Origin of the sequence: Flavobacterium sp. N2550 (assembly GCF_025947265.1) — a bacterium.
Classification (GTDB): Bacteria; Bacteroidota; Bacteroidia; order Flavobacteriales; family Flavobacteriaceae; genus Flavobacterium; species Flavobacterium endophyticum.
Map to the genome: position 1 here is coordinate 3,288,341 of NZ_CP110007.1, position 57,671 is coordinate 3,346,011.

Annotated in this window: 51 protein-coding genes (2 of these 51 running past the window's edge); 27 read left to right on the forward strand and 24 right to left on the reverse strand. The window is 37.4% G+C overall.

Annotated features, from left to right (window positions below):
• Window positions 1–379: the 3' end of a hydrogen peroxide-inducible genes activator gene (locus OLM56_RS14510; protein WP_121374513.1), read on the forward strand. Its footprint begins 569 nt before the window's first position; only the last 379 of its 948 coding nucleotides appear in the window; the start codon falls outside the window, past its left edge; the stop codon is at window positions 377–379.
• Between the two features lie 26 nt (window positions 380–405).
• On the opposite strand, the gene OLM56_RS14515 is transcribed toward OLM56_RS14510, so the two are convergent.
• The 4 genes from OLM56_RS14515 to OLM56_RS14530 all read right to left on the reverse strand — a co-directional run bounded on the left by OLM56_RS14515 (window position 406) and on the right by OLM56_RS14530 (window position 2,501).
• Window positions 406–603 (reverse strand): hypothetical protein, encoded by a 198-nt coding sequence (locus OLM56_RS14515; protein WP_121374514.1) that lies wholly within the window; start codon window positions 601–603, stop codon window positions 406–408.
• A gap of 148 nt (window positions 604–751) precedes the next feature.
• On the reverse strand, window positions 752–1,417 hold the full coding sequence (gene mnmD, locus OLM56_RS14520; RefSeq protein ID WP_264527488.1) for a tRNA (5-methylaminomethyl-2-thiouridine)(34)-methyltransferase MnmD: 666 nt from the start codon (window positions 1,415–1,417) through the stop codon (window positions 752–754).
• Window positions 1,417–1,869, reverse strand: coding sequence for a hypothetical protein (locus OLM56_RS14525; RefSeq protein ID WP_264527489.1), 453 nt, complete (start codon window positions 1,867–1,869; stop codon window positions 1,417–1,419). The genes mnmD and OLM56_RS14525 overlap by 1 nt, the downstream gene beginning before the upstream one ends.
• Entirely contained in the window at window positions 1,869–2,501 is a 633-nt protein-coding gene (locus OLM56_RS14530; protein WP_264527490.1) for a DUF4920 domain-containing protein, read from the reverse strand. The genes OLM56_RS14525 and OLM56_RS14530 overlap by 1 nt, the downstream gene beginning before the upstream one ends.
• A gap of 287 nt (window positions 2,502–2,788) precedes the next feature.
• Here OLM56_RS14530 and OLM56_RS14535 point away from each other — a divergent pair, with 287 nt between their 5' ends.
• Window positions 2,789–3,856: a branched-chain amino acid aminotransferase gene (locus tag OLM56_RS14535; protein WP_264527491.1), complete on the forward strand. Its 1,068-nt coding sequence runs from the start codon at window positions 2,789–2,791 to the stop codon at window positions 3,854–3,856.
• A 229-nt stretch (window positions 3,857–4,085) separates the two neighbouring features.
• Here the strand turns inward: OLM56_RS14535 and OLM56_RS14540 are convergent, their stop codons facing one another.
• Window positions 4,086–4,469, reverse strand: coding sequence for a nucleoside triphosphate pyrophosphohydrolase family protein (locus OLM56_RS14540; protein WP_264527492.1), 384 nt, complete (start codon window positions 4,467–4,469; stop codon window positions 4,086–4,088).
• 80 nt (window positions 4,470–4,549) lie between these two features.
• Between OLM56_RS14540 and OLM56_RS14545 the strand changes: the two genes are divergently transcribed.
• The gene (locus tag OLM56_RS14545; protein ID WP_264527493.1) at window positions 4,550–4,738 is read left to right on the forward strand and encodes a hypothetical protein; all 189 of its coding nucleotides are present in this window, start codon (window positions 4,550–4,552) and stop codon (window positions 4,736–4,738) included.
• A gap of 51 nt (window positions 4,739–4,789) precedes the next feature.
• On the opposite strand, the gene OLM56_RS14550 is transcribed toward OLM56_RS14545, so the two are convergent.
• A complete protein-coding gene (locus OLM56_RS14550; protein WP_264527494.1) occupies window positions 4,790–6,823 on the reverse strand; it encodes a dipeptidyl peptidase 3 in 2,034 nt (677 codons plus the stop codon).
• A 141-nt stretch (window positions 6,824–6,964) separates the two neighbouring features.
• Here OLM56_RS14550 and OLM56_RS14555 point away from each other — a divergent pair, with 141 nt between their 5' ends.
• The 4 genes from OLM56_RS14555 (at window position 6,965) to OLM56_RS14570 (ending at window position 9,689) form a co-directional block, all read left to right on the forward strand.
• Window positions 6,965–8,140, forward strand: a complete 1,176-nt coding sequence (locus tag OLM56_RS14555; protein ID WP_264527495.1) for an SRPBCC family protein — start codon at window positions 6,965–6,967, stop codon at window positions 8,138–8,140.
• 122 nt (window positions 8,141–8,262) lie between these two features.
• Complete coding sequence (locus tag OLM56_RS14560) at window positions 8,263–8,805, forward strand: RNA polymerase sigma factor (RefSeq protein WP_264527496.1); 543 nt, start codon at window positions 8,263–8,265, stop codon at window positions 8,803–8,805.
• A 30-nt stretch (window positions 8,806–8,835) separates the two neighbouring features.
• Window positions 8,836–9,249, forward strand: coding sequence for a hypothetical protein (locus OLM56_RS14565; protein WP_264527497.1), 414 nt, complete (start codon window positions 8,836–8,838; stop codon window positions 9,247–9,249).
• Between the two features lie 2 nt (window positions 9,250–9,251).
• Entirely contained in the window at window positions 9,252–9,689 is a 438-nt protein-coding gene (locus tag OLM56_RS14570; protein ID WP_264527498.1) for a sensor of ECF-type sigma factor, read from the forward strand.
• Between the two features lie 4 nt (window positions 9,690–9,693).
• On the opposite strand, the gene OLM56_RS14575 is transcribed toward OLM56_RS14570, so the two are convergent.
• A complete protein-coding gene (locus OLM56_RS14575) occupies window positions 9,694–10,749 on the reverse strand; it encodes a WD40/YVTN/BNR-like repeat-containing protein (protein ID WP_264527499.1) in 1,056 nt (351 codons plus the stop codon).
• Window positions 10,750–11,112: 363 nt separating this feature from the next.
• On the opposite strand from OLM56_RS14575, the gene OLM56_RS14580 reads away from it, so the two are divergent.
• From OLM56_RS14580 to OLM56_RS14590, 3 genes are read left to right on the forward strand one after another with little or no spacing between them, the layout of a single operon-like run.
• A complete protein-coding gene (locus OLM56_RS14580) occupies window positions 11,113–13,536 on the forward strand; it encodes a TonB-dependent receptor (RefSeq protein ID WP_264527500.1) in 2,424 nt (807 codons plus the stop codon).
• Window positions 13,537–14,637 (forward strand): PepSY-associated TM helix domain-containing protein, encoded by a 1,101-nt coding sequence (locus OLM56_RS14585; protein WP_264527501.1) that lies wholly within the window; start codon window positions 13,537–13,539, stop codon window positions 14,635–14,637.
• A 4-nt stretch (window positions 14,638–14,641) separates the two neighbouring features.
• The gene (locus OLM56_RS14590) at window positions 14,642–15,817 is read left to right on the forward strand and encodes a PepSY-associated TM helix domain-containing protein (protein ID WP_264527502.1); all 1,176 of its coding nucleotides are present in this window, start codon (window positions 14,642–14,644) and stop codon (window positions 15,815–15,817) included.
• On the opposite strand, the gene OLM56_RS14595 is transcribed toward OLM56_RS14590, so the two are convergent.
• Complete coding sequence (locus OLM56_RS14595; protein ID WP_121374527.1) at window positions 15,807–16,163, reverse strand: DUF983 domain-containing protein; 357 nt, start codon at window positions 16,161–16,163, stop codon at window positions 15,807–15,809. The two genes, OLM56_RS14590 and OLM56_RS14595, sit on opposite strands and share 11 nt — an antisense overlap.
• A gap of 116 nt (window positions 16,164–16,279) precedes the next feature.
• Between OLM56_RS14595 and OLM56_RS14600 the strand changes: the two genes are divergently transcribed.
• From OLM56_RS14600 to OLM56_RS14630, 7 genes are all read left to right on the forward strand, one after another.
• Window positions 16,280–17,152 carry a helix-turn-helix domain-containing protein gene (locus OLM56_RS14600; protein WP_264527503.1) on the forward strand — a complete coding sequence of 291 codons (873 nt, stop codon included), beginning with the start codon at window positions 16,280–16,282 and terminating at the stop codon, window positions 17,150–17,152.
• A gap of 89 nt (window positions 17,153–17,241) precedes the next feature.
• Window positions 17,242–18,462 (forward strand): hypothetical protein, encoded by a 1,221-nt coding sequence (locus OLM56_RS14605; protein ID WP_264527504.1) that lies wholly within the window; start codon window positions 17,242–17,244, stop codon window positions 18,460–18,462.
• Between the two features lie 125 nt (window positions 18,463–18,587).
• Window positions 18,588–19,814: an RsmB/NOP family class I SAM-dependent RNA methyltransferase gene (locus tag OLM56_RS14610; RefSeq protein WP_264527505.1), complete on the forward strand. Its 1,227-nt coding sequence runs from the start codon at window positions 18,588–18,590 to the stop codon at window positions 19,812–19,814.
• 1 nt (window position 19,815) lies between these two features.
• Window positions 19,816–20,907 carry an endonuclease gene (locus OLM56_RS14615; protein WP_264527506.1) on the forward strand — a complete coding sequence of 364 codons (1,092 nt, stop codon included), beginning with the start codon at window positions 19,816–19,818 and terminating at the stop codon, window positions 20,905–20,907.
• Window positions 20,908–21,040: 133 nt separating this feature from the next.
• Window positions 21,041–22,150 (forward strand): endonuclease, encoded by a 1,110-nt coding sequence (locus OLM56_RS14620; protein WP_264527507.1) that lies wholly within the window; start codon window positions 21,041–21,043, stop codon window positions 22,148–22,150.
• A 132-nt stretch (window positions 22,151–22,282) separates the two neighbouring features.
• Window positions 22,283–23,374 (forward strand): endonuclease, encoded by a 1,092-nt coding sequence (locus tag OLM56_RS14625; RefSeq protein WP_264527508.1) that lies wholly within the window; start codon window positions 22,283–22,285, stop codon window positions 23,372–23,374.
• Between the two features lie 81 nt (window positions 23,375–23,455).
• The gene (locus OLM56_RS14630; protein WP_264527509.1) at window positions 23,456–24,253 is read left to right on the forward strand and encodes a class I SAM-dependent methyltransferase; all 798 of its coding nucleotides are present in this window, start codon (window positions 23,456–23,458) and stop codon (window positions 24,251–24,253) included.
• Between the two features lie 57 nt (window positions 24,254–24,310).
• Here OLM56_RS14630 and rho read toward each other — a convergent pair whose 3' ends face one another.
• Window positions 24,311–26,140 carry a transcription termination factor Rho gene (gene rho, locus OLM56_RS14635; protein WP_264527510.1) on the reverse strand — a complete coding sequence of 610 codons (1,830 nt, stop codon included), beginning with the start codon at window positions 26,138–26,140 and terminating at the stop codon, window positions 24,311–24,313.
• Window positions 26,141–26,327: 187 nt separating this feature from the next.
• Between rho and OLM56_RS14640 the strand changes: the two genes are divergently transcribed.
• From OLM56_RS14640 to OLM56_RS14655, 4 genes are all read left to right on the forward strand, one after another.
• Entirely contained in the window at window positions 26,328–26,738 is a 411-nt protein-coding gene (locus OLM56_RS14640; protein ID WP_121376184.1) for a DUF4293 domain-containing protein, read from the forward strand.
• 162 nt (window positions 26,739–26,900) lie between these two features.
• A complete protein-coding gene (locus tag OLM56_RS14645) occupies window positions 26,901–27,560 on the forward strand; it encodes a response regulator transcription factor (RefSeq protein WP_121374534.1) in 660 nt (219 codons plus the stop codon).
• A 17-nt stretch (window positions 27,561–27,577) separates the two neighbouring features.
• Window positions 27,578–27,895: a hypothetical protein gene (locus OLM56_RS14650; protein ID WP_121374535.1), complete on the forward strand. Its 318-nt coding sequence runs from the start codon at window positions 27,578–27,580 to the stop codon at window positions 27,893–27,895.
• The gene (locus OLM56_RS14655; RefSeq protein WP_182492211.1) at window positions 27,876–29,654 is read left to right on the forward strand and encodes an ATP-binding protein; all 1,779 of its coding nucleotides are present in this window, start codon (window positions 27,876–27,878) and stop codon (window positions 29,652–29,654) included. Before OLM56_RS14650 ends, OLM56_RS14655 begins: the two co-directional genes overlap by 20 nt.
• On the opposite strand, the gene OLM56_RS14660 is transcribed toward OLM56_RS14655, so the two are convergent.
• On the reverse strand, window positions 29,651–30,148 hold the full coding sequence (locus OLM56_RS14660; protein ID WP_264527511.1) for a metallophosphoesterase family protein: 498 nt from the start codon (window positions 30,146–30,148) through the stop codon (window positions 29,651–29,653). The genes OLM56_RS14655 and OLM56_RS14660 overlap by 4 nt on opposite strands.
• Window positions 30,149–30,303: 155 nt before the next feature.
• On the opposite strand from OLM56_RS14660, the gene truA reads away from it, so the two are divergent.
• From truA to lpdA, 4 genes are all read left to right on the forward strand, one after another.
• Window positions 30,304–31,065 (forward strand): tRNA pseudouridine(38-40) synthase TruA, encoded by a 762-nt coding sequence (gene truA, locus OLM56_RS14665; RefSeq protein WP_264527512.1) that lies wholly within the window; start codon window positions 30,304–30,306, stop codon window positions 31,063–31,065.
• Window positions 31,066–31,079: 14 nt separating this feature from the next.
• Window positions 31,080–32,828, forward strand: a complete 1,749-nt coding sequence (locus OLM56_RS14670; protein WP_264527513.1) for an ABC transporter ATP-binding protein — start codon at window positions 31,080–31,082, stop codon at window positions 32,826–32,828.
• 9 nt (window positions 32,829–32,837) lie between these two features.
• On the forward strand, window positions 32,838–33,128 hold the full coding sequence (locus OLM56_RS14675) for a hypothetical protein (protein WP_264527514.1): 291 nt from the start codon (window positions 32,838–32,840) through the stop codon (window positions 33,126–33,128).
• Between the two features lie 96 nt (window positions 33,129–33,224).
• The gene (gene lpdA, locus OLM56_RS14680) at window positions 33,225–34,613 is read left to right on the forward strand and encodes a dihydrolipoyl dehydrogenase (RefSeq protein WP_121374541.1); all 1,389 of its coding nucleotides are present in this window, start codon (window positions 33,225–33,227) and stop codon (window positions 34,611–34,613) included.
• Window positions 34,614–34,705: 92 nt separating this feature from the next.
• Here the strand turns inward: lpdA and OLM56_RS14685 are convergent, their stop codons facing one another.
• From OLM56_RS14685 to OLM56_RS14740, 12 genes are all read right to left on the reverse strand, one after another.
• Window positions 34,706–35,332, reverse strand: a complete 627-nt coding sequence (locus OLM56_RS14685; RefSeq protein ID WP_182492215.1) for a porin family protein — start codon at window positions 35,330–35,332, stop codon at window positions 34,706–34,708.
• A gap of 76 nt (window positions 35,333–35,408) precedes the next feature.
• Window positions 35,409–36,533, reverse strand: coding sequence for a cysteine desulfurase family protein (locus OLM56_RS14690; RefSeq protein ID WP_264527515.1), 1,125 nt, complete (start codon window positions 36,531–36,533; stop codon window positions 35,409–35,411).
• A 27-nt stretch (window positions 36,534–36,560) separates the two neighbouring features.
• Entirely contained in the window at window positions 36,561–37,475 is a 915-nt protein-coding gene (locus OLM56_RS14695) for an EamA family transporter (protein WP_121374544.1), read from the reverse strand.
• Window positions 37,476–37,553: 78 nt separating this feature from the next.
• Window positions 37,554–39,389, reverse strand: coding sequence for an MFS transporter (locus OLM56_RS14700; RefSeq protein ID WP_121374545.1), 1,836 nt, complete (start codon window positions 39,387–39,389; stop codon window positions 37,554–37,556).
• A 194-nt stretch (window positions 39,390–39,583) separates the two neighbouring features.
• Window positions 39,584–41,374 carry a discoidin domain-containing protein gene (locus tag OLM56_RS14705; protein WP_264527516.1) on the reverse strand — a complete coding sequence of 597 codons (1,791 nt, stop codon included), beginning with the start codon at window positions 41,372–41,374 and terminating at the stop codon, window positions 39,584–39,586.
• Between the two features lie 21 nt (window positions 41,375–41,395).
• The gene (locus OLM56_RS14710) at window positions 41,396–43,483 is read right to left on the reverse strand and encodes a glycoside hydrolase family 97 protein (protein WP_264527517.1); all 2,088 of its coding nucleotides are present in this window, start codon (window positions 43,481–43,483) and stop codon (window positions 41,396–41,398) included.
• A 93-nt stretch (window positions 43,484–43,576) separates the two neighbouring features.
• Window positions 43,577–45,820, reverse strand: a complete 2,244-nt coding sequence (locus tag OLM56_RS14715; protein WP_264527518.1) for a glycoside hydrolase family 3 N-terminal domain-containing protein — start codon at window positions 45,818–45,820, stop codon at window positions 43,577–43,579.
• Window positions 45,821–45,845: 25 nt separating this feature from the next.
• Window positions 45,846–46,544: a prolyl oligopeptidase family serine peptidase gene (locus OLM56_RS14720; RefSeq protein ID WP_264527519.1), complete on the reverse strand. Its 699-nt coding sequence runs from the start codon at window positions 46,542–46,544 to the stop codon at window positions 45,846–45,848.
• Window positions 46,545–46,547: 3 nt separating this feature from the next.
• The gene (locus OLM56_RS14725; RefSeq protein ID WP_121374550.1) at window positions 46,548–47,918 is read right to left on the reverse strand and encodes a glucoamylase family protein; all 1,371 of its coding nucleotides are present in this window, start codon (window positions 47,916–47,918) and stop codon (window positions 46,548–46,550) included.
• Between the two features lie 14 nt (window positions 47,919–47,932).
• The gene (locus OLM56_RS14730; RefSeq protein ID WP_121374551.1) at window positions 47,933–49,357 is read right to left on the reverse strand and encodes a RagB/SusD family nutrient uptake outer membrane protein; all 1,425 of its coding nucleotides are present in this window, start codon (window positions 49,355–49,357) and stop codon (window positions 47,933–47,935) included.
• 11 nt (window positions 49,358–49,368) lie between these two features.
• The gene (locus OLM56_RS14735; RefSeq protein WP_121374552.1) at window positions 49,369–52,464 is read right to left on the reverse strand and encodes a SusC/RagA family TonB-linked outer membrane protein; all 3,096 of its coding nucleotides are present in this window, start codon (window positions 52,462–52,464) and stop codon (window positions 49,369–49,371) included.
• A gap of 254 nt (window positions 52,465–52,718) precedes the next feature.
• The gene (locus tag OLM56_RS14740) at window positions 52,719–55,472 is read right to left on the reverse strand and encodes a LuxR C-terminal-related transcriptional regulator (RefSeq protein ID WP_264527520.1); all 2,754 of its coding nucleotides are present in this window, start codon (window positions 55,470–55,472) and stop codon (window positions 52,719–52,721) included.
• A gap of 131 nt (window positions 55,473–55,603) precedes the next feature.
• Here OLM56_RS14740 and OLM56_RS14745 point away from each other — a divergent pair, with 131 nt between their 5' ends.
• A complete protein-coding gene (locus OLM56_RS14745) occupies window positions 55,604–56,605 on the forward strand; it encodes a hypothetical protein (RefSeq protein ID WP_264527521.1) in 1,002 nt (333 codons plus the stop codon).
• A gap of 54 nt (window positions 56,606–56,659) precedes the next feature.
• On the opposite strand, the gene OLM56_RS14750 is transcribed toward OLM56_RS14745, so the two are convergent.
• Window positions 56,660–57,214, reverse strand: coding sequence for a Smr/MutS family protein (locus OLM56_RS14750; RefSeq protein ID WP_121374555.1), 555 nt, complete (start codon window positions 57,212–57,214; stop codon window positions 56,660–56,662).
• Window positions 57,204–57,389, reverse strand: a complete 186-nt coding sequence (locus OLM56_RS14755) for a hypothetical protein (protein WP_264527522.1) — start codon at window positions 57,387–57,389, stop codon at window positions 57,204–57,206. Before OLM56_RS14755 ends, OLM56_RS14750 begins: the two co-directional genes overlap by 11 nt.
• A 111-nt stretch (window positions 57,390–57,500) precedes the next feature.
• Between OLM56_RS14755 and OLM56_RS14760 the strand changes: the two genes are divergently transcribed.
• A protein-coding gene (locus OLM56_RS14760) for a DUF2752 domain-containing protein (RefSeq protein ID WP_121374556.1) crosses the window boundary here: on the forward strand, window positions 57,501–57,671 show its 5' portion. It continues 105 nt past the right edge of the window; 171 of the gene's 276 nt are visible here — the first part of the coding sequence; the start codon lies at window positions 57,501–57,503; its stop codon lies beyond the right edge, outside the window.

Genomic DNA, 57,671 nt, shown 5'->3' on the forward strand with positions numbered 1-57,671 from the left:
TTTATTATTATTGCAGGATGGACATTGTTTCCGCGATGGCATCTTGAATTTGTGTAAAAATGTCAATAACTCTGAAGCTTCGCCTTTCCAGATTGAAAGCGGCAGCTTTGAGACGCTTATCAAACTAGCTGATGAAGGATTGGGAACGACGCTTCTTCCTTACCTACATACTTTAGACCTAAAAGAAAAAGACAAATTAAAGCTTCGTCATTTTAAGGAACCGAAGCCTGCCAGAGAAGTAAGCCTTATATTTCCGAAAAGCGAGCTGAAAATACATATTATTGATGCGCTGCGTCAAGTCATTGCGGGCGTGGTCAAAGGCGCTATCGTCTTTCAAAATGTACAGATAATAAGTCCGCTGTCAAAGAAGACACAATAAAAAAGGAGCCGATTGGCTCCTTTTCTTTATCTGTTAACGATTAATAAACATTCTTTTAATTCTGGTTTTTCGACTGTGTAGCTTAAAAGCCATTCCGTTAGTTGCTCAATTTCATAAGGAAGCAATGATCGTATTGCTTTTTCAAGCTCTTTGCAAAACAACAAAGGATCGAAACTCACTCTTTCAAGAATAGATTTCGTATAAGCAAACATAGGTCTTGTCATAGTGAAAATTTAATTTGGAGGTTACTATTGTTGTAAGAACGTTTGTAAATTTACAGAAATTAAATACTGCATTTCCATAAAAAAACGTTAATTGATATAAAGTATTGTATTAATTAACATTTTTCTTTCCGATTTGCAAAACTGGAATCTAACTTAACTTTCTAGCTCTCAGCATTTCTCTCTTTCCAGGAGGGCCTGCTAATTTTTCGACTGCAAAACCAGCTTCGACCATCGCTTTTTTTATAGAACTGCGACAGGCATACGTAACCAAGATTCCTTCTCTTTTTAAAGCCTTGAACATGATTTGGAAAATTTCTAGGCTCCACAGTTCAGGCTGGACTCTATACCCAAAAGCATCAAAATAAATCAGGTCGTATTTATTTTCATCTGCAATCTCTTGAAACTTTATGTTTTGCTTTTCTAATAAAAAATTAGGAGCTAGAAATACTTTTTCGTTCCATTCTGACTGATGCATTTTCAGAAAAACAGCTTTATCCTTTTCTGCATCGAGTTCCGAGACATAATTCATCTTTGAAGCATCTTCTTCTGAAACAGGATAGGCTTCAATTCCCGTATATTCTATTTTCTGCCCAAGATCTTTAGCTTCCAGATACGTTATGAAGGCATTGAGTCCGGTTCCGAAACCAATCTCCAAAATAGAAACGGACTGACCTTTGAATAAGGAAAGTCCGTTTTTTATGAATACATGTTTTGCTTCTTGTATTGCCCCAAACTTTGAATGATACGTCTCATTCCACTCAGGGAGCAAAATTGAGGTCGAACCATCCGATGTCTGGATAATTTCTCTTTTCATTATTCAATAAATAACTTTTTAATTCTTGGAATCGGCCCGCTGCATTTTACTTCGTGACAGGCAACACAGGCAGAAACCGCTTTATTGAAATGTGCTTTTGCATTTTTAGGATCCTCATAGATCAATTCTTGAGCCTTGATAAAAATGGCAGCCTGTTCTTTGAAAAAGGCATCATTTTCAGTTTCGTCCGTCATTGCTCTTTTGTGGATTTCTAAAAAGTGCGAAGGAAACTTGCCTATTGTATCGCCATTTTTGATACGCTCTTTCAGACGCTGGTTGTCGACATACATCTGTTCCATAAGTGCTGCCATTTCTGACATCTCATACATTTCGAACTCTTTTGCATCTGTTTTTGCAGGAGCTTCTTTTTTAGCGACAGGCTTTATTTCTTCCTTCTTATTACAGCTAGAAATCACAATGATTCCAAAGAAAATTAAAAGGTAATTCTTCATTATTTACTGATTAAAACCCCATCGGCTTGGAAAGCATACGTAATTTTTGGCTCTGTGATTTTATCGATTTCCGCTTGAGATTTCCCTCCGTCTTTAGCATAGTGCTTCAATTCGGCAACAGAAACTTCGTCAACGAAAGCTCTTCCGCTAACAACCGCCTCTTGGCTATCTGCGTTCAATGGAACGAAAAATCCATAATCTTTAAAACGCACGAAAGATTCCGCTTGATTAGGCAATTCCATTTTCATCCAGCATCCTTTTTTCTTGCATACAGAGTTGATTTTTGATTTGAACTTTACTGCAATCGTATCTCCTTTTTTCATGGATTTATATTTTTGAAGCATCTGCTCTTTGGTCAATGCTTTATCTGCCGCAATCTTATCTCCAAAAGAAGCATACGCTACTTTGACTTCTTTGGCAGGAACGACTTCAATTTCTTTTTCAGAGCTAGTGGCTTTTTCAACTTCTGCAATCTGCTCATTTTCAACTGGAGCTACTGCAACTGAATCGGTTTTAGGAACGCTATCTGTAGGAGTCTCCATTGTTTCCTCGACTTTTTCTGTTTCATTTTTTTTGTCAGCACAGCTTGCCAAAACCATCAGTGAGCAAGCCAAAACGAATATATTCTTCATGTAGGATAGATTTTAATTTCTGCTACAAAAATAGCGATTTCACTATAACATGAACCCTCATAATTAATAAATTTTAGGTTTTATTGCTAATTATATAAGATTTTAAGCCGTAAACAATTAATTTTAGAAAAGTGGCAATTCTGAGGAAGATAATTCCTTTTTTGCACCAAAACTTTCCAAATTTTATTAATTTAGCAACATTAAGATTTATTGAAAATTAGCATCAAACAAAAACCATTCAATAATTTGATTTTCAATATTTTACAACCTAAACTAACCTCAACCAAATGAATCTAAGCACCAATAACGAAATCGATATAGTTAGAGCTTCATCTACAAAAATTAATGATATTGATTTTGATAATCTTGTCTTTGGAAACATCTTTACAGATCATATGCTGGTTTGTGATTTCAAGGACGGAAAATGGCAAAAACCGACCATCAAGCCTTATGAGCCTTTTCTTCTTGATCCTTCTGCAAAAGTCTTCCATTACGGACAGGCCATATTTGAAGGTATGAAGGCTTATAAAGACAATAATGATGATGTCTGGCTTTTTAGGCCAGATGAAAATTTTGATCGTTTCAACAAATCCGCCAAAAGAATGGCAATGCCAGAAGTTCCTGAAGAGGTATTTTTAGGCGGACTGCATGAAATCTTGAAAATCGAAAAAGACTGGGTTAAAAAAGGGAAAGGAAATACCTTATACATACGTCCTTTTATGATTGCAACCGGAACAGGCGTTGTTGCTGCTCCTTCTTCACAATATCGTTTTATGATTATCCTTTCGCCTGCAAAAGCATACTATTCTGGCGAAGTGAAGGTAATTATTGCAGAACATTATAGCCGTGCCGCAAATGGCGGAATTGGCGCTGCAAAAGCAGCAGGAAACTATTCTGCTCAATTCTATCCGACGAAACTGGCAAATGAGCAAGGTTTCCAGCAAATTATCTGGACCGACGATGCCACGCATACCAAGCTGGAAGAAGCAGGAACAATGAACGTTTTCTTTAGAATTAATGATACTTTATTTACGGCCCCGACAAGCGAAAGGATTTTGGACGGTGTCACTCGAAAAAGCATCATAGCGCTGGCAGAAAAAGAAGGAATCGACATACAAGTTCGTTCTGTTTTGGTTTGGGAACTTGTAGAAGCTGCAAAAAACGGAACTTTAAAAGAAATTTTTGGTGCCGGAACTGCAGCAGTAATCAATCCTATTGTTGGTTTCTCTTATAAAGATGAATATTTTGAGCTTCCAAAACTAGAAGATTCGGTTGCTCTGAAATTGAAAGACAAATTGACCAATATCCAATATAAATTGGAAGAAGATACTTTTGGCTGGACCGTTAAGATTTAGAAACTTTTAAAAATATAAGAATATGCTGTATCCATTTATTACCATCGGGCTTTTAATTGCGTTTGTTGCTTATCTTTTATATTTAGCTTTTGTAAAGAAAAATTTAAAACAGAATTTAAGCACAGTCGTTTATCCTGGATTGTTTTTTATTTCAGTTTGGGCGGGCTTATATTTCCTAGTTTTTGTATAATTCATAAAAAAATCCCGAAAGTGTTTTCGGGATTTTTTTTTATTTCAATATTAGGGAAAAATCAGGCTTGAAGTAATTCGGACCTTTCATCACTTTCCCGTCTTCGCGGTAGATTGGTTTTCCGTCTTCTCCTAATTTGCTCATGTTGCTGCGCTGGATTTCGTCAAAAACTTCTTCGATTTTATGCTGTAGTCCGTGCTCGATTATCGTACCGCACAAAATATAAAGCATATCGCCTAAAGCGTCGGCTATTTCAACCTTATCGTCATTCTGTACTGCTTCAAGATATTCCTCGTTTTCTTCTTTCATCAAATTGTAGCGCAGCATGTTTTTGCTTTCGCCTAGATTTCCTTTGGGAGTTTCACTAACTCCAAGCCCAAATGCCTGGTGAAATTCCTTTACTGCGTTGAGTTGTTTCTGCATAATCTTCAAAAATTAAATGGTACTGCAAAATACTGACTTTTGAGTACAAATAACTACTTTTGCATAAAAACTTATACACTATGTTTACTCAAGGTCAATGGACTTTTGCCGGTTTCTTTGTCATCGCTTTTCTAGTAGCAATGATTTACGCCTACCGAAAAGATCTGAAGCTGCACAAGATATTTTACAAAAAAAGCTATTTAGTTTTATTAGGCTTTTTAGCTTTCATCGGATTATTATTTGTCATAAAAGTTTATCTCAAGCATTAAAAAAACGCCTTGATTTCTCGGGGCGTTTCTTTTTAAACTTCTATTTCTTTTTTAGTTTTCTTCAGGAAGGAAACCATACGTTTTAGAATAGTAAAGCATCTGTTCTGCAAAAGTTTTTGGCTGTTGAATTTCAAAAGAAGTGATTTCTCCTTTGTCATCCATCTTAGGAACCAAAACAGGATTTACGAATCCGCTATACGGAGCCGATTTGAATTTCTTGTTTCGATCCAAAACTTCTTTGTGTAATTTCTGGTCAACTTTTACGCCATAATTTTCTACCAATGCTTTTCCAGCAGCAAAATCTCCTTCTGATTTAATTCGCTGAGTTTCTTTCAAAAGCTGTCCGAACAATTCATGAAGTTTTTCATAATTCGTAATATTGAAATAGGTTTTTCCGTCACGAGTAATTTTTTCGATTACATTGTCTTTTTTGCCTTTTTCAAAAACCCAAGCACTCACCCACTGACGGTTTCTCATGTGCGCTTCTTCGATATCAGCACCTGGCTCCAAACGAATCAATTGTGTCATCAATCCATTTCGGATATAACCGTCGTAAGCTGCCGTTCCGACTTTCTTCCAATCGTCAACCAAACCTAATTCTTGCAATTTTGGATTGTACAGATAAAACAAACCAACTAGGTCAGCTCTTCCTTCTTCTAAAGTCGAAGCATAGCTTTTTAGGGTTTCTTTTGGCGTTCCAACACCCGGATTGATTTGGCCAGAAGCATGTCCGACAACTTCGTGTAAAGCTGTGTGTAATTTATCTGCTACTTCTCCATATTTCTCTTCCAATTCGATTTCTTCTTTATCGTTTGCAAATTCTTTCAGACGGTCAGAACCTCCAGCATGGTTATACGAATCTACTATATTCCCTAATGAAACTGATTTTGAGCCATGTTCAGCACGAATCCAATCTGCATTTGGAAGATTGACTCCAATTGGAGTACTTGGCGAAGAATCACCCGATTCACCAGCCACGACAACAACTTTATAAGAAACTCCTACAACATTTTTCTTTTTATGAGCCGGCATAAGCGTCGAATTGTCTTCAAACCACTGGGCATTTTTAGAAATTACTTCCATCTTTTTAGACATGTCGAAGTCTTTGATCTGCACCACAGATTCGTAAGAACCTCTATAGCCTAGCGGGTCATTGTACACTTCTACGAAGCCATTAATATAATCGATATTTCCTTCTGTAGCTTCTGTCCAAGCGATATTGTAATCATCCCAAGTTTTTAAATCACCCGTTTTGTAATATTTGATCAGTAACGCAATGGCATCGCCTTGTTTTTTATTTTCCGCAACTCCTTGCGCTTTTTCTAACCAATAGATAATCTTATCGATTGCTGGTCCGTACATACCGCCGCTTTTCCATACTTTTTCTTCAATCTGTCCATTCGCATTGCGAACCAATTTAGAGTTTAATCCGAAAGAATATGGTCTTTCAGCATCTGGACTTTTTTTAGTTTTGTAAAAAGCTTCTGCTTCCTTATCAGTGATCCCTTTATCATAAAAATTGACAGCCGAACCAGCAAGCAATCCTTTTGATTCGTCAAGATTTACTTTTTTGGCATCTTGATCGTTAAACAAAATTTCTACGACTTCTGGAGCCAGTGTGGTTTTAGTTTCTGAAAGCAATTTTTGGAAATAGTCTTTTGTAAAATCAGGCTTGATTTTATCGCTTGAATAATGGTGGTGGATTCCGTTAGAAAACCAAACTCTTTTTAAATAGATTTCGAAATTTTTCCAATCTTCTGAAGCCTTGTCTCCTTTGTAGTTTTGGTAGATATTTTCTAGCGCTTTTCTGATTTTTAGATTGTGCTTGTAGTTTTGATCCCAATGAATATCGCGGCCAGCCATACCTGCTTGCGTCAGGTAATACACTAATTTTTGTTCCTTCAGGGTAAGATTTTCCCAACCCGGAACTTGATAACGCAATACTTTTATATCTGCAAACTGCTCGACTTCGTATTGAAAATCCTCTGTGTTTGCTGCGACTTCTTTCGACTCTTCTTTTTCTTTTCCGCAAGAAACAAGAAATGCCGATGCAAGAAATATCCCTGCAATGGTTTTTAATTTCATATTCTAAATTTTGGTTATTTACTATTAAAAAACAAATATAACGATTTCTTCATGGAACTAAATGCAAGGCTTCGGATCAATTGATTGCAAACAATTTTTCTTACTTTTGCATAAAGGAAAAACGCCTAAAAATAAATTTTTATGAGAATACTGAAATACATATTGCTGTTACTGCTTCTTGCTATAATCGGACTGACTGTTTATGTGGCAACACAGCCTGGAGAATTCGAAACAGAGCGAAGCAGAGTTATCAAAGCACAAAAATCAGTTGTTTTCAGCTATGTCAACGATTATAAAAATTGGGAAGATTTCGGAGCATGGAAAGATGACGATCCGAACATGCAGTTTACCTATTCAGATACTACGATTGGAAAAGGAGCTTCTTATTCTTGGAAAGGCAGTTCTGGCGAAGGAAAGACAGAAACAATATTTGAAAAAGAAAATGATAGCATTGCTCAAAAAGTAATTTTTTCTGGCAATGAAGGTAAAGCTTACTTGACTTTTAAGGATACTGTCGGAGGCACAAAAGTGACATGGCATTCCAAAGGAAAACTAAGTTTCATGGCAAAAGCTTATGCAGTCTTAAAAGGCGGCAGTGCAAAAATGGTCGGCGATGTGCAGGAACGAACTTTAGCCAAACTAGACAAGGTCATCTCATATGAAATCAATACGTATTCTATAAAAGTAGACGGCGTTGTCCAAAAGACTGGCGGTTATTACTTCCAGCAAAAAATAACTTGTAGAATTCCAGAGGTCCAAAAAAATGTAAGCCTTGTGCTGCCAAGCATGTTGCGCTTTTTTAAAGAGAATAATATCACGCTGACAGGAAGTCCTTTTGTATTATATGACACTTATGACGTTCCTAATAACAAAGCAAGCTTTTCTGTATGCCTGCCGATGCGTGATGAGATTTTTACTGCCGAAGGAAGCGATTATACTAGCGGAAAACTAGAGCCTTTCCGAGCTTTAAAAACAACATTGAATGGTGATTATTCACACAGCAAAGAGGCTTGGGATAAAGCTTTTACTCATATCAAGAAGAACAATTTGACGGAAAATAAATCAGGAAGCTATATTGAAGTATACTCAGTTTCTGCATCGCAAGTCAAAAACCCTTCAAAATGGGTTACCGAAATTTACGTACCGGTTGGAAGCTCAGCTCCCGCAGAAGCTACAACAGTTCCTGCTCCTACAAACGAGGCTGCTACTACTTCTCCTGTGACTAAAACTCCAGCAACGACAACTACTCCAAAGGCGAAAACTCCAGCGCAACCAGCTGCCAAACCAGCAGTTCGAGAAGCTAAAGTCATCGAATAATTTATACCATTTTTATACAAAGCCCAGCATTGTCTGGGCTTTTCTTTTTAGCAAAAGTGAGCTAATGCATATTGTGATTAAACCTTTTCGCTTATCTTTAGTCTTATCAATAAAAATTGCTTTTGCTCGACGAACAGACTTTCATAAAAGATCTTTTGAATCCAAAAACGCAGAATAAAGCGTTTCAGTTGCTGTTGTCTACTTATCAAAAACCGTTGTACAATCACATCCGAAACATTGTTCTGAATCATGATGATGCTAATGACGTGCTGCAGAACACTTTCGTAAAGGTTTTTCAGCATCTGGCAAATTTTAAAGGAGAAAGCAAATTATTCTCCTGGCTTTATCGGATAGCGACGAACGAGGCAATAACGTTTCTGAATGCTAAAGCCAAGCGTAATGGAATGACCAGCGAGAATTTTCAGCAAAAGCAGATAGAAAGCTTAAAAGCCGATTCTTATTTTGAAGGTGATGTGATTCAACTGAAGCTTCAAAAAGCAATCACAACCTTGCCCGAAAAACAGCAATTGGTTTTCAAGATGCGGTATTTCGAGGAACTAAAATATGAACAACTGTCGGAAATATTAGGAACTTCGGTTGGCGCGTTAAAAGCTTCGTACCATCATGCCGTGAAGAAAATCGAAGAATATATGCTTAAAAATTAAACCTTTTTAGATTTATAAAGTCAAAAGAACATGAACTCATTTAATTTAGAAAACTCGCCAAAAATAAAGTCTGGATTCAAGACGCCGGACGGATATTTTGAGAATTTTTCGGAACAGATGCTTGCGAAAATCGCTAAGGAGGAAAAACCTGTAATTTCAATTTTCCAAAGAAGGAAAAATTGGTTTGTGGCTGCCGCAGCGGTTTTAATTTTAGGAATCTCAATTCCTTTCTTGAACAAGACCGACACAGGCAACACATCAGTTGATGAGGAAACTATGGAAAATTATCTGGCTTATCAATCCACTATCAGTCAATATGACTTAATCAATCTGCTGGACAAAGAAGATATCGAAGCCTTGGAATCTGACTTAAAGGTTGATGATGCCGTAGTTGAAAGTGCCTTGTCTGACAATACTAATTTAGAAAACTACTTAACCGAATAATTATGAAAAATCTATTTACGCTTATTTTGCTTGCTTTTGCCTTATCCGCTTCTGCGCAAGGTAACGATAAAAGAGAGCAAATCAAGGCCTTAAAAACAGCCTTTATAACTACCGAATTGTCTTTGACTTCTGATGAAGCTGCAAAATTCTGGCCTGTTTACAATTCTTTCGATGAAAAACAATTTGAATTAAAGCATCAGAAAATGCGAGCTTTAGGCAAAAAAATCGAAGGAATTGACTCTATGTCTGATAAAGAAGCATTAGTTGTAATCAATCAGATGGAAGATTATGAAGAAGAACTATTCCAAAATAGAAGAAAGCTTGTCAGCAGTCTGAAATCGATTATAAGCCCTGTAAAAATCCTGAAATTAAAAAAGGCAGAAGATGATTTCAACAGAAAATTATTAAGACAATACAAAGAAAAAGGCCCAAGAAAATAGGGCCTTATTTTTTAAATTGAATCTTGATGATTTTGTTTTTTCCAGCAGCAATCGCAGTATGGTTATCGATAAAGCGGATCGTGTAAAGATCTTTGTCTTTAGAAAATTGCTTCCAGGTGGATCCGTTGTCTGAAGAATAATACAATCCCGAATGCCCAACGGTTACGATTTGTTTTCCGCCCGATTCCGGAACAAACTGAACACAGGAAGCATAACCAAAACCTGTGTTTTCTCCAATGAGCGTCCAAGTTTTTCCTCCGTTTATAGTTAGTGCTTTGTTTTTGGAATTCAATTCCGGCTTTTCATAATTACCGCCTACAGCAAACCCTATATTCTCGTCATAAAAATCGGCTGAAAAAATCCCAGTCATAGCTTCGCCTTGGACAATCGGAGTATTGAAAACCTCCCAAGAATCTCCCTTATCAGAAGTATAAAAAATTCGAGCTTTTTTTCCTCCCGAAACAATCCAAGCAATATTATTCTTTACGACTAAATTAGTATTGCTTGCTGCAAAAGCCGCTTCGCCTGAAACAATTTTAGGAAGCTTATTGCAGGGTATCTTATGCCATGTATTTCCAGAATCTCTCGTGATAATTACCGAAAAACAGCTATCTGTAGGATCCCCTATCGCGATACCGTCTTTATCATTCCAAAACTGCATGGAATCGAAGAACGTTTTTTCGTTATCGTCTTTATAAACAAGTTTTGTTTCGGAACCGTCTTTCGCTACTTTATAAAGCAATCCTGGAGTACCGACACTCATCATAAAAATAGAACCGCTGTTTTTGGCAATGCTCCTAAATTCTGGGTTGATGCTGTCTTTTGAAATCGTTTCTTGAAATTTTTCTTTAGTTGCAATATCGTAATATCCATACCTTCCTTTATCGGCAGCATACCAAATCTTGCCATTGTCAGCAATAATCGCTCTAATGCTGATCGTGTCTAGCAAAAGAGTATCTATAGTTACACTTGAAAAATAATCACTTTTCTCTGATTTTATTTCATGCTTACATTCTGAAAACAGTAGCGGCAGCAATAAAATATATAGTATGTTTTTCATGGTATTTTGGTTATAGGTTGCAAAGAAACAAAAGAAATAAACAGTTTTTTTAGAAATTATTATTGACAATCAGCCAACTGCAAAAAAATCCGATAAAATACAAATCATGATTATTATGCATAAAAATAAACGCTATAATATTTCCAAACATCCAAATCAATATAAAAAATAATTAAGGAAATGTCTGAACTTTTTCTATCACATTGTAGCTAAAAAAAGGATTATCATAATTCTTATCTATATTTTTCTTTCAAACGATAAATCGTTTATTTTATTTGTATTAATTCTAAATAAGTCTTGCTTGCTTGTCTTTTGCGAATTACTTTTGCACAGCATTTAAATCTAATCTAAATCTTATTCAAAATGAATAAATTAATAATGACATTACTTGTCAGTGTCTTTTTCAGTACGATTTCATTCGCGCAAAATGGCATAGTAACTGGCAAAATTGCCTCAACAGACAACACACCGCTTGAATCGGTTACCGTTACTGTAAATGGTACTAGATTCGGAACCCAAACGGATTCTGAAGGTAAATTTGAAATAAAAAATATAAAAACCGGCGACTATGTCTTGAAAGTTACTTTCGTGGGATATACTTCTAAAGAGGTTCCGTTTACTATCGTAGAAAACCAAACAACTGCTTTAGAAAACATTTCGCTGAACAACAAGAATGAGACTTTGGCAGAAGTCGTTATTACAGGAAACATCAACAGATATACAAAATCTGAAAGTAATTATGTTTCAAAAATGCCCATCAAAAATCTTGAAAATTCTCAAGTGTATAGCGTAGTTACCAAAGAATTGATGAAAGACCAATTGGTTGTCAATCAAGATGAAGCTCTAAAAAACATTCCTGGATTGTACCAATTATGGGCTTCGACTGGCCGTGTTGGTGATGGAGGCTCTTACTTTTCTTCACGCGGATTTATTACGCAAAGCTTATTAAGAAATGGTATTGCAGGAAAAATCACGAATAATGTTGATGCTTCCAACTTAGAAAGGCTAGAAAGTGTTAAAGGTCCTTCAGCTACACTTTTTGGCAGCTTGCTTACTTCCTACGGAGGTTTGATCAACAGAGTAACAAAAAAGCCGTATGATAACTTTGGCGGAGAAATTTCGTATCAAGCAGGAAGCTACGGTTTAAACCGCGTGACTGCTGATATCAACACTCCAATCAACGATGACAATACCGCTTTATTAAGAGTAAATGCGGCTTACAATAATGCGAATACCTTTCAAGATTACGGACATACAAGAAGCTACTTTTTCGCTCCGTCATTCTCTTATCAGGTAAACGAAAAGCTTTCTATTTCTATTGATGCGGAACTATCAAATGTAGACGCTTCCTCAATGCCTCTGATTTATATTCCGTTTGGCCAAACTCCAAACAGCTTAGGCCTTCACAGTGCAGATGATATCAAGATGAACTGGAAAAGATCATTCGTAGGCGATGAATTTATGATGAATACAAAAACAGCCAACATTTTCGCACAAGCTAACTACCAAATGTCGGATAACTGGAAATCTCAGACGGTTTTTAGTACCAGTTCGAACCAATCTGTCGGGCCTCAAACTTGGTTCTACTTACTAGGAAATAACGAAATGTCGAGAAACGTATGGAACATCGACGGAAGAGATAACATTATCGAATTCCAGCAAAATTTCAACGGAGAATTCGAAATTTTCGGAATGAAAAATAGATTCTTGCTTGGCGGTGATATCTACCGCTCAGAAAGCAAAGTTGGTTATGGTTATCTGCCGACCTTCTTCTATTTTGATACCGTAAATTACGCCGGCGCAAACGACAACTATTATAATTTTACGCCGCAAGCAGCTGAGGCTTTGTTTGCCCAAGGAACACATTACAAAACACACAGTTCTTTGACAACATACAGTGCCTATATTTCTGACGTAATTAATGTTACAGACCGATTAATCCTTTCGGCTGCATTGCGTTTTGACCACTATAACAATGAAGGAAATTTTGACCCGGCAGCCAATACGACTTCTGGTGCTTTTTCACAAAATGCCTTGTCTCCAAAATTCGGTGCCGTGTACCAAATTATAAAAGACCAAGTTTCTGTTTTTGGGAACTACCAAAATAGCTTTAAAAATATTGGTTATCAATTAGCCGATGTAAATGGAACGCCTCAATTGAAAGCTTTCGATCCAGAACAAGCCAATCAGTTTGAAGCTGGGGTAAAAATCAATACATTCCAAAACAAAGTAAGCGCGACTTTTAGCTATTACAACATTGAAGTAAAAGACATTCTTAGAACCGGACAGTTAGCAAACACTAGCGTTCAAGATGGAAACCAAACCAGCAAAGGTTTTGAAGCTGAAATCACTGCCAATCCAATTCCTGGCTTAAATTTCATCATCGGTTATGCGTTCAATAACAGCAAGCTAAACAATGCCAATGCAGATGTAAACGGACTAAGACCAGAAACCGCAGGCCCTGAAAATATGGTCAACTACTGGATCAGCTACAGCTTACAAGCCTCAAAATTGAAAGGTCTAGGCTTTGGTTTTGGAGGAAATTATGCCGACAAGACATTTATCTATAACAGAAATCCATTAAGCTCTGGCAATAGCGCCGATGTACAGACTTTTTCATTGCCATCTTACGCAGTCATCAATGCGGCATTGTATTATGACCAACCAAAATACAGGCTTTCATTAAAGGTAAACAACCTTACTGATGAATTGTATTTTAATGGTTATACGACAATCAATGTGCAAGCGCCAAGAACTTTCATGGGAAGCGTGTCGTATAAATTCTAGATGAATTTCAAAAAAAGCATACGATTTTTACACAAATGGCTCGGACTCACCTCCGGGCTTATTGTGTTTATAGTGAGCATCACCGGCTCTATCTTTTGCTTTCACGACGAGATTAAAGACTTGACAAGAGACTATCGAAAAGTGAAAGTTGAAAGCAAATCGTATGTTTTAGCTTCAGAATTGCAATCAAAAGCAAAAGAACTTTTTCCAACAGCTACCGCAGACATGATTGTCTTTTACGGAAAAGACAGGCCTGCAATTGTGTATTCAAGCATTAACGACAAACCCTACAATTTATATTTCAATCCATATTCAGGAAAATTTTTGAAGCAGGAAAGCATCGAAGATGATTTTTTTGCCATCGTAGAAGACCTACACATGCACCTTTGGCTGCCGCCAGAAATCGGAAAACATATTGTCGGAATCTCAACTATTATTTTTATTGTGATGCTCCTCTCTGGAATCATATTGTGGTGGCCGAAGAAACGCAAAGACTTAAAAAACAGAATAAAAATCAAGTGGAAAGCCAAATGGCGCCGCGTGAATTACGACTGGCACAACGTGACTGGATTTTATATCTCACTGTTTGTCTTGGTCATTGCTTTGACAGGCCTCACTTTTTCCTATGAATGGATGCACAAGACAATGTATTTTGTCGGAAATCTTGGGCAAGACAATCCAAAAGACGATTTTTCTCCAGCAATTGATACTACGCTAACCTCTTCTTCAAAAGCAAATCCTATGGATATTGCACTTTCACAAGCATTCAAGATTAAGCCTGACGACGAAATGTTTTTTGTCTGGTATCAAGGCGAAAAGGCAGCAATCATAACAGGTTCGTATCCAGATGCGATGGACTTTGACCATCAGTCCAATTTAGATTTCCATCCCAAAACCGGTCAGCTTTTAAGTTCGAATTTATACGAAAATAAAAATCCGGGAACGCAGCTTCAAGAAATGAATTACGGATTGCATACCGGACAGTTCTTCGGAATAACCGGAAAAATAATCGCTTTTATATTGAGCCTATTTGCAGCAGCTTTGCCTGTAACCGGATTTATAATTTTCTGGGGAAGAAGAAACAAAAAAGCAAAAAAATAAATCATTGGCAAAGAAAAACAAATACGGCTTTAAGCATTGGATTGGAAAAATACACCTCTGGCTCGGAATGGCTTCTGGCTCGATTGTTTTATTACTGTCCGTTACTGGATGTATTTATGTTTTTAGCGTTGAGATTACAGAAGCACTCCGCAAAGACGCAATGTATGTTTCGGAAGTAAAGCCGAATACGATTCCTATTTCAAAACTGTGGGACGATACGCAGCAAAAAATTGGCACCTCAATTAAAATTTCTAACGTAAAAGTCTCTAATAATCCTGAAAAAGCATGGATTTTTGGTTGCTACAAAGGAAATGACGATGCTATCACCTACTTCGGAGCAATCGACTATTACAAATCAATTTATGTAAATCCTTATTCTGGAGAAATTTTGGCTATTTACGACGAAGAAATGGACTTTTTCAACATCGTAAAATACATCCACTGGAGCTTATTGCTAGAAATAGGTCTTGGCCAGCAAATTGTAGGCTGGTCAACCTTTATTTTTGTGATAATGCTTATTACAGGAATCATTTTATGGTGGCCCAAAAACAAGGCGGCTCGTAAACAGCGGTTTAAATTCCAATGGAAAGAAACCACGAAGTGGAAACGAAAAAACTATGACATCCACAACATCTTTGGATTTTATATCGCTACCATTGCATTGATTATCGCCTTTACAGGAATGGTCTGGGCCTTCTCATGGTTTCACGATCTTGTTTATGTTGCAGGTTCTGGAACTACTAATCCGCCAGAAATAGTTACAAAAGAAGCACACAAAAATCTTCCGAAAATTTCCAATGTAATGGAAACTGCCTTAGAAAAAACAAAGTTGGCTTATCCCGATGCCGATGCTTTCAGTCTAGGAAAACCTGCGGATTCGTTAGCAACTGTCGATATTTACGTACAGCAAAATGAAAACACCTACTATGTTTCGCATCAGATGCGCTTTGCGCAGAAATCAGGAGAAATGCTGCTGAACAGAAATCATGCTGATAAGAATTTTGGTGAAAAACTAATCACCGCCAATTACGACATCCACGTTGGCGCGATACTAGGATTCCCTGGAAAAGTCTTAGCATTTATAGCTACTTTTATCTGCGGACTGCTTCCTGTTACTGGCTTTTTAATCTGGTATGGCCGAAAATTCAAGAAAAAAACAGCAAAGCCAATCAAACATTAGCCTTGCTATCAAACATATAAATCCAAAGCAGCCTTGAATACCTAAAATTAATCGTGCACAGCAAGAAAGCAGCTGCAACGATAAACAAAAGGCTGTGAACCAGACTGGTCACAAATAATCTTGAGATAAAAAAAGTAGCGACCATTTCGGCAACAGCAAGGCCGTAACTAACGTACATCGCACCAAAGAAATATCCTGGCTCTTTCACAAACTTATGCCCGCACTCTGAGCATTCAGGGTGCATTTCAGGCATTTGGAACAAAAATGGATTCCCGTTGGTTTTAAAAACTTTCCCTTTTCCGCAATTCGGACATTTATTCTGAATTACATTTTTTAAAAATGACATGACTTTATTGTTTTATTAGGACAAAGTTCAGAAATAAGACAAGCTTTCACAATAGAGTAAATACGCTAAAATTTGTAGTATTCGGACATTTTAAAATTTATTCGTATATTTATTCCATGGAAATGATTAGCGTTTTAGACATCAGCCAGCTCAAGCTGGACGAAGGACAAAAAGATTTTTTTGTCAATAGAATTCCTCCTCACATTTTAGAGAATCATAGCAAGATAACACGACCGCACAAGCATAATTCTTACTTGGCTATTCTTTTTACGAAAGGTTCTGGAAGGCACGAAATTGATTTCAATTCCTATGAAATCAAGCCCGGAAGCGTCTTTCTTTTGGCACCAGGAAAAACCCACCATTGGGAACTTTCAGAAGATATCGACGGTTATATTTTTTCGCATACTTCTGATTTCTATGATTTGCATTATTCACACAACAGAATGCACCAGTTCCCTTTTTTTTATTCGATTCAAAACACTCCTCATCTAGCTTTGGATGCAAAAAACAGCAAGAAAACGGAAGCTTTATTCCAAAAGCTTTTTGAAGAATATCACACCAAAAAGAATTTTCAGCAACAGCTTATCTTGAGCTATATTGATATTATTTACGTAGAATTATCGAGATTATATCTTGAGGAAAATACGCAGAAAATTATCCGATCCAATTCTTATTCTGAAAAATTCCAGCAATTTGAAGATTTGATTGAAAAAAATTATATCACAGAAAAGTCGCCTTCGCAATATGCTGATTGGATGAATATTAGTCCGAAACATTTAAACAGGATTACAAAAACCGTCATCGGAAAAACAGCTTCTGAAGTAATTTCAGACCGGATTATCTTAGAAGCAAAAAGAAGATTCTTGCACACAAAAAATAGTTTTTCGGCCATTGCCGAATCTTTGGGTTATGAGGATTATGCTTATTTTTCAAAATTATTTAAGAAAAGCTCAGGCCTTACTCCTACTGGGTTTTTAAAACTTTACTGATTGCCCTAAAAAATCTTGGCACAGATATTGGTTATTACAAATCAAAAGAAAAAAACATCAGTCAAGAACACTTAAAATAATTAGAAATCATGAAAACGAAATTAATAACATCTGCCCTCTTTGCATTTTTATTTGCAATTCAAATTCAGGCACAAGACAGGACAACCGTTACTGCCAACAGCAATGACATCAGTGACAACCTCGACTTAAAAGCCGTGGCTTCCATTTTTGGAGATTCTGAAGATTTGGCTGATTTTGAAAGAAGGCTGAACGACCCAAAAATACAGATTTCTAATCTTGACTTGAACGGCGACAATCAAGTAGATTACTTAAGAGTCATTGAAACCGTAGAAAACAATACCCACTTGATCATTATCCAATCGGTATTAGAGCGCGATGTGTATCAAGACGTTGCAACTATTGAAGTGGAGAGAGACGGCAATAATAACGTGCAGGTCCAAGTTGTAGGAGATGTCTATATGTACGGTACAAATTATATTTATGAGCCTGTATATGTTTCAAGACCCGTAATTTTTAATGTCTTTTGGACAAATTATTACAGACCTTACTATTCTCCTTGGTATTGGAGCTATTATCCGACTTACTATTATGCATGGAATCCTTATCCTGTTTACAGATACCACAGACATGTACACAACCATATCAACGTGCACAACCACTATAACTATGTAAGCACGAGAAGAAGCTCAAGAGCCGAGGCCATGTACACTACGAGACGTTCTAACGGATACGAAAGACAACACCCAGACAGATCGTTCACTCAGAGAAACAACAATGTGAGCAACAGACATGAATTAGTTCAAACCCGTCAAGGATCAACTAGAAACCAAGCTGTTACAGGAACTAGAGCTTCAAATGTAACTCGAAATACAACTACATCTGGAACTAGAAATTCTACAACGACGACAAGAAATAGTTCAAACACAAACAGGACATCAACTCAAACGAGAAATAATGATACCCGTACTTTGAATTCTTCAACAAGAAATACGACACGTTCAGAAAGCACTCCGGTTAGAGTAAACTCAACAACAAGAACAAGTCCTGCTCGAACAGAAGCGCCAGCAAGAGTCGAAAGCAATACGCGAACCAGCTCAACGCAAAGAACGCAAGCACCTACAAGGACAAACACGTCAAGAGCGGAAGCGCCGTCTCGAAATACAGCGCCTACAAATGTCAGCAGAGGCAATTCAGCACCTAGACAAAGTGCACCGCAACAGTCAAGAAGCAATGACGGAGGAAGTTCAAGAGGCAACTCTAGTTCTAGAGGCGGAGGCTCAAGAGGCTAAACCCTAATTTCACAAATAACAAAGGAGGCTCCAAAAAGGCCTCCTTTTTCATGCAATAACTCCGCATACAAACACATTGGCAAACAAGCAAAAAATGTGATACCTTTGCACATCAATTACATAAAATGAGATTACACAGAAATTTAGTTTATACAACTATCGATTCATTGAGCGCTATTTTCAATGACGGAGAATATGCAGATAAAGTCGTAGCAAGAGCTTTAAAAAAAGACAAGCGTTGGGGAAGCAGCGATAGAAAATTTGTAGCCGAAACCATTTATGATATCGTCCGCTGGAAAAGACTCTACATGGAAATCGCAGAAGTTAGAGAACCTTTTGACAGAGACAACCTTTGGAGAATTTTTGCAGTCTGGGCTGTACTTAGAGGATATCCGATTCCGGATTGGAGACAGCTTGAAGGAACTCCAGAGCGAAAAATAAAAGGCCGTTTTGATGAGCTTTCTAAAGTTCGAAAATATAAAGAATCTATTCCAGATTGGATGGACGAATTGGGCGTAAAAGAACTTGGCGAAGAACTATGGACTAAAGAAATTGCGGCACAAAACCAGCCAGCAAAAGTAATCTTGAGAGTCAACACGCTAAAAACCACCAAAGAAAAGCTTCGTGCTATTTTAATGGACCAAGACATAGAAACAGACTTCTTGAAAGACCAGCCAGATGCATTGGTATTGAAAGAAAGAGCCAACGTTTTCTTGACAGACGCTTTCAAGGAAGGTTTTTTTGAAGTACAAGATGCCAGTTCGCAATTAGTCGCTGCATTCTTGGATGTCAAACCTGGAATGAGAGTTGTCGATACCTGCGCTGGTGCAGGAGGAAAAACGCTTCACATGGCTTCATTGATGGAAAACAAAGGGCAGTTGATTGCTATGGATTTATATGAAAGCAAATTGAAGCAATTAAAGCTAAGAGCAAAAAGAAATGGTGCTTTTAATATCGAATACCGAATTATCGATACGACAAAAGTGATCAAGAAATTACATGAAAAAGCAGATAGAGTATTAATTGATGCGCCATGCAGCGGTTTAGGAGTCTTAAAAAGAAATCCTGATGCGAAATGGAAACTACAGCCTGAATTTATTGACAATATCAGAAAAGTACAAGCTGAAGTTTTAGAAAACTATTCCAAAATAGTAAAGCCGGGAGGAAAAATGGTGTATGCTACGTGTTCTATCTTACCCTCTGAAAATCAAGAACAAGTTAAACGTTTCTTAACAACGGATATAGGGAAAAACTTTACCTTTGTCAAAGATACGAAGATCTTGGCGTCGGAGTCAGGATTTGATGGATTCTACATGGCGTTGTTTGAACGAAAAGAAGAAAAAAAATCATAACATGAAGAAAAATTACACTTTCTTATTCCTGCTCTTTGCCGCAATCGGATTTGCACAAGCTCCGGCAGGTTATTATAATTCTGCTACGGGTACTGGATATACTCTAAAAACACAGCTTTATAACATTATAAAAAATCACAATGATCGTGGTTATGCTGGTTTATACACGACGTACCAAACTTCTGATGTAAAGCCGAATGGCAAGGTTTGGGATATGTATTCTAATTGCGATTTTACTTTTGGCCCAGTTACAAGCGGCGGTAATCAAGACAATGGAACCGATCCTGCAGGACAAGAGTGTGTGTTTTTTAACCGTGAGCATACCGTTCCGCAAAGTTATTTTGGTAATTCTACCTTGCCAATGTATGCAGATGCACATTTCGTATTGCCTACAGATAAAGTTGTCAATGCAAAAAGAGACGATTATCCGTTTGGAGTTGTACAAAATGCGTCATGGACGTCTATAAATGGATCAAAACTAGGAAACAACCTAAATTCTGGGTATTCTGCAGGATATAGCGCTACTGTTTTTGAGCCTATTGATGAATATAAAGGTGATTTTGCACGATTGCTTTTTTATTTTGCAACACGATATGAAACGCAACTGGCAGGCTTCTATACTTCCTCTTCTTCTACATCAAAAGTAATGTTTGATGGTTCAAGCGGAAGGGCCTTCTCTCCTACTTTTTTAAACATTTTACTGACTTGGAATCAGCAAGATCCGGTTAGCGCTAAAGAAATTGCAAGAAACAATGCCATTTATGCACGCCAAAATAACAGAAATCCTTACATCGACAATAATGCCTATGTAACTGCAGTTTGGGGAACTCCGTTGTCCATTCCTGCTTATGAATCTTTAGCAGCGATTGCAGTATATCCAAATCCTTCCAACAATCACAAGATCAATATTGATTCAGAAGTACAATTGGACGAAATACAGCTGATAAACATCAACGGGCAGATCATGCAACAAATCAAGAATCCGTCATCACAAAGCAATACCTATACTTTAGAAAATCTTCCTTCTGGATTTTATTTCTTAAAGCTGACTTCTGATAGCCAATCGACAACAAAAAAAGTAATCATAAACTAATTGCTTTTTACATATAAATCTTACAAAATGCCTGATTGTCAAAATTTCAGGCATTTTTTTATTTGATTATTGCGTTAAATTTTAAAATTCTATTGGCAAAACAAATTACATTTGTCGTCCAAAATTTAATTTAATGAAAAACTTTTACGCTTTTGCACTATTGCTTACAGTGGCCCTTGGCTACGGCCAAATTCCAACCGGATATTACAATAATGCTACAGGTACAGGCTATGCCTTAAAAACCCAATTAAAAACAATCATCTCCAACGGCCACAATCCCAAGTCCTATGATGCCTTATGGACATTATACCAAAACACGGCATATAAGGATCATTACTACGAAAACGACAATACTTTGCTAGATGTCTATTCTGAGAAACCTGGAGGTACAGATTCTTATACTTTTTCAGTGCCTTCTGATCAATGCGGAAGTTATACTGGCGAAGGTAGCTGCTATAATAGAGAACATGTTATTCCTAAATCTTATTTTGCTTCTGCCGCCCCTATGTATTCTGATGCGCACCATCTTTTTCCAACAGACGGATATGTCAACAACAAGCGCGACAATTTCCCTTTTGGAAAAGTAGGAACTGCAACATGGGCATCTACAAATGGATCAAAATTAGGCCCTAATCTTAATTCTGGCTATTCTGCAGGATTTACCGGAACTGTTTTTGAACCTATAGACGAATTCAAAGGTGATATTGCAAGAGCTTATTTTTATTTTGCTACCAGATATGAAAGCAACATGCCCAGCCTTTATACAAATGCTCCGTCAACAACAGAAGTAAAGGCAATGTTTGACGGTTCAAGCAATAGAGTTTTTTCTAGCACTTTTCTAAACATTCTACTGACATGGCATCAGCAAGATCCCGTAAGCCCACGAGAAATTGCTATCAACAATGCAATCTATACCCACCAAGGAAATAGAAATCCTTATATTGATCATCCAGAATATGTCAATACAGTTTGGGGGAATGCTCTTTTTACTCCTTCTTTTGATACTTTATCTATAATTGCTGTATATCCAAATCCATCGAACAATCATAGGATAAATATCGATTCAGAAGTACAATTGGACGAAATTCAATTGGTAAACATCAATGGGCAAGTTATGCAAGAAATCAAGAATCCGGCGGCACAGAGCAACACCTATACTGTGGAAAATATTCCTTCTGGGTTTTATTTCTTGAGACTGACTTCTGATAGCCAATCTACAACAAAGAAAGTAATCATAAACTAATTGCTTTTTACATATAAATCTTACAAAATGCCTGATTGTTAAATTTCAGGCATTTTTTTATTCGATTATTACGTTAATTTTAAAATTCTATTGGTAAAACAAATTACATTTGTCGTCCAAAATTTAATTTTAATGAAAAACTTTTACTCTTTTGCAATGATGCTTTCCGCTTCATTTGCATTTGCGCAAGCTGGTGCCCCTGCCTCTTATTATAATGGAGTCGATTTCAGTCAGACTGGAAATACTTTGAAGACAGCTCTTGCACAAAAAATTACCACTACCCACACCAAAACTTTAAGTTATGACGATGCTGAACAAGCCATCCAAATAATTGACCTTGATCCGCAAGACGCAACAAATACCAATGTCTTGCTTCTGTATGGATTCAGCAATAATATATGTCCTTCATCACAAGCAGACGATAACGATCACAGACGAAGAAATAAAAATAGCGATGGCGGTGGCGCTACCTGCCAATGGAACAGAGAGCACACGTATGCCAAATCTTTAGGAACACCGGCTTTAGGAACTTCCGGGCCTGGTGCAGATGCTCACCATTTAAGAGCGTCTGATGTACAAAGAAATGGCGATAGAGGTAGTGAAAAATTCGTAGCAGGATCTGGAAATTCACGTGATATAACTTCTTTGACATGGTATCCTGGCGACGAATGGAAAGGCGATGTTGCCCGAATGATGATGTATATGTATCTTAGATATGGCAATCGCTGCTTGCCAAAAAATGTTGGCGTTGGCACAGCAGTAGCAAGCGATTCCAACATGATTGATTTGTTCCTTCAATGGAATGCCGAAGATCCTGTTTCGCAATATGAAGACAACCGTAATACTTATTTAGGTAATGCGAGCAATACTTATGGTCAAGGAAACAGAAATCCTTTTATTGACAATCCGTATTTGGCAACATTAATTTGGGGAGGTCCTGCAGCTGAAAATCGTTGGCCGTCGCTTTCTACTCCAGATTTCAACCCGCTTTCTGCTGTTGCAGTTTATCCAAATCCATCAAATGACCACAAAATCAATATCAATTCTGATATGGTTCTGGATGGAATCCAGCTGATAAATATCAACGGACAGATTGTGCAGGAAATTAAGAATCCGGCATCTCAAGGAAATACATATACTTTAGAAAACTTACCTTCTGGGTTTTATTTCTTAAAGTTAGCCTCTAATAATCAGTCAGCTACCAAAAAAGTAATTATAAACTAATTTTTTTAGCTTTAGAATACAAAGCCTTTCTGATGGTTCAGAAAGGCTTTTTTTATATATTTATGCAAAATAAATTTTACGATGGAAGAAAATTACTTAGATATAAACAGAGAAACTTGGAATGAAAAAACTGATATCCACATCGATTCTGAATTTTATGACCAGAAAAGTTTTTTAGAAGGAAAGAATTCCTTGAATTCGATTGAGTTGGATTTGCTGGGAAGCCTTAAAGATAAAAAAGTACTGCATTTGCAATGTCATTTTGGTCAAGATACCTTATCATTGTCAAGATTGGGTGCCAAAGCAACAGGTGTTGATTTATCAGACAAAGCAATTGCTAGAGCAAGAGAAACGGCAGAAAAATTAGGTATTGACACTCAATTTATAAACTGCGATATCTATAGCCTTCCTGATCATCTTGATGAAGAATTTGATATTGTTTTTACCAGCTACGGAACCATCGGTTGGCTGCCTGACTTAGATAGATGGGCAAAAGTCATCCACAAATTCCTAAAACCTGATGGCAAATTTTTATTGGTAGATTTCCATCCAGTCGTATGGATGTTTGATGATGATTTTGACAAGATAGGCTATAATTACTTCAAAGATGAGCCTATAATTGAAACCGTAAACGGAACTTACGCGGATAAAAATGCGCCTGTAGCCCTAAAGACAGTCAATTGGAATCATTCCATTAGTGAAATTCTCAACAGCCTTATCCAAAACAAGTTAGAAATAGGTTCTTTTGACGAATACGATTATTCACCTTATGATTGCTTCAACAAGACAGAAGAATTTGAACCCAAGAAATATCGTATCCAACACATAGGAAACAAGATCCCTATGGTGTATGCTGTAGTCGCAACCAAAAAACAATAGGCATAAAAAAACTCCAATTCGCAAATTGGAGTTTTTTATTATTTAAATTTCGACGAATTAGTCATTCATCGAAATCAGGAATTCTTCATTATTTCTTGTCTTCTTGAAACGATCGTTGATAAAGTCCATCGCTTCAACCGGATTCATGTCAGCCAAATACTTACGCATGATCCACATTCTTTGAATCGTTCCTTCATCCAAAAGCAGGTCGTCTCTTCTCGTACTTGAAGAAGTAAGATCGATTGCTGGGAAAATACGCTTGTTCGCAATTTTTCTATCCAATTGCAATTCCATATTTCCAGTTCCTTTAAATTCTTCAAAGATCACCTCGTCCATTTTAGAACCTGTTTCGGTCAGAGCCGTTGCGATAATACTTAGAGAACCGCCATTTTCAATATTTCTTGCAGCACCAAAGAAACGTTTTGGTTTCTGAAGTGCATTAGCATCAACACCACCGCTCAATACCTTTCCTGAAGCTGGCTGTACCGTATTATAAGCTCTTGCTAAACGCGTAATAGAATCTAAAAGAATCACTACATCATGACCGCACTCTACCAACCTTTTTGCTTTTTCCAAAACAATATTGGCTACTTTTACGTGCCTGTCAGCTGGTTCATCAAACGTAGAAGCGATAACTTCTCCTCTAACACTTCGTTGCATATCAGTTACCTCTTCTGGTCTTTCGTCAATCAGTAATACGATTAAGTATACTTCTGGATGGTTTGCAGCAATTGTATTGGCAATATCCTTCAAAAGCATGGTCTTACCTGTTTTTGGCTGCGCAACAATCATACCTCTTTGTCCTTTTCCGATTGGAGAGAACAAATCGATGATTCTTGTAGAAATAGAGCTTTGTTTTCCTGCCAGATTGAACTTTTCTTCTGGGAAAAGTGGCGTCAGATGCTCAAAAGAAACTCGGTCTCTAACAACCTGCGGATCGTGTCCGTTAATTTTTAGGACTCTTACTAGCGGAAAATATTTTTCTCCTTCTTTCGGCGGGCGGACAACACCTTTTACCGTGTCCCCTGTTTTCAATCCAAAAAGGCGTATTTGCGAAGTAGAAAGATAAATATCATCAGGCGAAGCTAAATAGTTATAATCTGATGAACGCAAAAATCCATACCCATCAGGCATCATTTCTAGAACGCCTTCACTTTCAATTATACCATCAAATTCAAAATCAGCATCTCTAAAATTGACTTTTTTGTTGCCTTTGAAATTTGGATTTGTATTACCGTTCGGATTCGAATTTGGGTTTTGGTTAGGATTTTGGTTCCCGTTTCCATTAGGATTATTTTTTTGGTTCGGATTCAGCTTTGGGTTTTGCTGTTGCGGTTGTTTTGCCTGTTTTTCAATATTCTTTTCAACGGGAATATTTTCTGTCTCAACAGCTGGCTGTGTCGCTACAGCTGTCTCGTCTGTATTATTTTCAGCGATTTCCTCAGAAACGGCTTGCGGTTTATCAAAATTATTTTTCTTGAATTTTATCAGCTTTCGTTCTTTTTGAACTGGCGGTACTGCCGCATCGGGAGTAGTATTAATAGCTGGTTTTGGAGTAATTGCAGGTTTTGCTATAGGTTTCCTTTTTTCTTGAATGGGTAATTCTTCTGCTGGAGTCGGATTAGGTTCAGAAAAAAGGGTATTGTTATCTTCTTTTACAATTTTCGGTTTTTTTTCCGGAAGTATTCTGGTTCTCTTTGATTTGGTTTCTCCAGTTTCAGCCGACGGAGCAGGAGAAATAACTTCAGGGTTTGCTGCTTGATAATCCAGTATTTGATAAATCAAGGCTTCTTTTTTTACTCCGTTAATCTTTATTTTTTTGGTTGCTTTCGCAATATCTTGAAGCTCAGACAGCTTCATTTCTTTTAATACAGAAATATCAAACATGAATGTTATTTGAATTAATTGTTTGGAATCTTTGAAGAGTAGTTGTGATTGTAATTTTTTTCGAAATGGATGATCCGCTAAATGAAGTGCTTACGGATTACTTATGCAATAATACGAATAAATTTTTATCATGCAATAGTATTTATGAAAAAGAAAATATATTTTTGTGGAACAAAACAAAGAATTAATGATTCAGAGAATCCAGACTATTTATCTACTGATTGCCTTTATTATTATGGGAATATTGCCTTTTGTTTTTCCATTAGAAACTTCTTCTGCTGGTCAAAAAACATTTGCAATGGATCACATGTCGGATATGATTTTGTTTGGCTTGAGTGCTGCTCTTTCCCTAATTACTATTTTTTTGTTTAAAAATCGAAAACTGCAATTTGTCTTGGGCAGATTGAACATCATATTAAATTTAATTTTATTAGGATTATTTGTATATCATTCACTAAGCTTATCCGGAGAGGTGGCGACCTCAGAGAAGGGTATTGGGATGTTTCTACCTATTTTTTCTATCGTTTTTTTAGTGCTTGCAAACAAAGCCATAAAAAAGGATGAAGATCTCGTAAAATCTGTGGATCGATTGAGATAAACCTATAAACTTAGTTTTATTTAGTGCGTAAAAAAGCCTGGACTGTGTTCAGGCTTTTTTTGTATTTCATCGATTTTTATCGCATTTCGTAAGGTAAATTAAATTCTTGTGGCATTACTTCAAAAAAAAAAGTTAAATTTGGTTAAGCCAATTTCCCCATAAATGGACACAAAAATAAGAATATATCTAGCTGACGATCACCAAGTTCTGATTGACGGAATGCTTTCTATGCTGAAGACAAATAAGAGATTTGAGGTGGCCGGATACTCCCTAAACGGTGAAAATCTAGTTGAAGATGTCTTAAAAAACAAGGCAGACGTACTTGTTATGGACATTAACATGCCTAAAAAAGACGGCATTGAAGTACTGCGTGAATTTTCTGTAAAAGGTTTTTGCTGCAAGGTCATCATCCTCTCCAGCTATGATGACGTGAAAATCATAAAAGAAGTATTGAAACTAGGCGCTAATGGATATCTTAGTAAACAAAGTGCCGGAGAAAATATTATTGAAGCTATAAATGCAGTCGCAAATGGCGAAGAATATTTCTCGCAATCCATACGCGACCGGATTTTTGACTCGTTTTCTAAAATCCCACAGCAGAGTTACATCAGCGAAGCCATGCCGCTTTCTTCAATTACAGAAAGGGAATTGGAAGTACTGAAACTCATCACAATGGAATATAGCGGAACACAGATTGGAGAAGAGCTGAATATCAGCACCAATACCGTTGAAACCCACCGGAAAAACTTAATAAAGAAACTCAATGTGAAAACCACAATTGGGTTGGTAAAATATGCCTTGAAACATAACTTAATTAATTAACCTATAAATCAGTAATTATGTCACTATTTTTAAAAAACTATGGAGTTGGAAAAGATGAAGAATCCTTTAAAGTAGCTTTTCAAATTCCAATTAACTGCGAGTATACCACTTATTTAGATCCTTATGATGTTAACATCATCGCGGTTACCTTAAAGCCATACGAAAAAGATCCTTCACCAGAGTTTGTACTTTATGAAGAGTCTTATACTTGTATTGACAATGTATTAACTGTAGATTTCGAACTGCCTGATGGTAATTCTAACGGAGGAGGAGGCCTTGGTGATCCTGTAACTAAAAAACCGAGACTTAGGATAGATGATCTTAAAATGGACTAATTTCAAATTTCCGTTTTGGACAATACTGCTATTCTTTACTTTTTCTGGATTTGCCATTACTCAAAATAAAACTCAAGACTCTTTATCTTACTATATTGAGAACAAAGACTATCTGAAAGGATTAAAATATTCGAGAGAAAAGTCAAAATTTTATCTAGAAAACAAAGATTACAAAAAGTATTGCGATGTCAGCCTCAAAAAGGCTGACATCTATTTTATGCTTAACGATAATCAAAAATCCTTTGAGACGTTATTTAAAGCATTAAAAATTGCCGAAGAGCACAATATCACAAAATCTAGAATGGAAATCTTAGAAGATATTGGGCATCGTTATGCCTCTATCCGAAATTATGATAAGGCAAAAAACTATTACTACAAATCTCTTTCTATAGGCCGAAAAAACAAGCTTATAAACCAAAATTCCTTTATATACCAAAGGCTTTTCAAAGTCCATATCATGACTAATTCCGATAGTGCTTTTTACTATATGGAAAAAATCATGAAAAGTGCCAAAGAATTAAATGACCCGAATGAATTAGCCTTCAGCTATAATAATTATTACAGCTATTACATTACAAATCAGAAATACCATCTGGCCAGAAAATACTTGGATTCTTCTATGTATTACTCTGAAAAGTCAAACAATATCAGGCAAATTTGTACTGCATTGAGCAATTTGGGCTATCATTATCTCGTCGTCGAAAAAAACTACAAAAAAGGTATCGAGCAATACCTAAAATCGTTGGCTATAAACCCAAAAGATACTATCTCTCAAGAGGTCGGAGATACTTATCTCAACCTGTCATACGGTTACGAAATGGTCGGCGATTATAAAAATGCCATCGATTACATGAATAAATATTTTCATGTCAACGAGACTATTTATGAAGACAATATAAAGCGAGCTATCTCTGACGTTGAAACAAAGTATAAAATTGAGAAAATCGAAAATGAAAACAAGGAAAAGCAACGGTTACTAGAAGAAAAGCAAAAAAATAACCAAAAGATAATCTTGATTTTTATTGCACTTTTTGCCTTCAGTACTATCTTATTCTATTTCTTCTATCAAAATTTAAGGCTTAAGCAAAAAAATAAATTTATAGAATTTGACAGGCAGATTAAACAGAATATAATCAACGCAACAATCGACGGACAAGAAATCGAGCGAAAAAATATTGCTACTATATTACATGACAGCATCAGTGCACTCTTGTCATCTGCCGGACTTCATCTTTCTGCCTATAGTGCAAACAATCCTACTGAACATTCGGAAGAGATACAAAAGACAAGGGCCATTCTAAAAGAAGCACATGACAATGTAAGAGACCTATCGCATGAATTGATTCCGCCATTGTTAGCCAAATTTGGGATTTTCCATGCTTTGCAGGATTTATGCGAAAAAAATTCCAATTCGATTCTCCAATTCGAATATTCAAGCTATGTGCCACAGGGAAAACGCTACAATGAAGAATTTGAAATGCGTGTCTATTTTATCATCGCAGAGCTTTTCAATAATATCATGAAACATAGCAAAGCTTCAAAGGCGTATATCACTTTAGAAGAAAACGGCGACCAGCTCTTGATAACGATTGAAGACGATGGTAAAGGATTCGACACCAGCAAAGAACTCTCCAGCGATGGTTTTGGACTTACACAGATAAAATCTAGGATAAAACATTTGAAAGGTAGCATTACCATCAACTCAAAAATAAACGCGGGAACGCTAATTTATATCAAGATACAAATTTCGAAAGCTTAAGGCTTCTTCCCTATCTCAATCACTTCTAAATCTTTGATTTTATCGCCTTCAATTACAAAACGAAGCATTGTCCGTACTTGATGAAAACCATGGATTCCGCAAGCGCCTGGATTCATATGGAGCAGGTTTAATTTTTTATCAAACATTACTTTCAATATATGGGAATGTCCGGTAATAAAAAGTTTAGGTGGATTTATTGCAATCTCGTTTTTGATAGCAGGGCTATATTTTCCAGGATATCCTCCGATATGAGTAATCCATACATCGACATCTTCGCACATAAACCTATTGTGGAGCGGAAATTCCATTCTTGCTTTGTCGCCGTCAATATTTCCAAAAACAGCACGCAGGGGCTTATGCTTTTTTAGAGTATCCGTCACGTTCAAATCTCCGATATCACCTGCATGCCATACCTCATCAGCCTGATCGACATACTTTAAGATTGTATCGTCAATATGACCATGCGTATCAGAAAGCAAAAGAATTTTTCTCATCAATTTTTAAATTATATCTGGGTAAAATTACAAAGTTTCCGTTTCTAAAGCCGAAGATCCGATGTTTTAGTTCATAACTTTTAAGAAAAAATTGAAACTTTGCATCCCAACTTATAACTATCTTTGTTCTTCAAAAACTTTGGATTTACTTCACCTTGAGATATTTCATCGAATTCGCGTATAACGGAAAAAATTATCACGGATGGCAACAGCAGCCGAATGCTCCTTCTGTTCAAGAAACATTAGGCAAGGCGCTTTCTGTCTTGCTCAGAGATACGATAGAAATTATGGGAGCTGGAAGGACTGATACTGGTGTTCATGCCAAGCAGATGTTTGCACACTTTAATGTGGAAAATTCGTTAGACATCGATTTTTTAAAAGCAAAGCTGAATTCTTATCTTCCAAAAGACATTGCCATCATCCATATTCATTCTGTAAGTGACGATGCACATGCTCGTTTTGATGCTGTGAAACGTACGTATGAATATCATATCAATACTATAAAGGATGTCTTTGAGGAACAGCACAGCTGGTATTTCCATCAAAAGCTGGATATTGAAAAGATGAATCAAGCTGCAAAAATTCTTTTTGAGTTTAGCGATTTCCAATGTTTTTCAAAAGTAAATACCGATGTCAAAACATTCCAATGCAAGATCATGGAAGCTGATTGGAAACAAAATGACAATAAGCTAATTTTCACGATTGCAGCAGATCGCTTTCTCCGAAACATGGTCCGCGCTATTGTAGGCACCTTGGTAGAAGTCGGAATTGGAAAAACAAGTTTGGAAGATTTCAGGAAAATCATCGAAAGTAAAGATCGAAATCAAGCAGGGCCTTCTGCTCCGGCACACGGCCTGTTTTTGACAAAAGTAGAATATCCTTATATTTACAGCAACGAGCCCGCTGACAAAAAATAGCCTCAAATAAAGCAATGAAAGCATCAGATACCAAAATATTTAAACGAATAATGGAGTACACAAAACCGTACAAATCCCGATATTATTGGGTTATTGTATTTGCGGTTACCTTGTCGATTTTTGCGGCACTCCGTCCCTATTTATTAAAACAAACAGTCGACAGCTACATACAAAAAGAAGATGCCACAGGTTTGCTATACTTTATCCTTTTGATGGGAGGAGCCTTGATCGTAGAGGTTGTCTCTCAATTTTATTTTGTCTTTCTTGCCAACTGGCTCGGACAAGACATCATCAGGGATATTCGCGTAAAGCTTTTCAACCACCTGATGAGCTTTAAGATGAAATATTTCGACAATGAACCTGTCGGAAAGCTCGTAACCCGCTCCGTTTTCGATATTGAATCTATTTCTAAAATTTTCAGCCAAGGATTGTTTATGATCATAAGCGACCTGCTGAAAATGGTTGTCGTACTGCTCTTTATGTTCTACATGAACTGGAAGCTTACGATTATCGTCATGTGTGCTATGCCTGTTTTGGTCTATGCGACACGTGTTTTCCAAAAAAAGATGCAGGTTGCTTTTGAAGAAGTACGAACACAGATTGCCAACCTGAATACATTTGTACAAGAGCGCGTAACTGGAATGAAAATCGTACAGCTTTTTTCAAGAGAGGATATCGAATATGAAAAGTTCAAGATAATCAATGATAAGCATAAAAAAGCGTGGATTAAAAACGTTTGGTACAACTCGATTTTCTTCCCGATTGCCGATATTGTTTCGTCTATTTCGCTAGGATTGGTCGTATGGTACGGCGGATTGAACATTTTGGCAGGAAATGGTTCTACAACGTTTGGAGACTTATTTTCATACACTATGTTTATCGGAATGCTTTACAATCCTTTACGTCAGATTGCGGATAAATTTAATGAGATGCAGATGGGAATGATTGCCGCAAACCGCGTTTTTGAAGTTTTAGACACCGAAGGACATATCCAAGACAAAGGAAAAGTTACAGCTCCAACTTTCAAAGGAAATATTGATTTCAAAGATGTGCATTTCAGTTACACTGGCAAAGAAGATGTCTTAAAAGGCATCAATATTCATGTAGAAGAAGGCGAAACTATCGCCATCGTTGGGGCCACTGGAGCAGGAAAATCAACTATCATAAACCTGCTGAATCGTTTTTATGAAATCAATGGAGGCGAGATCCTTATCGATGGTACCGACATACGAGATTTTACACTAAAAAGCCTTAGGAATCAAATTGCTGTCGTATTGCAAGATGTTTTCCTTTTTGCAGATACGATACACAACAATATCACTCTCGAAAATCCGAATATTTCTAGAGAAGATGTTATCAAGGCGGCAAAAGAAATCGGAGTGCATGATTTCATCATGACACTGCCGCACGGCTATGATTATAACGTAAAAGAACGTGGCGTAATGCTGTCTTCTGGTCAACGTCAATTGATTGCCTTTTTAAGAGCTTTTGTCAGCAACCCGAGCATTTTGATTTTGGACGAAGCCACATCATCTATCGATTCGTATTCAGAAGATTTAATCCAAAGAGCAACCGAAACCATCACCAAAGGCAGGACATCAATCGTAATCGCGCATCGTTTAGCAACTATCGTCAATGCCGACAAGATTATCGTCATGGAAAAAGGAAATGTTGTAGAACAAGGAACGCATTATGAATTGATCAACAAAACGGAAGGTTATTATAAAAATCTCTACTACTCACAATTTGCAGTAGAAAGCTAAAAGAAAGCCATGAAATTATTTTTCAAACTTCTTTTTATAGTAATCGTATTAGAGATTATAATCACGATATCCTGTACGTTTATCATGGAAGAGACTTCCAGTCGGCTTCTAAAAAGTATTTGCAGTTTGCTGATTATATTTCTAAGCTTTCCGATTTATATTATCGATAAAAGCTATCCATTTTATGCGCAAGGTTCTGCTAATTTCGGCATGATGCTTATGCTGATCAATGTCATATTGCAGACATTAATTTTATACGCATTCATTAGAATCGTATCTAAAAAGAAAAACGGATACTAACAAGACTTGTGGAAACTTTGCAACTCCGAAACTTTTCCATGACCAAATAATTAACTATTTTCGTACTCTCAAATAACAAGAAAAAATTATATTCTAATGAAATACGATATTATTGTTTTAGGAAGCGGTCCTGGCGGTTATGTAACAGCCATCAGAGCAGCGCAATTAGGCTTTAAAGTTGCCATAATCGAAAAAGAAAATCTGGGCGGTATCTGCTTGAACTGGGGATGTATCCCGACTAAAGCGTTGTTAAAATCAGCACAGGTTTTTGATTACCTAAAACATGCTTCTGACTATGGCTTGACCATTGAAAAATTTGACAAAGACTTTAATGCCGTAATCTCACGCTCGCGCGGTGTTGCCGACGGAATGAGCAAAGGCATCCAGTTTTTGATGAAAAAGAACAAAATCGACGTTATTGAAGGTACTGGAAAAGTAAAAGCCGGAAAGAAAATCGACGTTGTTGGTAAAGACGGAAAAACTACAGAATATGATGCCGACCATATCATCATTGCAACTGGAGCTCGCTCTCGCGAATTGCCAAACTTGCCACAAGATGGCAAAAAAGTAATCGGATACCGCCAAGCGATGTCGTTGTCTGAACAGCCAAAATCAATGATTGTGGTAGGTTCTGGAGCAATTGGAGTTGAATTTGCGCATTTTTACAATGCAATGGGAACTGAGGTTACTATTGTTGAGTTTATGCCAAATGTAGTTCCTGTAGAAGACGAGGATATCTCAAAACAATTTGAGCGTTCTTTGAAAAAAGCAGGTATCAAAGTGATGACGAATGCTTCTGTTGAAAAAGTAGATACTTCTGGAAACGGCGTAAAAGCTACCGTGAAAACCGCTAAAGGAGAAGAAATTCTTGAAGCTGATATCGTACTTTCTGCTGTCGGAATTAAATCGAATATTGAAAATATCGGTCTTGAAGAAGTTGGAATTGCAACTGATAGAGATAAAATTTTAGTAAATTCTTACTATCAAACTAATATCCCTGGTTACTATGCTATCGGAGATGTAGTTCCTGGGCAAGCCTTGGCACACGTTGCTTCTGCAGAAGGAATTCTTTGTGTTGAAAAAATCGCTGGCCTTCACGTAGAGCCTCTAGATTACGGAAACGTTCCTGGCTGTACGTATGCGACTCCAGAAATCGCTTCTGTTGGTTTGACAGAAAAACAAGCTAGAGAAAAAGGCTATGAATTGAAAATCGGTAAATTCCCTTTCTCTGCTTCTGGAAAAGCAAAAGCTGCTGGAACTCCTGATGGTTTCGTAAAAGTAATCTTTGATGCCAAATATGGCGAATGGTTAGGATGCCACATGATTGGTTCTGGTGTTACCGATATGATTGCTGAAGCTGTCGTAGCTAGAAAATTAGAAACTACAGGTCATGAAATCATCAAATCGATTCACCCACACCCAACTATGAGTGAGGCTATCATGGAAGCTGCTGCCGATGCTTATGGTGAGGTAATACACTTATAAAAATTCAGATTGCAGATTTTAGATTTGCAAGAAGAACAATAAAAAAAGCCGTTTTGAAATTCAAAACGGCTTTTTTGTGTTTTTATGTGCTATTAATAAAGTAAGAAGTTGATTCCTACATTGAAAGCGCTTCTTGAATTAGTAATTTGGTCTCCATCATTATTTTTAAAAACTTCGGCAATACCGCCCTGTCCTTCATATTCGATAAAAAACTTAAGCTTGTCCGATACTGGAATTTTTACACCTATTCCAAAGGCAATACCGCCATCCACTGTATTAAAACTATCCTTTAAATCAGAATCAAGCTCCGTATCTTTTGCACTCATCAAAAAGCCAATGTAAGGCCCAAAGTTTAAATACCAATTTCTCTTGCTTCCGAAATGCCATCCTGCCATTACCGGAACCGTAATATAATCTACATTGATGTCTGTTCTCACAAATCTAGATCCACCAGGACCTACAACTGGAATAAGGTCATTGTCCCATCCTTTTCTGTCATAGATGAATTTAGCTTTGATACTCCATCGGTCAGAAAAATAATAATCTGCCGTAGCGCCTAAATTGAAATTGATACTTGGATCAGCTGAATCATAGGTCGTGCTGATATTGGAACTGTTCAAGCCTATTCCCAAACCAAATTCCAGTTTTCCTTTGTCTTGCGCTGTGGAGGTAAAAATGAAGCCCAAGATAGCCATTGAGGTAATTAATGTTCTTTTCATAAAGTTTGTTTTTACGCAAACATAGAGAATAAATTAGAACTGTATATGAAATAACTATGAAATTTATCTCGGAAAATTATATGGTTTTCAAAGCCTCAATTAGCAAATCGATGTCTTCTTTTGTATTAAAATGGCTCAAAGAAATCCGCAAACTGGGCTTTTTAATGTCTTCTTCTGAAAGCATTTCTTTCAACACATGCGAAGGTTTGATACTTCCTGACTGGCAGGCGCTTCCTCTTGAAACAGCAATACCTTTCATGTCGAGGCTAAAAAGAATCATAGCCGTTTTTTCTTCAGAAAAAGGCAATAGCACATTGATGATATTATAAAAACCGTCAGGATTTCCATTAATTTTAAAATCAGGGAAATAAAGCTGCAGTTGCTCAACAAAATAGTTTTTGATAGATAAAATGTGCTTTCTTTCCGCAGCTAAATTTTCATACGAAAGTTCCAAAGCTTTTGCCATTCCAGCAATATTATGGATGGCCTCTGTTCCGGCGCGAAGTCCTTTTTCTTGTTCACCGCCAAAAATCATCGGCTGTAATCCTGAATTTTTTCTGATAAAAGCAAAGCCAATTCCCTTCGGTCCGTGGAATTTATGAGCGCTGGCAACGATAAAATCTACTTCAGTCTTTTGCAGGTCGATTTCTGTTTTTCCTATAGACTGTATGGTATCGGAATGAAAAAAGGCCTTATATTGTTTACAAAGTCTTGCCGTTTTTTCGATATCGAGAATAGTTCCTGTCTCATTATTTACGTGCATCAATGAAACTAACGTCGGAATTTCTTGCGAGAGCAATTCTACTAAATGATTGATATCAATCTCCCCATTCGATTTCAGATTGACATAATCTACTTGAATAGCATATTCTTCCTGCAATGCCAAAACAGAATTCAGCACCGCATGATGCTCAATCTTACTTGTGATGATTCTTTTTATTTTTAAATCTTCCACTGCAGAACGAAGAATCCAGTTATCGGCTTCTGTCCCGCCAGAGGTAAAAATAATTTCCTGAGCCGTCGCATTGAGCTGTTTTGCAATTGATTTTCTTGAAGATTCGAGTATGTTTTTGGCCGTTCTTCCAAAACTGTGGGTCGATGAAGGATTTCCATAATCTTCCTGCATCACGCGAGTTATTTCTTGGATAACTTCTGGTCGCAAGGCTGTTGTGGAAGCATTATCGAGATATACATTTTTCATGATACAAAAGTCGTGATATAAAATGAATTACAAAATATCTTTGGCTTGCAGTTCTTTTGGCTTTGACTTAAAAATATGCTTGCTGTTGAAAACAATAATCGAAAGCAATATCAGAGAATAGGCTATAATCTGAAAAGGGGTAATTTCTTCTTTGTAATAAAAAATGGCTAGGAAAAAGTTGATCAGCGGATTGATATAAAGCAAAATCCCTACTGTAGAAGAATTAACTCCTTTCAAGGCATATAAGTTCAGGAACAGCGGAATAATCGTAAACAGGACAACGATAATTACCAAAAAGAAATAAAAATCAAATGCTGTGGGAACTTCGGAACTATAAAAAGGATAAAATGGCAAGAGAATGATGGCCGTGGTCGTTAATTGCAACGTTAGCAATAAAAACTTATCGATTGCCGTATTTTTTCGCTGTGAAACAAGATACAAAGCATACGTGGCAGCCACAATCAAGCTGTAAAAAATATCCATAAAATGATTAAACGATAACAAGACACAGCTAAAAATACTCAATCCAACAGCTGTCCATTGCCATTTGTTTAATTTTTCCTTCAATATGAAATAGGCAAAAACAGTCGTCAGGATCGGACAGACTAGATAGGCAAACGAGGCGGCTTTCACACTCACATGGTTCATGACATAGATAAAAAAGAACCAATTGGCAGATAAAAGCAAGGAGCCCCCCAGTGTGAGAAGGACAACGTTTCTTTTTTGAACCGGCGACATGAGTTTGAAATTTTCCTTGGTTTCTTTCAAGGTCTTTCTTCTAAAAAAAAGATTGATTCCCATCATCAAGACGACACAAAGGAATACCCTATAAAACAAAATATCTAAGGACGGATAATTATGTAATGGCTTTAAAGCCAGACTGAAAAATCCCCAGATTATAAAGGCTGTAATCGCCGCCAAATAGTATTTTGAAAGTCTCATGTAGAAGTAAAAAATCCGAAGCAAATGTAGGTAATACAATCTGCTCCGGATTCTTTATTATGAATTCGTTAAGATAAATTAATGTGCTCCTTCAGCTTCGATAGCATCTACATCTATGTTCTGTCTTTTTAGGATTCCTTTTACCGCAATCGCGAAGAAAGTCAAATAAGCAAAACAAATTACAGGCACAACATACGAAGCATGGATTCCGATGATATCAGACAATTTTCCTTGGATTGGAGGAATGATTCCACCACCCAAAATCATCATGACCAAGAATGCAGAACCTTGAGCTGTGTATTTTCCAAGACCTGTTATCGACAATGTAAAAATTGACGGCCACATGATACTACAAGCTAATCCACCTGCAAGGAAAGCGTAGATTGCTACAGTTCCTGTTGAGAACAATCCGATTAGCATAGCAATAACGCCCATCATTCCGAACAAGATTAGTGTTCTTGCTGGTTTGTTTTTACTAAGGAAGAATACTAAAACTTGCAGCAATACGCAGATTACATAATAATACAACGGCGTCATATCTTGCTGCGCAATCGTATTTACTCCTATAATTACTGAGAAAGCAATCAACGGAACAATAATCAAAGCCAATTGTCTTTTGCTGGCACTTAGGTTAAAAACGCTGATAGCTCCAGCCCAACGGCCGATCATCAAGCTTCCCCAATACATTGAGATATACGGTGCAATTTCTGAAGATTGGAAACTTCCGAATTCTGGCAGTTTCAGCAATTCTCCTAAGTTACTACCTACGGCTACTTCTACTCCAACATACGTAAAGATGGCAAGCATACCCAAAACCAATTGAGGGTATTTCATGGCACCCCAGCCTTCGTTTTTCTTTTGCGCGCTTCTGTTGGCAAATAAAAGTCCGCCCACAATCACTACCAGAGCTCCAGAAAGCCAGTACATTCTATATTTTTCAAGAGGATGTCTGATAGCTTTGATTTCTGCATGCTGTGGCTCTACGCTTAATTCTAAAACTTTGATTTCATTCTTGATTTCTTCAGAAGCGGTAGTTTTTTGCTCTTCAGTAAGTACTTTGTCTTTCTTGATTTTTACCAAATTGTCGCTTAGCTTCTTGATTTCTTTTGTAGTAGGTTCGATTGATTTTTCAATTTCTACTATTCTTATCGCTTCTGGCGAGTTGTAACTGTTAAAAACCGGCGCAAACATAATTGCCAATAATCCCGTCATTATGATTAATGTCGTCAAAGCTTTGTTTGCTTTTTCCATCGGCTCATCAGAGATTCCCGCTGGTAATTTTTTTGAGAAGTAAAATACGCTGGCCGCAATCAAGAATAAGATTCCTACGCCTACGTATAATAAAATTACTTTATCTAAACCTAAACCTTTAATCTGGTCGTCGCTAACTGCTGCTGCTGTTCCGAATAAGGCGAAACCAACGATGATAGGTCCGATTGTAGTTCCAAATGAGTTGATTCCTCCCGCTAAATTCTGACGGCTCGTCCCTGTTTTTGGATCACCCAATAAAACTGCAAAAGGATTGGCCGCTGTCTGTTGTAATGAAAAGCCTAAGGCCACGATAAACAAACCGACAAGCATTCCGGCATATACATTCGCTTCAACCGCAATAATCATAGCTCCAGCTCCTAAAGCAGAAAATAACAATCCGTAAACGATACTTCTTTTATAGCCCCATTTTCCGACTAAATCTTTTCCATTTACAGCTCCAAATATAAAAAGAAGCAATGCTCCTAAATAATAAGCCGTATAAAAAGCAAAGTCAATCAGCTGTGACTGAAATTGGTCTAGCGAAAAATAGCTTTTGCAAAAAGGGATGAAAATACTGTTTCCAGCAGCAATAAATCCCCAAAAGAAAAATACTGTAATCAAAGTATACAGCGCAGGATAATTTGTTTTAGTTTCTGAACTCATTTATTAAGATAGTTTAGTTAAAGCAATAAAAAATAAGATTGTATTTAAAAAAAAGATTTAATTTTTGATAAATATACATTTATATGAAAACATCGAGCAACACATTACAAGATAGTTATTAACGAAAACGATTTCTTAAGCTGTTTTTTAATCAAAATACAACGTTTGCGAAACCTTTTTTTACGTGTTTTTTTCTATTCTGATTTTTTAACCTCTGATTTTGGTCCAATGCCGTTATTATTAAAAGCTTCGATTTGGAAATAATAAGCATCCGAACGATCCAATCCGTTAAAATAATATTCATTTTTGCCATAGACCATGATAGAACCGTATAATTTCTCAGGCGATTTTCCAAAATAGATTACATATCCGTCAGCATTTGGTTCTTGCTGCCATTTGAACCAAACGTTTCTCCTCTCGCCTTTTTTCTTAGCTTCCGCTCTTAGAGGCGCAAAATTTTGTACCGCATTTGGCTTTGTACCGGAGCCTTTTCCAAAAACCCTAAAACCGCTGATTGCAAATTTCCCTGTCGGCATCTGTATATTTTCTAGCTTTAGATATCTTGCCGTAATCGGTTTTTCTAATTCGGTATAATCGTGTGGCACGTCTTTGGTATTTTTGCTTTTATCGACAGCTTTTTTCCAGCTTTTTCCATCATTCGACGAATAGATAATATACTTGTGACCCGTAGTCGTTTCAGGTTTGCCCATTAATTCTACGTCCTGATCTGCATAATTAATCTGGATGGCATTGATTATAGACTTTTCGCCTAAATCCGAAATCAGGTATTCTCCTTTATTTGAAGTTTTTGCCGACCAATAGGTTTTTATATCTTCATCTGTCGCAAAATTAGCTTGGAAACCGCCCAAAGTTGACGAAACTTGGACAGGCTTATTGTAATTCAAAAGCATCCAGCCAGAAAAGTTTTCATTCAAATGATTCTTTTTTTGCGATGGCAGGTACGTTGGATAGTCGCCGTAGGCTGTGTTCGAGTACATGATTCCGTCTTCATCAAAACCTGCGGGCCAGATTCCGATTCTTCTTTCGAAATTATTTTTTGTAGAAATTACGATGGTTGAAACATGCCAATACTCATTGTTAGTGTCCTGATAAGTTGCCCCATGCCCTGCTCCTCTTGCAAATCCGCCCGGTTTGTATGAAAACGGATTGTGCGATTGGTATTCAAAGGGCCCAAGAGGATTGGAACTGACGTATACTCCATCTGCATAACCGCTAAATTCTGTCCCAGGCGCACCATATTGCAGATAATACTTATTGTTATGTTTGGTCATAAAAGCACCTTCGGTAAAAGGTTGCAAAAAGGTATTGTCATTGTATTCTCCAAAACGTTCCCAGCCGTGCTCGTCATCATTTAAGGCCAAAACAGGAATACGCTCACCTTCAGGCTGGAAGGTCTTGCGGTTCAGTTTCATTCCGTATAAAGGATATAAATTGCTAGAACCGTAATACATATAGACTTCGTCTTTTTCTTTATCCCAGAAAATCTGCGGATCCCAAGCACCAGCTTCTGATTTATGTACCAGTTCTTTCCAATCATCTACTTTTGGATTCTTGCTCATCCAGATTGGAAATTCTTTGGTATGCGTCGAACCGATTACCAACAACGTATCATTGACAAAAGACAGAGACGGCGCACAGAGCTCGTCATACACTTTATGCTCTGGACGGAGGAATTTTCTTGGAATGAATTTCCAATCAAGCATATCGGCGCTATGCCAATAACCCCATTGGTTCGTAGAAAACAAATAATATTCTCCCTTGAAATTAGTGATTACCGGATCAGCGGTTGCTCGGTGCTTTCCTTGGGTTACAAAATTAGGAATCGGGCAATAGCCGTAATCTACATTTATCGGATTGCAATATGTTTTTTGTTGCGAAAAACTTTCTCCAAAGGAAAGCAGCAAAGCTCCTATCGCAATGGTTTTGAATGTATTTTGCAGGTTTCGTTTTTTAAAAAAATTCATCGTACTGATTTTATGTCTGGCTTATTTTGCTGGAAAAATACTGATAGCTGTTCCTCCGCCTGCAGCTAAATTCAGTTTCAGCTTGCTTTTTGAGGTAACTTCGATAGTCTTGATTTCGTAATTGATCGGGTTTTTCTCCCAATGGGCTGTCTTTCCATCTTGATAAATGGTCGCCTTGTATTTTTTTCCTGGCGTTAAGAAATCAAGTGAAATTGTTGTATTCCTAGGATTTTCATCTGTAATGGCTCCAACAAACCAATTTTCGGTTCCTTTTGCTTTTCTGGCAATGGTTAAGTAATCTCCAGGTTCAGCTTCAAGGTATTTGCTTTCGTCCCAATCTAAGGCCACGTCTTTGATGAACTGAAAAGCATCGGAATACTTCTCATAATTTTGTGGCAAATCGGAAGCCATTTGCAACGGAGAATACATCGTTATGTACAATGCTAATTGCTTAGCTAAAGTCGTATGGACCTGCTCTTTTTTATTCGGATCGTAATGACTCATCTTGATTTCGAAAACTCCAGGCGTATAATCCATCGGGCCACCTAATAACCTCGTGAAAGGAAGTATAGTTTCATGTACAGGCGGATTTCCGACACTCCAACCGTTGAATTCATTACCTCTTGCTGCTTCTGCTGCGATATAATTCGGCCATGTCCTGCTTACGCCTGTTGGACGAGAAGATTCGTGAGAGTTGACCATAACCTTATATTCCGCGGCTCTTTGCGGTACATAGTTGAAATGATTTACCATTGCCTGTCCGTCATGAAATTCTCCTCTTGGAATAATTTTTCCGACATATCCTGTTTTTACCGCCGGATAGCCGTATTTTTTCATAACGTTATAGGCTCTATCCAAGCGTCTTTCGTAATTAGCAACAGAACCCGAAGTTTCATGGTGCATGATCATTTTTACTTTTTTAGACTTTGCATAATCACTGATTTCTTGAATATTAAAATCTGGATAAGGCGTCGTAAAGTCAAACACTTCTTCTTTCCAATTCCCGAACCAGTCTTCCCAGCCTATATTCCAGCCTTCGACCAAAACGCCATCAAAACCATGCTTTGCTGCAAAATCGATGTATCTTTTTGTGTTTTCAGTAGTGGCTCCGTGTGGTTTTTTGCCAACACTCTTTTGCGAAGCATCTTGCGTACCGCTCAAATCCCAAGTAGAGATTCCGACGTGCATTTCCCACCAAACACCAACGTATTTCATCGGTTTGATCCAAGACGTATCGTCAATTTTTGAAGGCTCGTTCAGGTTCAAAATCATTTTGGAACTGACAATATCTCTTGCGTCATCGCTGACCATAATCGTTCTCCAAGGCGAAACTGCCGGCGTTTGAAGATAGGCTTTATCACCGATAGCATTCGGTACCAAATGTGATTTCATCTTATAATTGGCAACATTGACATCTAAGTGCATGACTGGATAATTGACCACAGCGGCTTCAAAAATATTGAGATAAAGATTGTCAGCCGATTTCATCATCAATGGCGACTGCACGACATATCTTCCTCCAATCGATTTGACGGCAATACCATTATTGAGATTTAGCTTGTCATTGTCAATTTCTGATAATTTTGTCTCGTTGTAAACATATTCTTGGCTATCGTAATCGCCAGGAATCCAGAAAACTTTGTGATTGCCTGTCAAGTTAAATTCTGTCTTTTCATCAGAAATAATAAAATAGTTGAGTTTTTCCTGTTTTGGAAATTCATATCGAAAGGCAACGCCTTCGTCATAAACCTTAAAGACAATATCTAATCTTCTTCCTGTATCTTTTTGAACCAGCGAAAAAGTGGTTTGGTTGTATTTGTTTTGGATTGTCGACTGCTCGCCAAGAACGGGCTCCCAGCTTTCGTTGACACTTTTATTTTGGGTATTTGTTATGGTGAATCCTGTGTCTAAAGCTTCGATATCTTTCAATGCAATTCCTAATAAGCTTTCATTTACGACTTGCTTGTTTTTGTAGGTTACTGAATACGATGGTTTTCCTTCGGCAGTCAGTTTAAATGCTACCGAAATTTCTTTGGAAGGAGATTGAATTGTCTGGGCGTTTAGGATTCCAGCCAAAAGGAGAAGGCATAAGGTAAGGGTGTTTTTCATACTATATAATTTATCTAAAAGCAGCTAATTGATTTTTTAGAAAAAAGCCCTTTAGGTTTCTCTAAAGGGCCATTTCAAAACTCACAAAAAAAATTATTTAACTAACTCAAACTCTAATTTCATAGTTGTTGCAGAAGTACCTCCGACAAAAACTTCAAAGTCGCCAGGTTCTGCAGCAAATTGCATATCGATTCCGTAAAATTTCAAGTCTTCAGCAGAAATTTCAAATTCTACAGTTTTCTTTTCTCCTTTTTTCAAGAAGATTTTTTGGAAACCTTTTAGTTCTTTTACTGGCCTAGTCACGGAACCGACTTTATCATGGATGTATAGTTGGACTACTTCTTCTCCATCATAATTTCCTGTATTTGCTACTTCAACGGTAGCTTTTAATTTTTGGTTGAAATTGATTTGGTTGGAAGATACTTTAAAATTAGAATAGCTGAATTTTGTATAGCTCAAGCCATATCCGAATTCATATAAAGGAGAATTGTCTACGTCGATGTAACGGGATTTGTATTTCTGCTCGTTATCTGCTGTTCCCAAATAAGGACGTCCAGTATTTTTATGGTTGTAATAGATTGGAATCTGACCCACATTTCTAGGGAAAGTCATTGGCAATTTGCCGCTTGGGTTGTTGATTCCATAAAGTGTTTGAGCAATGGCATCGCCACCTCTTGTTCCAGGCCACCAAGCTTCTAGGATTGCATCCATGTTTTTGTCTTCCCATTCTAAGGTCAGCGGTCTTCCGTTTAATAATACCAAAACGATTGGTTTGCCTAATTTTTTCAATTCTGCTAGAAATTCTTTTTGGATTCCTGGCAAATCAATATTGGTACGAGAAGCTGCTTCGCCGCTCATGTTTTCGAATTCACCCATCACGGCTACAATAACATCTGCATTTTTGGCATTGTTAATCGCATTCTGGATCATGTCTCTTTTTGCATCAACAATCTCTACACCTTTTGCAAAACTGATTTTGCTCTTGTCCGTGATGATTTTGTTTACGCCTTCTTCAACGCTCACTGCAAATCCGTTTCTGTCGCCAGAAGCCGCCCAAGAACCAATAATGTTAAACTCATCGCTTACCAAAGGTCCGACAAAAGCTACTTTTTGTTCTTTTTTCAACGGAAGTACATTGTTGTTGTTTTTCAGCAACACTAACGATTTGTTAGCTACGTCCAACGCCGCATCTAGATATTCTTTTTTGTAGATGACTTCTTTTTCTCTTTTTGCATCGTTATATCTGTACGGATCTTCAAAAAGACCTAGATCGTATTTGGCTTCCAAGATTCTACGGCAGGCATCATTGATTTGAGCTTCAGTAACTTTCCCTTCCGACAATGATTTTTTCAATTGTTTCATATAGATGCCGCCCACCATGTCCATATCGACACCAGCGTTTAAAGCCAATTCTCCGGCATGCTTTTCATCTTTTGCGAATCCGTGCGGAATCATTTCGTTCATTCCTGTATAATCTGTCACTACGAAACCGTCAAATTTCCATTCGTCTTTAAGAATTCCGTTAACCAAGAATTTGTTTCCTGTAGCTGGAACGCCAGAAATTTCATTGAATGATGTCATGAAAGTCCTAACACCAGCATCAACAGTTGCTTTAAATGGAGGCAGATAGGTTTCTCTCAACACTCTTTCTGACATATCTACTGTATTGTAATCACGTCCGGCTTCTGCAGCTCCATAAGCAGCGAAGTGTTTCGTACAGGCTAAAATTGTATTATTTAAAGAAAGGTCGGTTCCTTGAAAACCTCTTACTCTTGCAAACGCTAATTTTGAACCTAGGTACGTATCTTCGCCAGCGCCTTCTGAAACTCTTCCCCAACGCGGGTCACGAGCGATATCCACCATTGGAGCAAATGTCCAGTGTACACCTCCTGCTGCAGCTTCGGCCGCTGCAATTTTAGCTGAAAGCTCAACCGCTTTTAAGTCCCATGAAGCCGATTCTCCTAAAGTTATCGGAAAAATAGTTCTGTAACCATGGATGACATCATAGCCAAAAAGCAACGGAATTTTAAGTCTTGAATTTTCAAGATTCATCTTTTGAAGCTCGGCCGTATACTTAACAGTTGTCGCGTTCAAAATAGAACCGACATTACCTTTTTTAATTTGCTCTATATAATTATCTCCGGAAACAGGTCCGGTGATAGTACCATCTGCTGTAAATTGAACCAACTGTCCTATTTTTTCATCAATGGTCATTTTGGCCATAAGTTCAGAAATGAATTCTTTCCTTGGCTTAATCTGGCTTTTTTTCTTATCCTTTTGGGCGTTTACCGTAAGGGAACTTGCTAATAATAATAGTAATACTGCTTTGAATTTCATTATGCTATTTATTTGGGAAATTTGTTTATTGTTTATGCTGTTTCATTATCCATTCATAAATTTCTTTGTTGTCGTATACTCTGGTCCAACTGTCGTGATTGGCATCGTCAAAAATGGTCAGCTCGATATCTTTGCTGCACGATTTTAGCTTTTTATAGATTGCGATAGAATAATTCACATCGACTACATCATCTACCAATCCATGAAAGATTCGCGTTGGTATGTCTTGAATCTTGCAATTTTCCATCATCGGAACTCTATCCACAAAACCGGCAATAGGAACAAGAGCGGCAAACATTTCTGGATGCAAAAATGCCAAGTTCCATGCTCCCCAAGCTCCCATACTCAAACCTGTGAGGTAGATACGGCTCGGGTCGATATTGTTTTCTTTTTGGACTTTTTGTATCAATTTATATAAGACTTCTGCATCCCAATATTCATTTTCAGGACATTGAGGCGCAAGAACGTAACTATCTAATTCATTATTTTTTAAATATTTGAAAGGGCCGTGTACTTTTACTTTTTCAATATCTGAGCCTCTTTCTCCAGAACCGTGCAGAAAAACGAGCAGCGGTTTCTTTTCTTTTGTATTTTTCGGAATATGCAATGCATAGTTCAATTTATTCTTTTGAATAATTTCGGTTGTAATGGTTCCGGTAATGTCTTTCTGCGCAAAAGAACTACCGGAAACCAATAAACCTAATAAAGCTAACGTTATTCTCATCTTTTAAAATCCGTATTTTCCGGAATGAAATCCAAGATTTAATAAGCCTTGGCGTACTTCTGGAGCATTCATGAATAGATTCCAGAGCAAGCCTGAGCGGTAATTTTCAAGCATAACGACAATAGGCCCTTGATCAATTGCAAGGTATCTGTTTGCCGTCCAATTGTAATGTTTGCTGTGGGCATCATAAAAACCTGCCGGACCCCATAGCTGTCCGCTATAATTTTCATAAAAATTTCGCATTGCGGCCAATGATTCTGCCGGAGTATACACGATCGAGCTTATAGCGGCTGTCGGAGAAATTACTCCTATATCATTGCTTGGCATGTGCGCATTATATCCTATGCTTCCATTTGGATTTCTAGAATACGATGCTGTCAGTCCCCAATAATTAGGGCCGTATCCTGCAAAATTTCCAGCATTTTCAACACAGTGCTGGTAATTAATTTTAGTGTGGTTTACATTCACATTCCAATAATTTGCATATTGGTCTGTCAATTGTGTAGGATCTAATCCTAAATACGAATAGTGTGCCCAAAATAAAGGACCTCCAGCCTGCTCCGCACCGTTGTGCTTCAGCAATAAAGGAATTCCGTATTTTGTAGCTGCAGAAACGATACCTCCATTTCTTGCCCAACCTTGATGGTAGGCCGTTGGCGCTATCGAATGTGTTGGCGAAGCACTGGCTAGCACATAAGTAATCAGGCATTCGTTGTAGCCTTCTAAAGGAAAATTCATTTCCCAAGCATAGTCAGGCGACCAATGCCAATACAAGACATTTTGATTGTTTCTGTACCAATTCCAATCCACACCTTTCCATAGATTGTCAAATTTTTGGGCCAATGCTTTTTCTTCTTCGGAACCGTTTTTGAAAAATTCACGAACGCAGATAATACCTTGGCATAAAAATGCAGTTTCCACTAAATCGCCGCCGTTATCTTTTTGTCCGAAAGGCTTGACACGCCCCGTGTTGCCGTCCATCCAATGAGGCCACGCTCCATGGAATCTGTCGGCATTAGCAAGAAAATCAGCAATGGTATTTAATCGAGATACTGCTTCGCTTCTGGAAACATAATTTCTTGAAGTTGCCGCAATGATAGACATCAGGCCAAAACCTGAACCTCCAGTTGTTACGACATTGGAATCATTTTCTGGGTAATTGCCATCAGGATGGTATCTTTCTCTTGCGAGCTTTGAATTCGGCTCTGCAAAATCCCAAAAGTATTTGAACGTTTGTTTTTCCACTACATCAACCAATTGCTCATCGGTTAATGGTGTTGGAGTTGAAGGTGTGGGCGAATCGTCTCCTTTTGGAGACGATTCGTTTGAACCACAACTTGTAATTATTAAAAATATGAAAAGAAGGTATTTCATTAATCGGGTTTAAATTACCAATTCAGGTTTTGTCCCATCGCTGGTGTTTGTATTAATTGAGCGTTTGGTATTGGAAATAATTCGTGTTTTCCAACTTCGAACGGCTTGCCGTTTGCTTGCATAGCTTGTGCTGCTTGGCCAGTCCTTACTAAGTCAAACCATCTGTCGTGTTCAAAAGCCAATTCTAGTCTTCTTTCTTTCCAGATGAGGGTTCTCAACAAAGCTTGGTCTCTCGTAGTGATTTCGCCTAAGTTTACTCTATCACGAACTTCTTTCAATGAAGACAAGGCTACGTCTTGGTTATTTAATTCATTAGCGGCTTCTGCGCGAATCAAATATATTTCTGCAAGTCTCAATACTCTGATGTTTTTATCGCCGTCTCCTGCGCCTGCATTTGCGCTAGAGTAAGCTTTTTCATTATACATCGGGTTTTCTACAGCATTGCTTACTTCACGTCCATCATACAAGGTTTCTCCTCTGAAAATGATTGTCGCATCTCTTCTGATCACATCGCCTTCGGCATTAAAAGCGTCTAAAAGGTTTTGAGATGGTGTATTGAATCCCCAGCCCCAGCCGCTTGGGCCTCTAGCTCCCTGTGTTTCAGAATATTGCTGAACACCATGCGCTAATGCTACACCACGAGCTTGAACTTCAAAAATGGACTCTACACCGTTTTCTGTATTGGCTCTCCAAATTTGTGCATAATCAGGCTCAAGACCGTATTCTCCAGAAGTGATTACTTCATCAGCGTACTCATACGCATTCTGCCAGTCTTTTTGATAAAGATATACTTTAGCTAATAAGGCTTTTGCAGCACCTTTGGTAGCTCTTCCTAAATCGGCTGGCGCATATTCGCTTTTCTCTGGCAATACTTGAATCGCTTCAAGCAAGTCTTGCTCAATAAAATCATAAACTTGGTCTTTTGGAGCTCTTACGATTAAATCGACATGTTGCAAAGGCACGTCACCGAAAGCTCTTACCAAGAAAAAGTAGTGGTACGCTCTAAGAAATTTAGCTTCACCAATAAGCCTGTTTTTGTAGGCAACATCAGTAAGTCCGTAATTTTCGGTATAATTTATTGAGTAAGAAGCACGGCCGATCGCTTTGTACCAGTTTGTCCACATGGCTTCGACAGAACCTGCCGTAGCCGTGAACGTAAGTCCGTCAAGCAATCCTTTATCTCCTCCTGGATCTCCAGGCGAGCTGCCTTTATCGGCATTATCAGAAATAATCTCAGTAATTCCTAAATATGAGAAAGCATAATCCCAGCTGGTCATCATCCCGTAGATACCGTTGACAAACTGCACCGGCTCAAAGTTCTGGTTGCTATCCTCTTCTGTCACGTTTTCTCTTGAATCAACATCAAGGAAATCGTCACATCCCACTAATACGGCAAAAGCAAAAGTGAGGCAAGCTATTTTTTTATAATTTATTTTCATAGTATTTTTTCTTAAAATTCAATGTTTACACCAAAAATGAATGTCTTGATATTTGGATAGGCATCTACTTCAATTCCTGCAGTTTCTCTAGGAACACCACTGTTGTTAAGTTCTGGTGTGAATCCTGAATATTTAGTAAATAGGAAAGGATTTTGTGCCGTTCCGTAAATTCTAAGTCTAGAAATCTTAAACATGTCTTTGAAAGTATATCCTAACGTAATGTTATTGATTCTAAAGTAGTCACCGTCTTCTAGGAAGTAGCTTGAAGATAGCGCATCTCTATTTGCACCAGGATTTGTGTTTGTTGATCCTGGACCTGTCCAACGACCGTTGAAAGTATCTTCTGCGATATTTTCACCACCATCGATGCGTTTTCCTTTTAGTCCGTTATAAACTTTGTTTCCGCCTACTCCGAATCCATCTACAGATAAATCGAAGTTTTTGTACATCAAGTTGATGTTGATACCGTAGCTGAATTTTGGAATGTATGAACCGAAGAATTTTTTATCTCTATCGTCAATCACACCATCGTTGTTTTGATCTTTGTAGCGTAAGTGCCCAGGTGCTGGCGATCCGATGTGTGGATTAGCATCAATTTCGGCTTGAGTCTGCCAAACGCCGTCAGCTTCTAGCAACCACCAAGAATATAAAGGCTGTCCTTCTTGGATTCTTTTTGTGATTTGTCCGTCACCAAGGCTTCCTCCTGTCATTCCGTCATAAGCTGGCTTAACACTTTCAAGCGTGTTTTTATTTCTAGCATAATTTACTCCGATGCTATAAGAGAAATCATCTGAAATATTATCTTTCCAGTTAAGCGCTAGCTCATATCCTTCATTTCTAACTTCTCCTCCGTGATCAAAATAATTAAGTTCGTTTGGAGAGTTTAATAATGGCGTTATGTTAAGGATTGCATTTGTGTTCAGCCTGTTGTAGTAGTCAAAGCTTCCTGATAATCTTCTGTCAAGCAATTCGAAGTCAAGACCTGCATTGATTTCTTTAGTAACCTCCCAAGTCAAATCGGTTACAGGAGTTCCTGAACTGGCACCAAAAACTAAGTCTTGGTTAGGTCCGAATACGTAGTTGTTATTGTTAATACCTGCGCCACCATCTGTTCCAGGAGAAGTATTGATTGTTGTTGCGTTAAAAGGAACGTTCGCATTTCCTACTTCACCATATCCTACTCTAAGCTTAAGGAAATCTAGATTTTTCACATCGCTTAAGAAGCTTTCGTTAGTCAATACCCATCCTGCACTTACAGAAGGGAAAGTACCCCAGTATTTTGAATTTTGCTTGAAGATACTGTTACCATCTCTTCTGATTGTTCCAGAGATATAGTATCTCTCGTCGAAATTATACTGCAATCTTCCAAAATAAGACAATACTTGTGTTGGAGTTGAGTAGAATTGATTCGCTACTTTTCTGTAATCAGCAGAAGCTAAGTTGATGTTCCAATATTGTTCTTGTTCAGGAACGTTGAATCCTTGCATGTACGACTCATAAATATCGTTCTTTCTTTCTTGAGTCACACCAGCCGTAGCATTAAGGTTATGCTTTCCGAATGATTTGTTGAAAGTCAAGTAAGTATCCCAGTTGTATCGGAAGCTTTCAACATCTTTATAAGAAAGAGAGTTGTTAGCCCAGTCCACAACACCTGGATTTGATGCAGCATTCGCCGCAAATTGAGCACTAGTTCGGATTGGATCTGCTGTAAGCCATCTGCCTCTAACGTCGTTGAAAATTCTTGTTTTTGAATACGACTTAGTAGCTCCAAATCTAGAAGTAGCCGTAAGTCCTTCTACAATAGTATAGTCAGCTTGAATCAATCCTTGAAGCTCAACCATTTTGTTTTTTTCATTTTGGTAGAAAGCATTTGCAACTGGGTTACCAATCGAATTCAATCTTCCTCCTGTTTCTCCAGGCCCTATGATATACCCTACTTCTCCTGTAGTTCTATTCCAGAAGCTTTGTGCAAATCTTCCATCAGGATAGTAAACTGGAACAACCGGAGCTTGCTTGTAAGCTTCAGTAAAAGAACCGTACGGTTTAGGAGTCGATTTTGAGAAAGAAGCACTGAAATTCTGAGTGATTTTTAATTTTCCATCAATCGCTTTAAGTGTATTACTAGATCTCAACGTATTTCTAGAAGCTTCATGTCCTTCTAAAAGTCCGTCTTCAGTATAATTATTGAAGCTGAAGTAGTAAGTTGCATTTTCTGATCCTCCAGAAAAAGAGATATCATTGCTTTGTGAAAAGCTTACACCTGTCAATTCATCATACCAATCCGTGTTGTATGGCTGGTTAAGGTTAAGTCTGTCTGGAGAACCAATCGCCGCTTGTTTTTCATTAAAGAAAGTAACGTATTGGCTTGAATTGGCCATTTTTACAGGATTCAATGTCGATTTTGCGCCATAGAAAGAATTTACCTTAATAGTAGTCTTTCCTTGTTTTCCTTTTTTAGTTGTAATAAATACGACTCCATTGGCAGCATTCGATCCGTAAATAGCAGAAGAAGCTGCATCTTTCATGATATCAAAAGACTCAATGTCGTTTGGATTCAGATTGGCAATGCTTCCTGTGATGACACCGTCTACCACAAACATTGGCGATCTTCCTGATTCCGCAGTACCTAGACCTCTGATGATAATTGTTGGTGTAGCACCAGGTGCATCATTTGCTATGATGTTTACACCCGCGGCCTTACCTTGTATAGATTGCAAGGCATTGTATGCCGGCTGCTTTGAAATCTGGTCTGATTTGATTGTAGAAATAGCGCTGGTCAGGTCTGTCTTTTTCTGTGTGCCGTAACCTACGACCACCACTTCTGAAAGTTCTGTGCTTGCTACTTTCATGGACACGCTCATGTTAGCCGCCGCATTTACTGTCTGGCTTACGTAGCCCAAAAATGTAAAGGTAATGGGCTCGCCTTCTTTAGCATTAATTGAAAAATTTCCATCAAAATCTGAAACCGAACTTGATGTAGAACTTAAAATGTTAACTCCTGGGAGCGGAATTCCATTTTCATCCAGTACCTTACCTTTTATATCCTGGGCATGGAGATGTCCCTGAAAAAAAAGAAGTACGAATACCCCGAAAATAAAGTTTTTCATTTGTTTATATTTTGTTAAAAGTTAGTGATACCAAAGTAACGAATTACAACGTTGTAGTAAACTTATGAAAGTCACTACATGAATACATCATTTTCACTTAAAAAGAAAATAAAAAACTGAATAACAATGTTTTATAAAAAAAGACACTACATTTAAAGAGGCATTAAAAACGGTTAATGATGTAGTATTGATGTGTTGTTATTTAATAAAAATATTACGCCAATATTTTATTATTATTAAAAAACAGGTCTTTCTTATATATTAATCATAAACTTAGAAAGATTATCATCGGAAGTAAGACCTAATTTCTTTCTTAATCGATAACGATGTAGCTCCACCCCTCGAAACGAGATATTCATCAATGGAGCGATTTCTTTGGAAGATAAATTCATCTTAAGATAAATGCAAAGCTTAATATCTTTTGAAGTAAGCACTGGAAATTTATTAGACAGCTTGTGAACGAATTCTTCATGGCTTTGCATCAAGTTATGTTCAAAGCTTTCCCATTCATTTTTATTCAGGGCATTGATCTTGATTGACTTTTTGATCTTACTTTTGATCTGGTTGACATCTGTCTCTGTTTCAAGAATTTCCTGAATACTGTCGATCATTTCGCTTTGCTTGGCAATAGAAAGCGACTTGCCGGCTACTTCATAGGCTTTGTTTTGCACTTCAATTTCTAAAATGTGCTTTTCATATTCCTGAAGTTTCAGCTTATTCTCTGTATTCAGTTCCAGCTCGAGGATTTCTTTTTGGTGCTTCAACTCTTCTTCTTTTAGCTTGATCTTTTCCAGATACCTGATCTTATTCCACCTATAATAGAGAAAGAAACTGCCGGAAATAATAAGCACGTAAAACACTATCATCCAGACAGAAAAATACCAAGGCTTTCTGACATTAAAATTATAAGAGGCGACTTTTACAAATTTTTTACCGTCATTATAATAAAATTCAAGCTCTTGGGTGCCGCTGCTCAAATTATTCAGAATAAGATGTCCTTTTTTTATTGGAATAAATCCGTTAGAATCGTTTAGCTTGTAAAACAAATCTGGACGATTGTATCCCAAATATTCCGTTATCACATTAACTTCAACAGATTGGTTGTATTTGATGCGCGTATTTTCATCAATAAGATTGCCTTGATAATAGGCTTCTGCGTAGATGCCTTGTATTTTTCTTTTGCTTTTGTTGATCTGGAACGAAATAAAGCCGTCGTCCAAGTTCATCAGATACTGATCACCATCTTTATATACTTTTATATTTTCGATGATGATTCGCCCTTCATAATACTTTTCCGGAATCAGCTCCCATACAAATTCATTTTTTACTTGAGAAACAACATATAAAAGGCCATTTTTTAATACAAGGAAATTTTCGTCATCAATAGGTATTATATCTGATATATTTTTAAAAGAAGCATTAAAAAGCTCGTCTTTTACCAACTTTCCTGAAATAGAATTGTACACATACCAATAATTGTCAATCAAAAAAAGTATTTCGTTTTTGTAGCTAAAAAGCTTGACGCCGTAATCGTTTTTTATGTTATTAAGCTGTGAAATATTTTCGACCTTTTTGACGCTGAAGTCTTTATTATAGGTAATCCTATATAAGCTCCTGTAATTGTCTGCTGCCCATAATTCTCCTGGCTTATTTTGCGCAATGTTTTTGATTGGTTTTTTTAGCCCATCCAAGAATTTGAATTTCGACAAGTCGTTTGTGTCTTCATAAACAACAATTCCGGCATAATTCCCCTGAAAATACACGTTCTCAAATTCGCCTTTCAGGAATTTCCACCCCCCATTTACCTGACTCACTTTTTGCAGACGTGCCGTCCTTCCATCGTATAAAAAAGTTCCGTCGTTGTGGCCAATGATAAATTCGTTGTCTCTTTTATAGATATCCCACACCTGACCTTGCGAATTGGGCAAGACTTCCAGCATTTTATTTTTGCAGGTGAAAATTCCATGATTGGTCACAAAAAGATAGCCGTCGTTTATGGTTGAAAGCGAATATACCGAACCCAAAATACCCGAATTATCAGAAAACACGCGAAGCGGAGAGTTAATTTCTACATGGCAGATTCCGTTATCCAACCCAAGCCACAAATCTTTTTCCTTATCGATACCGATAGACAATATCGCGTTATTTTTAAGCGCGTTCTGCCTGTTCAGGTTCTTATAACTGTTATTATTTAGATTTATGATGTAGAGCCCCTGCAAGCCGCTTCCTATAACCAGGGTATTGTCATCTACAAATTTTGCCGAAACCAATACCTCGCTCTTGACCACAGAATTTAACGGATGATTCCAAGGAACTAGCTTATCGTTTACTACGACAAAAACACCTTTATTTTTTGTAAAGATGTAAACCTGTCCGTGATGCTTTTCAATATTATGGATTACATTTTCTTCCAGGATTTCCCAATTCTTTTTCTTGATGAATTGGGTTCCTTTCATAATATAGATACCTTCACGAACAGTCGCGACATAAATCTCATCATCGACCAGATAGCAATAGGAAACTTGAGAAGGGAATTCTACTTTTTTAATCGTATTTCCGTCATAAATAAAAATTTCATTAAACGTCTGGAAATACAACTTGCCTTTGTACTTAAAGATTTTCCATATCTCTTCGTTATCGGAACTGCCATAGAAAATATTTTTGCCGTTGGTGAGCGAAAAATATTTCATCTTACCGTTGATTCTTTTCCAATAGCCAAATTCTTTATAGGAACCTGAATAGACTCTGTCTCCATCAATAAATATAGAGCGGATTACGGTCTTGTTCGGAAGCGCATACTTTTCCCATTTGACACCATTGTACCGCAAAAAATAATGGTTGTTTGCAAAGTACATGGCATTATCTTCTCCTTGGGTTACATTCCATACCTGATTGTCTCCATTATAATCAGACTTGGTAAAATTTTCAACAAAAGGTAGAAGTTCTTGTGCCTGAGAACACAATGAGAAAAGACAAAATAATAGAATCTGTAGGGTTTTAAATTTCACGGTTTAGTGATTTGCTTTCCAAATATAAGAACATATTCGATTTTAAGCATTCTATTCCGAAGCTTAAATAAAAATTAATGTAGTCTGTCAGAATAATAAAAAAAACTATTTTTGCTATAAATTCTATTGAAATGAAAAAGTATTTTGGAATACTCTCTTGCTTGTTTTTATTAAGTGCCTGCGATGATGGCGACCTGACTTTTGATTCCTTCGATTTTAGCAATGCGACAGCAGCGAATTGCTCAACAAATGGCGAGGTATTGAACTCTGTTTTTAAGCTAAACGAAAATGAAGCCTTATTGATAAAATTTCCGACAAACGTTTTTCCTTTCAGAAATCTAGAAGGAACCAGCAATCTGCAAATTTCAGCAGCAAATAAGATTATTTATCGCGTTTTTAACGGCGAAGTTCCAACTGATTATTTTTGCTCCTTGATTCCTCCTGTATCTCCTAATGTCATCGACGAATGGAGCACTGCAGATCAATCTAGTGGCAAAATAGAAATCAAAACAACCCCTGTAGATAATACGACTACTATTGAAGCAGCAAAATATGACCACTCTATTGTTTTTAGAGACATTACCTTGTCGAATGCGAGTAGCGGAACGGTAACCTATACTGAATATATTTTCGGGAAATACCAAACTAAATCAAATATTACTTTTGCTTTTGGCGCAACACCTATCCAAAAATGTACAGATGGCAGATTGTTTAAAATATTTGATTCCAATGTGGGAAATGCAGAAAACAAACAAAATCTCAACGAGGTGATAATACTGAATCTTCCTGCTTCTGTTTTTCAAGGACCAGCAGGTTTAGCAACTTATTTGGTAAACGACACCAATCAGCTTACTTATAGAATATATGGAGGAGATGTTACGCCTACCTCTTTATGCAGTACAGATGGCGCAGGATTGCCTACTTTGTATGAAGAATGGCAAGCTGAAGATGGAGTGGCCAGCAATGGCATTATCCCAGCGACTGGTGAAATTAAGATCGAAACTTTAGTAGACGGCTCAAATCTTGTCCACACGATTACGCTTACGAATGTAAAATACAAAAGAGTCGGAGCTACAAACAATACCTTTGTACAAAGCATTCAAACGTTTGGAGATTATAGGACGGCAAATTAGTCTTCGATACAAAAAAAAACAAAAAAGCCCAATAAAATTTATTGGGCTTTTTTGTTATCTATTAGGATTCTGCTTGATATAAACTTCTGTAGCACCTAAACCATATTTTTGGTAATCGGCATCTTGAAAAACAATTTCATCGTAACGACCCAGCAAAAAATCGAGTTCCGATTTTAAGACACCTTCACCGACGCCGTGTATAAAAACAATTTTCGGTATCCTGTTCTTGATCGCAAATTCAATATGTCTTTTTGCCGTTTCAGTCTGTAACGTCAGGATATCATAATTGGACATTCCTCTTTTGTTGGGAACTAGTTTTTCAATGTGCAAATCAAATTCTGGAGCAGCTCTTTCGTCTTTTGGTTTCTTTTCTTTTACAAAACTTCTTGGTTTTGGAATTTCCTTCTCTTTTAAAACCTGACTTAAATTATGACTTCCGATTCCAAAATTCAAATCACTGGAATTCTGAATTTTAACCAATTCATTGACAAAATATGTCAATTGAAATCCATCATCGGTTTCTATCGTTACTTCGTTATTTTTAACTGATAGAACAACACCATTAACTGCTTCATCGAGCACCGTCACCCTATCTCCTTTAGCTAACATCATCATCAGAATTATCTTGGTTTTTACTTGGCATTTTGGCTGTCAGCCTCATCATTCCATACATGAAAATGATGATTGCAAGAATCATAATATACACATTGGGATGCGGCTTGCTCTGCTCGTATAAAGCAAAAACTCCAGCAAGGGCCATTATTGGAACATATATTTTTTTCATAACAATTTTAATTGTAGTCTGCCAAAAGTAGTAAACTTTAAAAATAATTATCTGGTTAAGAACAAACTTTATGCTTTTTTCGTAAAATTGTACAATCAAATCTATACGACCATGGAAGAATACATGATTCCCTGCATGAACAAGAAAATTTTCGGAATAGACTGCCTCGGATGCGGTACGCAAAGAGCCCTGGCCTTGATCTTAAAAGGTGAGTTTGTCGATGCCTTCCATATGTTTCCAGCCATTTACACTACAATCTTGTTTTTCATGGTTTTAGGGCTG

Coding starts and splice junctions, on each gene's coding strand:
- OLM56_RS14515 (WP_121374514.1), bottom strand. CDS start 603: ATGACAAGACCTATGTTTGCTTATACGAAATCTATTCTTGAAAGAGTG.
- mnmD (WP_264527488.1), bottom strand. CDS start 1,417: ATGAAAAGAGAAATTATCCAGACATCGGATGGTTCGACCTCAATTTTG.
- OLM56_RS14525 (WP_264527489.1), bottom strand. CDS start 1,869: ATGAAGAATTACCTTTTAATTTTCTTTGGAATCATTGTGATTTCTAGC.
- OLM56_RS14530 (WP_264527490.1), bottom strand. CDS start 2,501: ATGAAGAATATATTCGTTTTGGCTTGCTCACTGATGGTTTTGGCAAGC.
- OLM56_RS14535 (WP_264527491.1), top strand. CDS start 2,789: ATGAATCTAAGCACCAATAACGAAATCGATATAGTTAGAGCTTCATCT.
- OLM56_RS14540 (WP_264527492.1), bottom strand. CDS start 4,469: ATGCAGAAACAACTCAACGCAGTAAAGGAATTTCACCAGGCATTTGGG.
- OLM56_RS14545 (WP_264527493.1), top strand. CDS start 4,550: ATGTTTACTCAAGGTCAATGGACTTTTGCCGGTTTCTTTGTCATCGCT.
- OLM56_RS14550 (WP_264527494.1), bottom strand. CDS start 6,823: ATGAAATTAAAAACCATTGCAGGGATATTTCTTGCATCGGCATTTCTT.
- OLM56_RS14555 (WP_264527495.1), top strand. CDS start 6,965: ATGAGAATACTGAAATACATATTGCTGTTACTGCTTCTTGCTATAATC.
- OLM56_RS14565 (WP_264527497.1), top strand. CDS start 8,836: ATGAACTCATTTAATTTAGAAAACTCGCCAAAAATAAAGTCTGGATTC.
- OLM56_RS14570 (WP_264527498.1), top strand. CDS start 9,252: ATGAAAAATCTATTTACGCTTATTTTGCTTGCTTTTGCCTTATCCGCT.
- OLM56_RS14575 (WP_264527499.1), bottom strand. CDS start 10,749: ATGAAAAACATACTATATATTTTATTGCTGCCGCTACTGTTTTCAGAA.
- OLM56_RS14580 (WP_264527500.1), top strand. CDS start 11,113: ATGAATAAATTAATAATGACATTACTTGTCAGTGTCTTTTTCAGTACG.
- OLM56_RS14585 (WP_264527501.1), top strand. CDS start 13,537: ATGAATTTCAAAAAAAGCATACGATTTTTACACAAATGGCTCGGACTC.
- OLM56_RS14595 (WP_121374527.1), bottom strand. CDS start 16,163: ATGTCATTTTTAAAAAATGTAATTCAGAATAAATGTCCGAATTGCGGA.
- OLM56_RS14600 (WP_264527503.1), top strand. CDS start 16,280: ATGGAAATGATTAGCGTTTTAGACATCAGCCAGCTCAAGCTGGACGAA.
- OLM56_RS14605 (WP_264527504.1), top strand. CDS start 17,242: ATGAAAACGAAATTAATAACATCTGCCCTCTTTGCATTTTTATTTGCA.
- OLM56_RS14610 (WP_264527505.1), top strand. CDS start 18,588: ATGAGATTACACAGAAATTTAGTTTATACAACTATCGATTCATTGAGC.
- OLM56_RS14615 (WP_264527506.1), top strand. CDS start 19,816: ATGAAGAAAAATTACACTTTCTTATTCCTGCTCTTTGCCGCAATCGGA.
- OLM56_RS14620 (WP_264527507.1), top strand. CDS start 21,041: ATGAAAAACTTTTACGCTTTTGCACTATTGCTTACAGTGGCCCTTGGC.
- OLM56_RS14625 (WP_264527508.1), top strand. CDS start 22,283: ATGAAAAACTTTTACTCTTTTGCAATGATGCTTTCCGCTTCATTTGCA.
- OLM56_RS14630 (WP_264527509.1), top strand. CDS start 23,456: ATGGAAGAAAATTACTTAGATATAAACAGAGAAACTTGGAATGAAAAA.
- rho (WP_264527510.1), bottom strand. CDS start 26,140: ATGTTTGATATTTCTGTATTAAAAGAAATGAAGCTGTCTGAGCTTCAA.
- OLM56_RS14640 (WP_121376184.1), top strand. CDS start 26,328: ATGATTCAGAGAATCCAGACTATTTATCTACTGATTGCCTTTATTATT.
- OLM56_RS14645 (WP_121374534.1), top strand. CDS start 26,901: ATGGACACAAAAATAAGAATATATCTAGCTGACGATCACCAAGTTCTG.
- OLM56_RS14650 (WP_121374535.1), top strand. CDS start 27,578: ATGTCACTATTTTTAAAAAACTATGGAGTTGGAAAAGATGAAGAATCC.
- OLM56_RS14655 (WP_182492211.1), top strand. CDS start 27,876: ATGATCTTAAAATGGACTAATTTCAAATTTCCGTTTTGGACAATACTG.
- OLM56_RS14660 (WP_264527511.1), bottom strand. CDS start 30,148: ATGAGAAAAATTCTTTTGCTTTCTGATACGCATGGTCATATTGACGAT.
- OLM56_RS14670 (WP_264527513.1), top strand. CDS start 31,080: ATGAAAGCATCAGATACCAAAATATTTAAACGAATAATGGAGTACACA.
- OLM56_RS14675 (WP_264527514.1), top strand. CDS start 32,838: ATGAAATTATTTTTCAAACTTCTTTTTATAGTAATCGTATTAGAGATT.
- lpdA (WP_121374541.1), top strand. CDS start 33,225: ATGAAATACGATATTATTGTTTTAGGAAGCGGTCCTGGCGGTTATGTA.
- OLM56_RS14685 (WP_182492215.1), bottom strand. CDS start 35,332: ATGAAAAGAACATTAATTACCTCAATGGCTATCTTGGGCTTCATTTTT.
- OLM56_RS14690 (WP_264527515.1), bottom strand. CDS start 36,533: ATGAAAAATGTATATCTCGATAATGCTTCCACAACAGCCTTGCGACCA.
- OLM56_RS14695 (WP_121374544.1), bottom strand. CDS start 37,475: ATGAGACTTTCAAAATACTATTTGGCGGCGATTACAGCCTTTATAATC.
- OLM56_RS14700 (WP_121374545.1), bottom strand. CDS start 39,389: ATGAGTTCAGAAACTAAAACAAATTATCCTGCGCTGTATACTTTGATT.
- OLM56_RS14705 (WP_264527516.1), bottom strand. CDS start 41,374: ATGAATTTTTTTAAAAAACGAAACCTGCAAAATACATTCAAAACCATT.
- OLM56_RS14710 (WP_264527517.1), bottom strand. CDS start 43,483: ATGAAAAACACCCTTACCTTATGCCTTCTCCTTTTGGCTGGAATCCTA.
- OLM56_RS14715 (WP_264527518.1), bottom strand. CDS start 45,820: ATGAAATTCAAAGCAGTATTACTATTATTATTAGCAAGTTCCCTTACG.
- OLM56_RS14720 (WP_264527519.1), bottom strand. CDS start 46,544: ATGAGAATAACGTTAGCTTTATTAGGTTTATTGGTTTCCGGTAGTTCT.
- OLM56_RS14725 (WP_121374550.1), bottom strand. CDS start 47,918: ATGAAATACCTTCTTTTCATATTTTTAATAATTACAAGTTGTGGTTCA.
- OLM56_RS14730 (WP_121374551.1), bottom strand. CDS start 49,357: ATGAAAATAAATTATAAAAAAATAGCTTGCCTCACTTTTGCTTTTGCC.
- OLM56_RS14735 (WP_121374552.1), bottom strand. CDS start 52,464: ATGAAAAACTTTATTTTCGGGGTATTCGTACTTCTTTTTTTTCAGGGA.
- OLM56_RS14745 (WP_264527521.1), top strand. CDS start 55,604: ATGAAAAAGTATTTTGGAATACTCTCTTGCTTGTTTTTATTAAGTGCC.
- OLM56_RS14750 (WP_121374555.1), bottom strand. CDS start 57,214: ATGTTAGCTAAAGGAGATAGGGTGACGGTGCTCGATGAAGCAGTTAAT.
- OLM56_RS14755 (WP_264527522.1), bottom strand. CDS start 57,389: ATGAAAAAAATATATGTTCCAATAATGGCCCTTGCTGGAGTTTTTGCT.